56 protein-coding genes and 1 pseudogene (1 of these 57 cut by a window edge) are annotated in these 55549 nt (G+C 65.8%); 32 read left to right on the top strand and 25 right to left on the bottom strand.

Annotated features, from left to right (window positions below; genetic code table 11):
* On the top strand, nt 1–46 hold the final stretch of the coding sequence (locus tag C477_RS10865; protein ID WP_008894537.1) for a hypothetical protein. It extends 167 nt beyond the left edge of the window; only the last 46 of its 213 coding nucleotides appear in the window; its start codon lies beyond the left edge, outside the window; its stop codon occupies nt 44–46.
* Nucleotides 47–781: 735 nt separating this feature from the next.
* Entirely contained in the window at nt 782–2134 is a 1353-nt protein-coding gene (locus tag C477_RS10860; protein WP_008894536.1) for a Cdc6/Cdc18 family protein, read from the top strand.
* 59 nt (nt 2135–2193) lie between these two features.
* Here the strand turns inward: C477_RS10860 and C477_RS10855 are convergent, their stop codons facing one another.
* From C477_RS10855 to C477_RS10845, 3 genes and pseudogenes are all read right to left on the bottom strand, one after another.
* Nucleotides 2194–3660, bottom strand: a complete 1467-nt coding sequence (locus C477_RS10855; protein ID WP_008894535.1) for an RtcB family protein — start codon at nt 3658–3660, stop codon at nt 2194–2196.
* Between the two features lie 114 nt (nt 3661–3774).
* Nucleotides 3775–4886: pseudogene (locus C477_RS10850) on the bottom strand (DoxX family protein).
* A gap of 110 nt (nt 4887–4996) precedes the next feature.
* Complete coding sequence (locus C477_RS10845; protein WP_008894533.1) at nt 4997–5476, bottom strand: archease; 480 nt, start codon at nt 5474–5476, stop codon at nt 4997–4999.
* Between the two features lie 249 nt (nt 5477–5725).
* On the opposite strand from C477_RS10845, the gene C477_RS10840 reads away from it, so the two are divergent.
* The 5 genes from C477_RS10840 to C477_RS10820 all read left to right on the top strand — a co-directional run bounded on the left by C477_RS10840 (nt 5726) and on the right by C477_RS10820 (nt 10779).
* Nucleotides 5726–6202: a GNAT family N-acetyltransferase gene (locus C477_RS10840; protein ID WP_008894532.1), complete on the top strand. Its 477-nt coding sequence runs from the start codon at nt 5726–5728 to the stop codon at nt 6200–6202.
* 265 nt (nt 6203–6467) lie between these two features.
* Nucleotides 6468–7643, top strand: a complete 1176-nt coding sequence (priS, locus tag C477_RS10835; protein WP_008894531.1) for a DNA primase small subunit PriS — start codon at nt 6468–6470, stop codon at nt 7641–7643.
* A complete protein-coding gene (locus C477_RS10830) occupies nt 7640–8668 on the top strand; it encodes a hypothetical protein (RefSeq protein ID WP_008894530.1) in 1029 nt (342 codons plus the stop codon). Before priS ends, C477_RS10830 begins: the two co-directional genes overlap by 4 nt.
* 209 nt (nt 8669–8877) lie before the next feature.
* Nucleotides 8878–9357: a thioredoxin-dependent thiol peroxidase gene (gene bcp / locus C477_RS10825; RefSeq protein ID WP_008894529.1), complete on the top strand. Its 480-nt coding sequence runs from the start codon at nt 8878–8880 to the stop codon at nt 9355–9357.
* A gap of 141 nt (nt 9358–9498) precedes the next feature.
* Complete coding sequence (locus C477_RS10820; RefSeq protein WP_008894528.1) at nt 9499–10779, top strand: MFS transporter; 1281 nt, start codon at nt 9499–9501, stop codon at nt 10777–10779.
* A 195-nt stretch (nt 10780–10974) separates the two neighbouring features.
* Here the strand turns inward: C477_RS10820 and C477_RS10815 are convergent, their stop codons facing one another.
* From C477_RS10815 to C477_RS10805, 3 genes are all read right to left on the bottom strand, one after another.
* A complete protein-coding gene (locus C477_RS10815; RefSeq protein WP_008894527.1) occupies nt 10975–12648 on the bottom strand; it encodes an outer membrane protein assembly factor BamB family protein in 1674 nt (557 codons plus the stop codon).
* Nucleotides 12649–12902: 254 nt separating this feature from the next.
* Nucleotides 12903–15167: a CDC48 family AAA ATPase gene (locus tag C477_RS10810; protein WP_008894526.1), complete on the bottom strand. Its 2265-nt coding sequence runs from the start codon at nt 15165–15167 to the stop codon at nt 12903–12905.
* Nucleotides 15164–15412: a DUF7127 family protein gene (locus tag C477_RS10805; RefSeq protein WP_008894525.1), complete on the bottom strand. Its 249-nt coding sequence runs from the start codon at nt 15410–15412 to the stop codon at nt 15164–15166. The genes C477_RS10810 and C477_RS10805 overlap by 4 nt, the downstream gene beginning before the upstream one ends.
* A 221-nt stretch (nt 15413–15633) precedes the next feature.
* Here C477_RS10805 and C477_RS10800 point away from each other — a divergent pair, with 221 nt between their 5' ends.
* The gene (locus tag C477_RS10800) at nt 15634–16425 is read left to right on the top strand and encodes an alpha/beta fold hydrolase (RefSeq protein WP_008894524.1); all 792 of its coding nucleotides are present in this window, start codon (nt 15634–15636) and stop codon (nt 16423–16425) included.
* Nucleotides 16426–16539: 114 nt separating this feature from the next.
* Here C477_RS10800 and panB read toward each other — a convergent pair whose 3' ends face one another.
* Nucleotides 16540–17352, bottom strand: a complete 813-nt coding sequence (panB, locus tag C477_RS10795) for a 3-methyl-2-oxobutanoate hydroxymethyltransferase (protein ID WP_008894523.1) — start codon at nt 17350–17352, stop codon at nt 16540–16542.
* A 141-nt stretch (nt 17353–17493) separates the two neighbouring features.
* Between panB and C477_RS10790 the strand changes: the two genes are divergently transcribed.
* Nucleotides 17494–17727, top strand: coding sequence for a DUF5822 domain-containing protein (locus C477_RS10790; protein ID WP_008894522.1), 234 nt, complete (start codon nt 17494–17496; stop codon nt 17725–17727).
* Between the two features lie 4 nt (nt 17728–17731).
* Here the strand turns inward: C477_RS10790 and C477_RS10785 are convergent, their stop codons facing one another.
* From C477_RS10785 to C477_RS10775, 3 genes are all read right to left on the bottom strand, one after another.
* Complete coding sequence (locus C477_RS10785; RefSeq protein ID WP_008894521.1) at nt 17732–18271, bottom strand: HAD family hydrolase; 540 nt, start codon at nt 18269–18271, stop codon at nt 17732–17734.
* Between the two features lie 56 nt (nt 18272–18327).
* Nucleotides 18328–19323 (bottom strand): restriction endonuclease, encoded by a 996-nt coding sequence (locus C477_RS10780; protein WP_008894520.1) that lies wholly within the window; start codon nt 19321–19323, stop codon nt 18328–18330.
* An 84-nt stretch (nt 19324–19407) separates the two neighbouring features.
* On the bottom strand, nt 19408–20589 hold the full coding sequence (locus tag C477_RS10775; RefSeq protein ID WP_008894519.1) for an acyl-CoA dehydrogenase family protein: 1182 nt from the start codon (nt 20587–20589) through the stop codon (nt 19408–19410).
* A 146-nt stretch (nt 20590–20735) separates the two neighbouring features.
* Here C477_RS10775 and C477_RS10770 point away from each other — a divergent pair, with 146 nt between their 5' ends.
* Nucleotides 20736–21887 (top strand): twin-arginine translocation signal domain-containing protein, encoded by a 1152-nt coding sequence (locus C477_RS10770; protein ID WP_008894518.1) that lies wholly within the window; start codon nt 20736–20738, stop codon nt 21885–21887.
* Here C477_RS10770 and C477_RS10765 read toward each other — a convergent pair.
* From C477_RS10765 to C477_RS10755, 3 genes are all read right to left on the bottom strand, one after another.
* On the bottom strand, nt 21843–22790 hold the full coding sequence (locus C477_RS10765; RefSeq protein ID WP_008894517.1) for a dihydrodipicolinate synthase family protein: 948 nt from the start codon (nt 22788–22790) through the stop codon (nt 21843–21845). The genes C477_RS10770 and C477_RS10765 overlap by 45 nt on opposite strands.
* A gap of 140 nt (nt 22791–22930) precedes the next feature.
* Entirely contained in the window at nt 22931–23608 is a 678-nt protein-coding gene (locus C477_RS10760) for a helix-turn-helix domain-containing protein (RefSeq protein WP_008894516.1), read from the bottom strand.
* A gap of 362 nt (nt 23609–23970) precedes the next feature.
* The gene (locus C477_RS10755; RefSeq protein ID WP_008894515.1) at nt 23971–25242 is read right to left on the bottom strand and encodes an HAD family hydrolase; all 1272 of its coding nucleotides are present in this window, start codon (nt 25240–25242) and stop codon (nt 23971–23973) included.
* A gap of 125 nt (nt 25243–25367) precedes the next feature.
* Between C477_RS10755 and C477_RS10750 the strand changes: the two genes are divergently transcribed.
* The 4 genes from C477_RS10750 (at nt 25368) to C477_RS10730 (ending at nt 28615) form a co-directional block, all read left to right on the top strand.
* On the top strand, nt 25368–26465 hold the full coding sequence (locus C477_RS10750; protein ID WP_008894514.1) for a glucose 1-dehydrogenase: 1098 nt from the start codon (nt 25368–25370) through the stop codon (nt 26463–26465).
* Nucleotides 26462–27112, top strand: coding sequence for a transcriptional regulator GfcR (gfcR, locus tag C477_RS10745; protein WP_008894513.1), 651 nt, complete (start codon nt 26462–26464; stop codon nt 27110–27112). The genes C477_RS10750 and gfcR overlap by 4 nt, the downstream gene beginning before the upstream one ends.
* A gap of 284 nt (nt 27113–27396) precedes the next feature.
* The gene (locus tag C477_RS10735) at nt 27397–27732 is read left to right on the top strand and encodes a hypothetical protein (protein WP_049914488.1); all 336 of its coding nucleotides are present in this window, start codon (nt 27397–27399) and stop codon (nt 27730–27732) included.
* 304 nt (nt 27733–28036) lie between these two features.
* A complete protein-coding gene (locus C477_RS10730) occupies nt 28037–28615 on the top strand; it encodes a DUF4399 domain-containing protein (protein WP_152423309.1) in 579 nt (192 codons plus the stop codon).
* Nucleotides 28616–28686: 71 nt separating this feature from the next.
* Here C477_RS10730 and C477_RS10725 read toward each other — a convergent pair whose 3' ends face one another.
* Nucleotides 28687–29649 (bottom strand): transcription initiation factor IIB, encoded by a 963-nt coding sequence (locus C477_RS10725; protein ID WP_006108914.1) that lies wholly within the window; start codon nt 29647–29649, stop codon nt 28687–28689.
* A 162-nt stretch (nt 29650–29811) separates the two neighbouring features.
* Between C477_RS10725 and rnhA the strand changes: the two genes are divergently transcribed.
* Both rnhA and C477_RS10715 read left to right on the top strand, forming a co-directional pair.
* Nucleotides 29812–30405 (top strand): ribonuclease HI, encoded by a 594-nt coding sequence (gene rnhA / locus C477_RS10720; protein WP_008894509.1) that lies wholly within the window; start codon nt 29812–29814, stop codon nt 30403–30405.
* A 66-nt stretch (nt 30406–30471) separates the two neighbouring features.
* On the top strand, nt 30472–31110 hold the full coding sequence (locus tag C477_RS10715) for a DUF7108 family protein (protein ID WP_008894508.1): 639 nt from the start codon (nt 30472–30474) through the stop codon (nt 31108–31110).
* A 39-nt stretch (nt 31111–31149) separates the two neighbouring features.
* On the opposite strand, the gene C477_RS10710 is transcribed toward C477_RS10715, so the two are convergent.
* Nucleotides 31150–31509 carry a PadR family transcriptional regulator gene (locus tag C477_RS10710; RefSeq protein WP_008894507.1) on the bottom strand — a complete coding sequence of 120 codons (360 nt, stop codon included), beginning with the start codon at nt 31507–31509 and terminating at the stop codon, nt 31150–31152.
* A 204-nt stretch (nt 31510–31713) separates the two neighbouring features.
* Between C477_RS10710 and C477_RS10705 the strand changes: the two genes are divergently transcribed.
* From C477_RS10705 to C477_RS10690, 5 genes are all read left to right on the top strand, one after another.
* A complete protein-coding gene (locus C477_RS10705; RefSeq protein WP_008894506.1) occupies nt 31714–32244 on the top strand; it encodes an inorganic diphosphatase in 531 nt (176 codons plus the stop codon).
* Between the two features lie 163 nt (nt 32245–32407).
* A complete protein-coding gene (locus tag C477_RS24715) occupies nt 32408–32539 on the top strand; it encodes a hypothetical protein (RefSeq protein WP_008894505.1) in 132 nt (43 codons plus the stop codon).
* A 162-nt stretch (nt 32540–32701) separates the two neighbouring features.
* Nucleotides 32702–34045 (top strand): alkaline phosphatase family protein, encoded by a 1344-nt coding sequence (locus C477_RS10700; protein WP_008894504.1) that lies wholly within the window; start codon nt 32702–32704, stop codon nt 34043–34045.
* An 81-nt stretch (nt 34046–34126) separates the two neighbouring features.
* On the top strand, nt 34127–34540 hold the full coding sequence (locus C477_RS10695) for a DUF371 domain-containing protein (RefSeq protein ID WP_008894503.1): 414 nt from the start codon (nt 34127–34129) through the stop codon (nt 34538–34540).
* Nucleotides 34541–34628: 88 nt separating this feature from the next.
* Nucleotides 34629–35105 (top strand): hypothetical protein, encoded by a 477-nt coding sequence (locus tag C477_RS10690; protein ID WP_008894502.1) that lies wholly within the window; start codon nt 34629–34631, stop codon nt 35103–35105.
* 39 nt (nt 35106–35144) lie between these two features.
* Here the strand turns inward: C477_RS10690 and C477_RS10685 are convergent, their stop codons facing one another.
* Nucleotides 35145–35990 carry an endonuclease/exonuclease/phosphatase family protein gene (locus tag C477_RS10685; RefSeq protein WP_275040467.1) on the bottom strand — a complete coding sequence of 282 codons (846 nt, stop codon included), beginning with the start codon at nt 35988–35990 and terminating at the stop codon, nt 35145–35147.
* 346 nt (nt 35991–36336) lie between these two features.
* Here C477_RS10685 and C477_RS10680 point away from each other — a divergent pair, with 346 nt between their 5' ends.
* The 5 genes from C477_RS10680 (at nt 36337) to C477_RS10660 (ending at nt 41303) form a co-directional block, all read left to right on the top strand.
* Nucleotides 36337–37161 carry an endonuclease III domain-containing protein gene (locus tag C477_RS10680; protein ID WP_008894500.1) on the top strand — a complete coding sequence of 275 codons (825 nt, stop codon included), beginning with the start codon at nt 36337–36339 and terminating at the stop codon, nt 37159–37161.
* Nucleotides 37162–37294: 133 nt separating this feature from the next.
* The gene (locus tag C477_RS10675; RefSeq protein ID WP_008894499.1) at nt 37295–38434 is read left to right on the top strand and encodes an ABC transporter substrate-binding protein; all 1140 of its coding nucleotides are present in this window, start codon (nt 37295–37297) and stop codon (nt 38432–38434) included.
* Between the two features lie 10 nt (nt 38435–38444).
* Nucleotides 38445–39584 carry an ABC transporter ATP-binding protein gene (locus C477_RS10670; protein ID WP_008894498.1) on the top strand — a complete coding sequence of 380 codons (1140 nt, stop codon included), beginning with the start codon at nt 38445–38447 and terminating at the stop codon, nt 39582–39584.
* A 2-nt stretch (nt 39585–39586) separates the two neighbouring features.
* A complete protein-coding gene (locus C477_RS10665; protein WP_008894497.1) occupies nt 39587–40507 on the top strand; it encodes an ABC transporter permease in 921 nt (306 codons plus the stop codon).
* On the top strand, nt 40500–41303 hold the full coding sequence (locus tag C477_RS10660; protein ID WP_008894496.1) for an ABC transporter permease: 804 nt from the start codon (nt 40500–40502) through the stop codon (nt 41301–41303). The genes C477_RS10665 and C477_RS10660 overlap by 8 nt, the downstream gene beginning before the upstream one ends.
* A 326-nt stretch (nt 41304–41629) precedes the next feature.
* On the opposite strand, the gene C477_RS10655 is transcribed toward C477_RS10660, so the two are convergent.
* Entirely contained in the window at nt 41630–43564 is a 1935-nt protein-coding gene (locus C477_RS10655; RefSeq protein WP_008894495.1) for a beta-CASP ribonuclease aCPSF1, read from the bottom strand.
* 330 nt (nt 43565–43894) lie between these two features.
* Between C477_RS10655 and C477_RS10650 the strand changes: the two genes are divergently transcribed.
* Nucleotides 43895–44380 carry a hypothetical protein gene (locus C477_RS10650; protein ID WP_008894494.1) on the top strand — a complete coding sequence of 162 codons (486 nt, stop codon included), beginning with the start codon at nt 43895–43897 and terminating at the stop codon, nt 44378–44380.
* Between the two features lie 65 nt (nt 44381–44445).
* Here C477_RS10650 and C477_RS10645 read toward each other — a convergent pair whose 3' ends face one another.
* Nucleotides 44446–45072 carry a hypothetical protein gene (locus C477_RS10645; protein WP_008894493.1) on the bottom strand — a complete coding sequence of 209 codons (627 nt, stop codon included), beginning with the start codon at nt 45070–45072 and terminating at the stop codon, nt 44446–44448.
* A 228-nt stretch (nt 45073–45300) separates the two neighbouring features.
* Here C477_RS10645 and nucS point away from each other — a divergent pair, with 228 nt between their 5' ends.
* Nucleotides 45301–46056 (top strand): endonuclease NucS, encoded by a 756-nt coding sequence (gene nucS / locus C477_RS10640; RefSeq protein WP_008894492.1) that lies wholly within the window; start codon nt 45301–45303, stop codon nt 46054–46056.
* 125 nt (nt 46057–46181) lie between these two features.
* A complete protein-coding gene (locus C477_RS10635; RefSeq protein ID WP_008894491.1) occupies nt 46182–46676 on the top strand; it encodes a hypothetical protein in 495 nt (164 codons plus the stop codon).
* A gap of 97 nt (nt 46677–46773) precedes the next feature.
* Here C477_RS10635 and C477_RS10630 read toward each other — a convergent pair whose 3' ends face one another.
* The 3 genes from C477_RS10630 to C477_RS10620 all read right to left on the bottom strand — a co-directional run bounded on the left by C477_RS10630 (nt 46774) and on the right by C477_RS10620 (nt 48676).
* Nucleotides 46774–48090, bottom strand: coding sequence for an MFS transporter (locus C477_RS10630; protein ID WP_008894490.1), 1317 nt, complete (start codon nt 48088–48090; stop codon nt 46774–46776).
* Between the two features lie 132 nt (nt 48091–48222).
* Nucleotides 48223–48489 carry an elongation factor 1-beta gene (locus C477_RS10625; protein ID WP_008894489.1) on the bottom strand — a complete coding sequence of 89 codons (267 nt, stop codon included), beginning with the start codon at nt 48487–48489 and terminating at the stop codon, nt 48223–48225.
* Between the two features lie 7 nt (nt 48490–48496).
* Nucleotides 48497–48676, bottom strand: a complete 180-nt coding sequence (locus C477_RS10620; protein WP_008894488.1) for an HVO_2753 family zinc finger protein — start codon at nt 48674–48676, stop codon at nt 48497–48499.
* 284 nt (nt 48677–48960) lie between these two features.
* Here C477_RS10620 and nreA point away from each other — a divergent pair, with 284 nt between their 5' ends.
* From nreA to arcD, 3 genes are all read left to right on the top strand, one after another.
* Nucleotides 48961–50262 carry a DNA repair protein NreA gene (nreA, locus tag C477_RS10615; RefSeq protein WP_008894487.1) on the top strand — a complete coding sequence of 434 codons (1302 nt, stop codon included), beginning with the start codon at nt 48961–48963 and terminating at the stop codon, nt 50260–50262.
* A gap of 343 nt (nt 50263–50605) precedes the next feature.
* Entirely contained in the window at nt 50606–50815 is a 210-nt protein-coding gene (locus tag C477_RS10610; protein WP_008894486.1) for a hypothetical protein, read from the top strand.
* A 334-nt stretch (nt 50816–51149) separates the two neighbouring features.
* The gene (gene arcD, locus C477_RS10605; RefSeq protein ID WP_008894485.1) at nt 51150–52586 is read left to right on the top strand and encodes an arginine/ornithine antiporter ArcD; all 1437 of its coding nucleotides are present in this window, start codon (nt 51150–51152) and stop codon (nt 52584–52586) included.
* Nucleotides 52587–52628: 42 nt separating this feature from the next.
* On the opposite strand, the gene C477_RS10600 is transcribed toward arcD, so the two are convergent.
* From C477_RS10600 to C477_RS10585, 4 genes are all read right to left on the bottom strand, one after another.
* Nucleotides 52629–53741, bottom strand: coding sequence for an AI-2E family transporter (locus C477_RS10600; protein ID WP_008894484.1), 1113 nt, complete (start codon nt 53739–53741; stop codon nt 52629–52631).
* A gap of 156 nt (nt 53742–53897) precedes the next feature.
* Nucleotides 53898–54362: a DUF302 domain-containing protein gene (locus C477_RS10595; RefSeq protein ID WP_008894483.1), complete on the bottom strand. Its 465-nt coding sequence runs from the start codon at nt 54360–54362 to the stop codon at nt 53898–53900.
* 60 nt (nt 54363–54422) lie between these two features.
* Complete coding sequence (locus C477_RS10590) at nt 54423–55121, bottom strand: CPBP family glutamic-type intramembrane protease (protein WP_008894482.1); 699 nt, start codon at nt 55119–55121, stop codon at nt 54423–54425.
* A gap of 6 nt (nt 55122–55127) precedes the next feature.
* Nucleotides 55128–55412, bottom strand: coding sequence for a DUF5789 family protein (locus C477_RS10585; protein ID WP_008894481.1), 285 nt, complete (start codon nt 55410–55412; stop codon nt 55128–55130).
* Nucleotides 55413–55549: the final 137 nt, after the last annotated feature.

Here is a 55549-nt window from a genome sequence, read left to right as displayed (position 1 = left end):
GGACGAGGACGACGGCGACGACGACAATCCGTATCGGCTGAAATGAAGTAGCGTCGACGCGAACGGGACAGCTTCGTCCCGACCCGTTCCGTCCGGGCTACGTGTCGCTGGTCTCGGTTCGCTTCCCGAGCCTCGAGTACTTCCTCGAGTCGATCGGTTCTCGGGTTGTTCGGAAAGCGTACCGCATCCGCGGGGAACAAGACTGGATCCGTTCGGGTCGTCCCTCGCACCGTATTCGAAATGAAATACTTCTAGCAAGGGTCTAGAGAAGAGTGTCTAGAATAGCTACCCTCACACACCGTAATCGAAATGAAATTCGGCCGTCGAATCCGAATGCCGGTCGTAATCCCGTCTTAGGTGGCGAAAGCACCGGATCCGAATGGGACTTCTGAGACTTCATTTCGATCACGGTCCCCGGTCTTCGGCCGGCGGACGCTCCCTTTCGCGGTTTCATTTCGATTACGGTGTGAGAACGGTCCGGTTCGGTTCTCCCGCTCGCTCTCCGGATCAGTTTCATTTCGAAAACGGTGCCTTCATTTCGACAACGGTACCGTCCGCGCTTCATTTCGGTCACGGTGTCTTCATTTCGGCGACGGTCGGCGTCCGACCTTCATTTCGAAAACGGTGCCTTCATTTCGCTGGTGGTCGTATCGCTTCGATACCGGCGACATCTCGGCTTCATTTCGATTTCGGACCCTTCACTTCGACTATACCGCCTTCATTTCGACCACGACCCCTTCATTTCGAAAGCGGTATTACAGCGTAGTGAACAGTGTCGATAATGAACCACGAGCCATCGAACGCTCGAGAAGACGGGAACGGCGATGGCCCGGCTCAGTCTCCCGATTCGTCTATCGTGGATAGTATCCTCGACGGCGAACGGAAAACCGTCTTCGAGAACAAGCAACTCGTCGACTCGAACACGATCGTCGATCACAACCGGATCTACGGCCGTGACGAACAGCTCGCGGCCGAAGCGCGCGCGTTTCGCGACACGCTCGACGGCGAACGGCCCCCGGATCTCCTGCTTTACGGACCGAGCGGCACCGGGAAGAGCCTCACCGTGAAAGCGGTCGCTGACAAGGTGAAAGAGCGCGCCACGCAAAACGAGATCTCCTTCGACTTCGTCGCTGTGAACTTCAAGACGATGGAGTCCCACTCCCTGGATCGCGCCGTCTGGAAACTCGGCCATCAGACCGCGAAGAAGGCCGGCGTCGCGTGGGACATCCCGAGAAAGGGCGTCTCCACCGACGCGAAGTACGTTCGGCTCTACGAAATCGTCGACCGCCACTTCGACGCGCTCGTGTTCATCCTCGACGAGATCGACGCGCTCACCGGTCGCGTCGGCGAGGACGAACCGGCGTATTCACGATTGCTCTACAGTCTGAGCCGCGTGATGGCCGAACAACACGTCGACACCCTCGTCTCGACGGTCGTGATCACCAACCATCCCAAATTCCGCGAGAATCTCGATAGCAGGACCGATAGCTCGTACAATCCGACGGGTATCCACTTCTCGGATTACGACGCCACCGAACTCATCGAGATTCTCAACCGTCGACGCGACGCCTTCAAAGAGGGAGCGCTTGAGGACGGCGTCATCGAACTGGTCGCCGCGTACGGGGCGAAAAACGAGGGCGACGCGCGGCGAGCGATCGACCTGCTTCGCGACGCGGGCGAAATCGCGAATCGGAGCGGGGAGACGGTCGTCACGGAGCAACACGTCCACGCGGCTAACGATTCGGTCGTGAAGAACCGCGTGCTCGAGATGGTCGGCGGAATGACGCTCCAGAAGAAGCTCTCGCTGTACGCCGCCGCGGTCGTTGCCGACGTGAACGACGGGGCCGCCCCGAGTCCGGCGGTCTACGCGCTGTACCGGGAGATCTGCCAGCGCACCGACCGCGACGTCTACACGCAAGAGACCGTCAACAGCCACATCAACAAGGCGGGCACGTACGGCGTGCTCGAGAGCGAGCGGACGAGCGGCGGGTTCAAGAGCGGCGTCCACCTCATGTTCACGTTCACGGAACCCGTCGAGGCCGTCATCGAGACGCTCGAGGAAGACGACACGTTCGACGAACTCGACGTCTCGACCGCCCGCTCGATCGCCCGGCAATCGCTCCGCGACTCGTGATTCGATAGCGAAATCGACCGAAAAAGCGATTCGGCGTCAGAACCGGTTCGGCGCCGTGTTCACCCCTTGATGTTACAGACGGGGAACGTCCGCGCTACCTTGTCGCCGATGCCGAGTTCGTCGGAGACGCGGACGACCTCGTCGACGTCCTTGTAGACGCCCGGGGCCTCCTCGGCGACCGTTGCGCCCGACTGGGCCTTGACGTAGATCTGGTCCTGTTCCTCGAGTTCCTGCTGGACGTCGCCGCCCCAGTACTCGCTTTTCGCCTGCGTGCGGCTCATCAGCCGGCCTGCGCCGTGGGCCGTCGAACCGAAGGTGAGGTCCATGGAGTTCTCGCCGCCGCGAAGGACGTAGCTCCCGGCGCCCATGCTGCCGGGGATGATGACCGGCTGGCCGACGTCGCGGTAGGCTTTCGGGACTTCGGGATGGCCTGCGGGGAACGCCCGCGTGGCGCCCTTCCGGTGGACGTAGAGCTCGCGCTCGTCGCCGTCGTCGTTGACGACGTGGGTTTCCTTCTTCGCGATGTTGTGCGCCACGTCGTACAGCAGGTGCATGTCCATGGACTCCCAGGACCGATCGAACACTCGCTCGAAGACCTGCCGCGTGCGGTGCATGATCAGCTGGCGGTTGACCCACGCGAAGTTGATTGCGGCGTTCATCGCCGCGTAGTAGTCCTCGGCGAGTTGCGAGCCCGCGGGCGCGGCCGCGAGTTCCTTGTCCGGCAACTGGTTCAGCAGCCCCTGGTGTTGCTTCTCGATCTTGCGCAGGTAGTCGTTACACGTCTGGTGGCCCAGCCCGCGGGAGCCACAGTGGATCAGGACGACGATCTGGTCCTCCTCGAGGCCGTAGGCCGCGCCCACGTCGCCGTCGAAGACGTCCGTGACGCGCTGGACCTCGAGGAAGTGATTGCCCGACCCGAGCGAGCCGATCTGGTTCTTCCCGCGGTCCTTGGCCTTCTGGCTGACCTTGTCGGCATCGGCACCCTCGCGCATCCCCTCGTCCTCGCAGTGCAGCAGGTCCTCCTCGACGGCGTGCCCGTGCTCGAGGGCCCAGTCGACGCCCCGTTCGAGGATTTCCTCGACAGTGTCGACGCCGGCCTCGACGACGCCGCCGCCGCCCAGCCCAGACGGAATGTTCGCGAACAGCGAGTCGACGAGTTCCTCCTCGCGGCCCTGTAGCTCGTCGTAGGTCAGGTTCGTCCGCATCATCCGGACGCCGCAGTTGATGTCGTACCCGACCGCCCCCGGCGAAATGCAGCCGTTTTCGGCGTCGAGTGCACCCACCCCGCCGACCGGGAAGCCATAGCCCTGGTGACCGTCGGGCATACAGATCGCGTAGTTGGTGATGCCGGGCAAGTGAGTCGTGTTCGTGATCTGCTCGAGCGTCTTGTCCTCCTTGATCTCCTCGAGCAGCGCCTCGCTGGCGAGTACCCGCGCTGGCGCGCGCATATCGCCCTCCTGTGGAATCTCCCAGACGTACTCACGCACTTTCTCGAGCGTGATGTCGTCGGCGTCGAACGTGGTCATACTCGAGTATCGGTCCCCATCGATGAAAGGTGTTCGTCTCTCCGGTCGGCATCGCTAGCTGTTCCCACCGTCGTCGCCGGATCGTCCGGCCGAAACCGTCGTGCGACCGCACGGTCACACCGCATCCGGTACGTCAGCATCCGGTGCGTCGGCCTCTTCGTCGGTCCCGTGCCCCTCGAGCCACCCGTCGACGGCGAAGGGGCCGCTCCCGGTGATGAGCAACGCCGACGCCAGTCCGAAGAGGCTGACGTGCGCGAGCACCGGATCGTCGGGCAGCACGAAGAGCGTGAGCGAGAACACGCCGATCGCCGTCGCGGCGCTCGCCCGCGTAAAGAACCCAAATAACAGTGCGAGTCCGAGACCGACTTCGACAGGCCAGCGCCGAGGACCCACAGTTCGGGACCAGCGGGGACGACCGCGGTCAGGTCGTAGCGGTCGACGACCGCGACCGCGATGCCGGGTCGCAGGAGCTTCTGGCCCAGGCCCAGCGAGACGAACGTGCAGCCGAGACCCGCGCGGACGATCGTCGGCAGGAATCTGCGGTACGGATCGATCCGCGTCTGAAACTCGCGCGCGTAGTCGTAGATCGGGTCGAACCGACCGTAGACCGTCCCCGGCGTGCCGGCGACCCGCTGGAGAACGTGATCCCCGCTCGGTCGCCCGCCGCCGAGCAGCGCGATCGCCAGCGTTCCGGGCACGAACTCGAGTTGCAACAGCAGGATCGAGTCGATCGCGAGGCCGACGAGGTAGACGGCGAGCGTGAGCACGGCGACCAGCCGCGTCGCCAGCCCGAACAGCAACAGGAAGCCGAGCGCGACCTGCAGGAGTCGCGCCTCGAGGCCGAGCGCGGGACTGATGAGGTAGCCGCCGAAGCCGGCCCCGATCAGCGGGATGCCGATCGAGATCCGCAGCAGCCAGGGCACGTACGCGGTGTACTCCCGCATGGCGGCTCGGAACACCGCGACGTCTCGCTGTACGGGGCGAACGACCAGGTAACCTCCGACCGCCGCGAGGACGACGAGCGCGCCCGCCAGCAGCGGTCCGACGACGAGGGGGTCCGTCAGCGACTCCCGGAGGAACTCGGCGACGGCAACTTCGCGCTTCTCGTCGACGACGTACTCTTCGTGTGCGCGCGCCGTCTCGCTCGCACTGACCAAGGGCGCCGCGACGAGCGCCGCCTGACCGACGACCCGACCGGTCGGGAGTCGACGCAGGGGAGCGTCCATCGCTGAAGCTACGATTGCCACGAGCAAAATGCGTCCCCCGGCAGACTCATCGCCGGGTCGGTTCCCGCTCGACTCCCGTCCGTGGTCGTCCGGTGCCGATCACCGAACGATCAGACGTCGAAGACGACGTAGGCTTCCCAGCCCTCGTCCCCGCTCCCAGTATCGTCCCCGCGGCGCTCGAGGCGCATCTCGGAGTAGGTGACGGCCTTGATCTCGCGAGCGTCGACCGCGGCCAGCGGGACGCCGCGGGCGCTGGCCTCGAGGTGCCAGTCGCCGCTCTCGTCGCCCTCGCCGTCGCGTTCCGGACTCGCGATCGTCTCGACGCGGTGATCGACGGGGAGTTCCGCGCGGACGTCCCGGAGGTAGATCAGTTCGTCCAGATAGTCGAACAGCAGGGCCTCGCGGTTCTCCGCGGTCACGGAGAGCGAGAATCGGTCGCCCAACTCCGCGGGGATCTCGTCGCAGGAGGCGGCCGCCAGCCCGTCGGCGACCGCCGCGAAGACTGACTCGAGTGCGTCGCCGCTGGCCGCGACTGCGACGTCAGCCGTGTGATCCCGGAGTTCGAACCGTCCGCCCTGCGCTCTGGTCATCGCTTCTCGAGGATTGGGCGGGCGGTGTGGTATGCTCGTCGGTTTCGGTCGCGAGCCGAGTGGACGGTCGCGGACGCAGCGACGACAGTCACATTCTATCGGAACGCGCGACTGACTTCAGCCCGGACGCGATGTCCGAAGGCGTGCGAGATCGGAAGCGGGAATTGTCGGCGGATAGTACCGACGTCTGACGTTACGTATCGGTGACTGCCGGTGGAATTATATTGGCGACGATGGTAGACCCAGACAGTGAGCGTCAACATCGACAGTCGAGTCGTCGCGCCGGGGAGCGACGGCTTCGTCGACGAAGCCTGGCAACTGAAGGAGGAGATCAACCGTCAGGAAGGCGTGCTCAAACAGCGATACGACTTCTTCACCGACGCGTATCGTCGATCCAAGGTTCACTGTTACGTCCAGGAGGACGAACTGGTCGGCTTCGCGGCCGTTCGTCGAGACGGGTACATCCTCTTTCTGGCGGTTTCGCCAGACCTGCGGGGGCAGGGGATCGGCAAGCAACTGATCGCGCGCGTCGCGGAGGACCACGAAACCATCACGTGTCACGCTCGAACGAGCAACGAGAACGCCCTCCAGTTCTACGAACACCTCGGGTTCGAGATCAAACGACGCATCGACGACTACTACGAGGACGGCGGGGACGCCTACTACCTGAAACTCGGTTCCGACGTCGGCATCGCCGACAAGATCTCGGAACTGATGCGGCGCTGACCGCGATCGATCGATACTCCGCTCTGGTATCGTCCCGTCGTCTCCTCGGACGACGGTCGCAACGAACACACGCCGACGAACCGCCAGCGACAGCTTCGAACGTCTCCTCGAGGAACGTCCAGTAACGCTCGATTTCCCACCGCTGAGAACGCACCGCGATCTCAATCGTCAGTTGAGTCGCATCCCGTCCGGTCGCGGGACTCCCTCCCATCGGGTCGAACATTCGGCAAGATTATACGCCCCCACCCACGACTACTCGAGTCGTATGGAGGAGCGAACGAGGGCGTATCTGCGGGGGCGATTTCGCGACCACTACCGACGCACGGAGATCACGCCGCCGCCCGCGGCCAACGAGCGCGAGTGGGGCTTCATCCCGTGGACTGAGGGCCCCGATACCACGATGGTTCGCCACCGTTCGCTACTCGAGTTAGGCGACCTCTCGGAGTTTCTCGTCCGCAAGCGCCCGCGACACGTCTACTTCTCGGCGGGCCGCTTTCGCGACCCCGGCGCGAGTTCGATGAGCGCCAAGGACTGGCAGTCCGCGGACCTCGTCTTCGACTTAGACGCCGACCACCTGCCGAGCGTCACCCTCGGCGAGGACACCTACGCGGAGATGCTCGCGAAGTGTAAGGACGCCCTGTTTCGGCTGCTCGACTTTCTCGAGGACGATTTCGGCTTCGAAGACCTCGAGGTCGTCTTCTCCGGCGGTCGCGGCTACCACGTCCACGTGCGCGACGAGAACGTTCTCCACCTGGATCGGGAACACCGCCGAGAAATCGTCGACTACGTCCGCGGGATCGGCCTCGAGTACGAGCACCTGGTCGAGACCGAGACCGTCGCGGGGCTGGGCCGGAAGACGCCGACCGAGCGCCGCACGCTGGAGATCGAGGGCGGCTGGGGTAAACGCACGCACGCCCACCTGATGGCGTACGTCGACGGGCTCCTCGAGATGGAAGAGGACGCGGCCCTCGAGCGCTTACAGGAGTTCGACGGAATCGGCGAAGGGAAGGCCGAAGCGACGCTCAACGCCGCGCGCAACAACCGCGAGCAGTTGGCGGCCGGCAACGTCACCGTCCACACGGCGGTCTCGCAGCTGGCCGAACGGTTCGCCGAGCGCGCGGTCGCCGACGACAACGCGCCGATCGACGAACCCGTCACGACCGACACGAACCGACTGATCCGCCTCCCGGGCAGTCTCCACGGCGGCAGCGGCCTGCAGACGGTGCGCCTCGAGCGCGACGAACTCGACGCGTTCGATCCGCTGGTCGACGCCGTCCCCGACACCTTCCGGGGCCACGAGATCACCGTCGACGTGACCGATCCCGGCGAGGTCGAACTCGGAGGAGATAGCTTTACGGTCACTGACGGTGACCAGTCATTACCCGAGTACGTCGCCGTGTTTCTGATGGCACGCGGCCGCGCGGAGAAGGAGAAAGAATGAATCTCGACGAGTTACGTTCGGTCCAGAGCAAGGAGCGCCAGAAGGATAGCCTCCAGAATCTGCGCCCCTCGTTCTACCAGGAGGTCGGCGAGTACATCGCCGACTTAGAGGACGAACGCGACCGCGTCGCCGAGGAGAGCGACGACCCCTTCTCCTCGCCCGAGGTCGGTCGGCTGACCGACGAAATCGAGACCGCCAAGGACGTCGTCGAGGCCATCTACGAGCGCCGGATGGGAAAACTCGTCAAACAGGCCAGCCTCGCCGCGGCCGGGATGCCGGCCGACGACGACGGCTTGACCGCCGAGGAGGCCGACCTCTTCGACGATCTCGTCGATCGCATCAGTTCGAACAAGTCCCGCGTGCTCGACGTCCTTGAGGGCGTCGACACCGAGGCCGCCGCGGGCGATACCGAAGCGCCGACGGGGAGTGAGGAGGCCGGAACCGGACCGGCCGACCCGCGGGACGCCGCCGATCCGACGCGAAGCGACTCGAGTCCCGCGCCCGGAACGGATCCGACAGCAGCCGATCCGATAGCCGATCCCGGGACCGCCGGCGACCGCGACGCGCCGCCCGCCGACGCGGACGATGACGACGCGCCGCCGGTTCCGCCGCAGGAACCGCCTGCGGACGCCGACGACGGCCCGGTCGCGGATCCCGGGTCCGCTCCCGAACCTGGATCTGGATCCGGCGACTCGAGCGGCGTGACCCCCGCGGACGTCATGGGCGGGGACGGACCGGATCTCGACGACGAAGCGGCCGGAGAGTTGCCGCCGGTGCCGACCGATGCTCCTTCGGACGCGCCGCCGGCCGAGCCCGCGGGTGTCACACCGGACGATTCCGGCGCTGGTGCAACGGATACTGACGCCGACATCGACCGCGTCACCGTCAGGATCACCCGCGACGTCGGCCCGATCCTCGGCGTCGACGACCGCGAGTACTCCCTCTCGACCGACGATATCGTCACCCTCCCCGAACAGAACGCTGATCCGCTGCTCGAGCAGGACGCCGCCGAACCGCTCGAATAACCTGACAGCGTTCGATCGGACTCGAGGCCCGGAGCGTATTTTCCCAGATCTCGTATTCTTCGGGCGTTCAAACTGACACTCGCGAACGCAGTGGCGCGCGCCACCGCAGCATTTCTCGGCCTGGGCGCGGTGTACTCGATCTCTCTCGTGTACGGACCCGATCCGACCGAAACCACAACGCATACATCTACCGTCGCTAACCCACCCCCATGCTCGACGTCGGCGACGAAGCACCCGAGTTCGAACTGCCCAACCAGCACGGCGAGACCGTCCGGCGCTCCGATTTCGAGGGCGAACGGCTCGTCGTCTACTTCTATCCGCGGGCGAACACCGAGGGCTGCACCACCGAAGCCTGCGCGTTCAACGACGCGAAACCCGACTTCGACGACCGCGGCGTCAACGTCGTCGGGATCAGCGACGACCCCGTCGCGGACCTCGAGTCCTTCGCCGACGACTACGACCTCGCCTTCGACCTCTGTTCGGACGAGATGGGCGAGGTCGCGACGCTGTACGACTCCTACGGCGAGAAGCAACTGTTCGGCAACACGTTCGACGGCGTCTTCCGCAACACCTACGTCGTCGGCCCCGACGGCCGCGTCGAGGCGGTCTACGAGGACGTGACGCCAGAGGACCACGCCGAAGAGATCCTCGCGGACCTCGAGGAATCGTCGACCGAACTCGCGCCCTGAGACCGCGGTTTCCGTCTCGGTTCGATCGACCGATCGATTTCCGAAGCCCGAATTTCTGTCGGTACTAAGACACGTTCGCGTCCCGTTTCCGAGTCCTGAAGTAGCCGGACGCGAACCGGTCGGTATCGACTGATCGACGAGATGACGCTGAACGACAACGATCGATCGATCGCGGCCTTCGCGATGCTCGCCCACGCGACCGTCCACTGGTTCGAACTGGCCATTCCGATCTTTCTGGTCGTCTGGCTCGAGACGTTCGAGATCTCCATCGCGGCCGCCGGCGTGGTCGTCGCCGTCGGCTACGCGCTGTTCGGCATCGGCGCGTTGCCGGCCGGACTGCTCGCCGATCGCTACGGACCGAAACGGCTCGTGCTGGCCTGTCTCGTCGGCATGAGCCTCTCGTTTGCCACGCTCGCGCTCGCGACGTCGATCTACGCCATCGCGGTCAGTCTGATCCTGTGGGGAATCACCGCGAGCGTCTACCACCCCGCCGGCCTCGCGCTCATCAGCACCGGCGTCGAGGAGCGCGGGACGGTCTTCGCCTGGCACGGCATCGCCGGCAACGTCGGCATCGCGCTCGGTCCGTTCGCGACCGCGACGCTGTTGCTCGTCCTGGACTGGCGGGTCGTCGCCGTCGCGCTGGCAGTGCCCGGCGCGCTCGCCACGCTGTACGGGCTCCGGGCCCGGTTCGATCCGACCGCGGCCGTCGCGGACGACGGGTCGGCCGCCGACGGATCGAACGACGCGCTCTCCGCGGGCGAGTTCGTTTCGAACACCCGATCGCTGTTCACCGGCTCCTTCCTGCTGGTCTTCGCCGTCGTCACGGTCGTCGGCCTCTACTACCGCGGCGTCCTCACCTACCTGCCGGAACTCCTGAACGGGCTCCCGGCGATGGAGGGGATCGAACCGCCGGCCGCGCTCGAGGAACTCTCGCTGGGCGACTACGTCTACGTCGCGCTGCTCGTTGCGGGGATGGCGGGCCAGTACGTCGCCGGAAAACTGACCAGCCGCGTCTCCGTCGCCCGCGGGCTGGTGGTGGTCTTCGTCGGCCTCGCGATCATCGCCGTCGCGTTCGTCCCGGTGTCCGCGATGGGTGTCGCGTCGATCCTGCTGTACTGTACCGTCCTGGGCTTCGCCTTGTTCGCGATCGAACCGTTCTACCAGGAGGCCGTCGCGGTCTACACGCCCCCGGACGCCCGCGGGCTCTCCTACGGCTACACCTACCTCGGGATGTTCGGACTCGGCTCGCTCAGCATCGCCCTCGGGGGCTTCCTGCTGGACCACGCGACAACGGCGGCGCTGTTCGCGACGCTCGCGGTAATCGCGCTCCTCGGCGCCGTGATCGCGCTCAAACTGCTGGTCGGACCGGCGCCCGGCAGCGAGTCGGCGTCGACGGAATCGACGACCGCTGCCGACGACTGACTAGGTGCGAGAGGGAGGCCGTCGTGGGCGGCCCGACTCGAGTCAGCGGCCGAATTGGGTCGTCTTCGTTCGAAGTCCAATAACCGCCCAGTACAGGGAATCCGGGTCGTCGGACACGGTGAAAACGTACACGGCGAGGCGAGGATCCCGATACGTTGTTCGGTGATCTCGTTCTGGTTTGCCCGACGGGGTCCCTTACTCAGACGGTTCGTTCACGTCGGTCGATTCGTCGGTGCCGGCCTTCCGGCGCAGCCACTCGAGGCCGAGTGTCCCGCCGAGAAGTCCGGCACCGGTCGTGAAGCCGGGCACGTTGTCGGCGTCAGTGTCGTTCTCGGCGTCCGTCTCGTTTCCAGCGTCCGTCTCGTTTCCAGCGTCCGTCTCGTTTCCAGCGTCCCCATTTCCGGCGGTTCCGTTCACGATATCGCCGTCATCGTCATCGACAGACTCTCCGTTGTCGCCACTGGATCCATCGTCGTCTTTCCCGGATCCGCTGTCATCGCTCCCGGTTCCGCTGTCATCGCTCCCGGATCCGCCGTTGTCGTCAGCCGGATCGTCGTCCGGACAGGGGCACTCGTCTTCTCCCGTGTTGCTGTTGTCCTCGCCGTCCTGCTGATCGTCTCCCTCGTCGTTTCCGCCGTCCGTGTCGTTCTCGTCGCTCTCGTCGGGCTGGTCGTCCGTGTCGGTTTCTTCGCGAAGCGCCACGAGATCGCCGTCGTGTTCGACATAGATCGTCTCGCCGCTAATCGCACGGATCGATCCGACCGGCGCCTCGTCCCTCGAGAGCGCCCACTTCACGGACCCGTCGTACTTGTTCAGGGCGACGAGTTCCTCGTCGTAGTCCCGCCACTCGGGATCTGGGGGGCCCCCGTCCCGAGTGAAATACACGAGCACGGTTTCGCCGCTGATGACGGCTTGCCCGTACGTGTACATAACGTCTAGACTCCAACTGTATTCGTCGCCGTTGATCGAACTGCCGGAGTACCCGTAGTCGCCACCGCCGACGTGGATCTCCTCGCCGAACGCTATTTGTCCGTACCCGATGTCGACGGACTCGCCCGTTTGAGCATCGTGCAACCCTACCTCCCGGGAGCCACTGGCGTCGTACCCGACCGCTGTCGACGTCGCATAGATGGCACTGGTCCAAGAGGCGGGGAAACCTCTGGTCCGCCAGAGTTCGACGCCGGTCTCGGGCTCGAGAGCGATCGGTCCTTCACTCGTGACGCTGTAGATCGCGCCGTTCGCCGCGGCGGTCGCCGCAACGAACTCGTGCTCATCGTCGTCACTGCCAACCGATTCTTTCTTCCACCGAACCGAGCCGTCGTCGGCCTCGAGCGCGTACAGCGTGCCGTCGACGACGGCGTACACGCCGCCGTAGGCGACCGTCTGCCAGATGATCCCCGCCTCGGGATCGAAGTCGCTCTTCCAGCGGACGCTTCCGTCCGACCGGTCGAGCGCCACGATTTCGTCACCAGTGACGAAGACGGTCTCGCCGGCGACCGATGGGTCGCTCGCGTCCACGTCCGCGTTCGCCCAGACGACGGTGCCGTCCGCGGCGTCGAGCGCGACGACGCCGTCGTCGGTCGACGCGTAGACCGTCTCGTCGGCGACGGCGACGGGATCCCCGCCCGCACCCTCGACGGACCACGCGGCCTCGAGTGCTCCCTCGTCGAACTCGTGGCCGTCCGCGACGTATCTGGCGTGACCGGGATCGCCTCGGTGTGACGGCCAGTCTTCGTCCGGTCCCGGATCGCGATCCGGATCCGGAAGCTCGTCCACGTCGACCTCGGCTGCTCCGGCCCCTCCCGAAGCGAGTCCGGTTCCGATCGACAGCGCTGCACCAGTCGCCAGCACGGATCGTCGTTTCCACATAGTTACACGAGCCAGCACGAATACCAGTCATAACTGTATGTAGCAAATAAAATGTTTTAGTACGTACAATTCCCTCAAACGAGAATGGTTACACCCCCATCTCGTAATTAATCTTATCTTTTAGCTCTGCAAGCGTCTCGAACCCTCCCGCAGTCAGCGCTCTCTTGCGGGTTTTCAGACGCCCCGCTATCGAACGAGCGGGTCATCCGCTTAAAAATGAAAAACCGCGGCCGACGACCGCTGCGAGGTCGCCCTTACTGGAAGGTGCGGCCGAGCTGTTCCTCTTCCTGGGCTGGTTCGGCGGTGTCGAACTGCTCTTCGATCTCCTCGTACTGCTCGCGCGTTTCGGGGGTCACGCTCGGGTTGACCTCCTCGAGGGCGTGCTCGAAGTGCTCCTTGCTGATGCGGACGTTGCCGATGGTGTCGGCCATCTCCTCGGGGTCGACCGAGTTGATGAACTCGCGGCTGGCGGCCATCGAGGCCTCGCGGGTGACCGCTTCGATGTCGGCGCCGACGTAGCCCTCGGTCTCGCCGGCGAGCCAGTCGAGGTCGACCGCGTCGGCCAGGGGCTTGTCGCGGGTGTGGACCTCGAAGATCTTCTTGCGAGCCCCCTCGTCGGGAACGGGCACGTGGACGTGGCGGTCCAGCCGTCCGGGACGGAGCAGGGCCTTGTCGATCAGGTCCGGTCGGTTGGTCGTGGCGATCACGACGACGTCCTCGAGTTCCTCGAGGCCGTCCAGTTCGGTCAGCAGCTGGGAGACGACGCGTTCGCCGACGCCGGAGTCGCTCTGCTGGCGGCCGCGCTGGCCCGCGATCGAGTCGATCTCGTCGAAGAAGATCACGGTCGGGGCGTTCGCGCGGGCCTTCTCGAAGACCTCGCGGACGCCCTTCTCGGACTCCCCGACGTACTTGTTCAGCAGTTCGGGGCCCTTGATCGAGATGAAGTTCGACTGGGCCTCGTTGGCGACCGCTTTGGCGAGCAGCGTCTTCCCGGTGCCGGGCGGCCCGTACATGAGGACGCCCTTGGCGGCCTGCATGTCGAGTTCGTCGAACACCTCGGGGTAGTCCAGCGGCCACTGGACGTTCTCACGGAGGCGCTCCTTGGTGTCCTCGAGACCGCCGACGTCGTCCCAGGTGACGTCAGGGACCTCGACGAAGACCTCGCGCATCGCCGAGGGCTGGATGCCCTTGAGCGCCTCCTTGAAGTCGCCCTCGGTGACCTCGAGGGTCTCTAAGACCTCGGCGTCGATTTCGTCTTCCTCCAGGTCGAGGTCGGGACGGATGCGCCGGAGGGCGTTCATCGCGCCCTCGCGGGTGAGGCTCTCTAAGTCGGCCCCGACGAAGCCGTGGGTATTCTCGGCGTACTGGTCGAGGTCGATCGACTCCTGGAGGGGCATCCCGCGGGTGTGGACCTGCAGGATCTCCTTGCGGCCGTCCTTGTCCGGGACGCCGATCTCGATCTCGCGGTCGAATCGGCCGCCGCGCCGGAGCGCGGGGTCGATGTCGTCGATGCGGTTGGTCGCCGCGATGACGGTGACGCGACCGCGCTCCTCGAGCCCGTCCATCAGGCTGAGCAGTTGCGCGACCACACGCCGTTCGACGTCGCCACCGGCGTCTTCGCGCTTGGCGGCGATCGAGTCGAGTTCGTCGATGAAGATGATCGCGGGAGCGTTCTCCTCGGCCTCTTCGAAGACCTCGCGGAGCTGCTCCTCGCTCTCACCGTAGTACTTCGACATGATCTCCGGGCCGGAGATCGTCTCGAAGTGGGCGTCGATCTCGTTGGCGACGGCCTTGGCCATCAGGGTCTTCCCGGTGCCCGGCGGGCCGTGCAGGAGGACGCCCTTCGGCGGCTCGATGCCGAGCTGCTGGAACAGCTCGGGGTGGCGCATCGGCAGCTCGATCATCTCGCGAACCTGGTCGAGCTCGTTGTCTAAGCCGCCGATGTCCTCGTAGGTGACGTTCGGGACCCCCTCGGTGGAGGCGCCGCTACCCGAGCTCACCTGCTCTGCGGGCGTCTCGGAGATCTCGATGTTCGTCGAGTCAGTGATGACGACCGTGCCCGACGGCGAGGTGCTCGCGATCTTCAGCGGCACCGACTGGCCGGAGCTGGCCATCGGACCGAACGAAAGCGAGAACGGCACCGTCTGGCCCTCGGTGACGGCCTGCCCGGACAGCTTGTCGCGGACGAGCGGCCCGATGTCTCCGCGAATGCGGAGGTTCTGGGGCAGCGCGACCGTGACCGACTTGGCGGGGTTGACGTCGGCGGGCTCGACGCTGACGTTGTCGTCGATCCCGACGTCGGCCTCCTGGCGGAGGCGGCCGTCGATTCGGATGATCCCCCGTCCCTCGTCCTCCGGGTAGCCGGGCCAGACGCGCGCGACGGCCTGGCTGTCGCCCGCGCCATCGATTACGATGTAGTCGCCGTTCTCGAGGTCGAGCTCGCGCATCGAGACGCGATCGATCGCGGCGAGTCCGCGGCCGGCGTCCTTCTGTTTCAGTGGTTTAACGGTGAGTTTCATAGATCGCCCTCCACTTCGACAGTCAGGACCCCGTTTTTGATAAACGTGTGCGCGTCGTCTGCACCGTTCGGTAGCTCGAGGTCGTACTGCTCGTCGCCGAGGACGACGATGACCGTGTCATCGACGAGATCGACCGTCGCGTCGGCGTTCTCGCTACCGAAGTCGACGGCCAGCACCGTCGCGTCGTCGTACTCGTACCGGCGGGCTACCTGCCCCTCTTCGCGAGTGAATTGTTCGAGTGTCATCTTTCAACTAACCCAAAGTAAGCTCTAGGAGTATATAAATGTTTCGTCGACAAACCCAGGGACGGCGTCGGGGTTGGTTCGAAAACGGTTGTTCGTAGTTCACAGCGGAGCGGTCGGATCCGGACGGCCGTTGTTCGGTCGCGCGGTTCGAACGGGCCCGGGCCGACCGGACGCCCGACCCGGATCGAGTCTTTATCCCTGTTCCTGTCGTTCGACTACGTATGGAGACGGTATCACACCACGGCCGAGAGACGGTCTACGAGGTCGCCGACCGCGGCGGGGACGGACCGCCGATCTGCTTCGTCCACGGGAGCGGCAGTTCGCGCGACGTCTGGTCCGCCCAGCACTGCCTCGCCGATCGCAACCCGGTCGTCGCGCTCGATCTGAGCGGCCACGGCGACTCCGACGACATCGACGCCCGCGCGGGCTACGCGACGCTCTCGGCGTACGTCGATGACGTGCTGGCCGTCCTCGAGGCGACCGACAGCCGCGTGCTGGTGGGCAACTCGCTGGGCGGCGCGGTCGCCCTGCAGCTCCTGATCGAACGCGACACCGATCTCGACGCGGCGGTGCTCGTCGGCACCGGCGCCCGGCTCGGCGTCTTAGAGGACTTACTCGACTGGCTGGCCAACGACTTCGAGCGCGCGGTCGAGTTCCTCCACGGCCCGGATCGGCTCTTTCACGACCCCGAGCCGGAACTCGAGGAGGAGTCGAAGAAACAGCTCCGCGAGACCGGCCAAGCGGTCACCCATCGGGACTTCCTGACCTGCCACGGGTTCGACGTGCGCGACGACCTCGGCGCGATCGACGTCCCCGCGCTGGCGCTCTGTGGCGAACACGACCAGCTGACGCCGCCGTGGTACCACGAGTACCTCGCCGAGGAGATCGACGACGCCTGGATCGCGGAACTCGAGGACGCGGCCCATCTGGCGATGGTCGAGCAACCGACCGCGTTCAACGCCGCACTCGGCGAGTTTCTGGATATCGTCTTCGAGCGAGGCGACGCGGCGTAGGCGGCCGGCTCTCGCTCGAGATCGACCGGAATCGGAGCGACGAATCGATGAGTCGGAGAATCGACGGCGCGACGACTCGCGTTCGCGGTCGATACCGAGTCACAACCGATCCGTTCAGTAGAGGTCCTCGAGGTCGCTCTCCTCGTGGCTGTGTTCTGCGGCCGGGAACGCGCCGGATTCGACGGCGTCGACGTAGTCGTCGACGGCTGATTCCATCTCCGCGCGGACGTTACCAAATTGTTCGGAGAAGGAGGGCGTCCACTCGCTGATGCCGACCGCGTCGTCGAACACGAGCACCTGCCCGTCGCAGTTCGGGCCGGCGCCGATACCGATGGTCGGAATATCGAGCGCCTCGGTGATCTCGGCCGCGACGTTCGACGGCACGTGCTCTAAGACCAGCGAGAACGCGCCGGCTTCCTCGTGTTCGATCGCGAGTTCGAGCATCCGCTCGGCGGCCGCCTGATCGGTCCCCTGCCGGGGGTAGCCGCCGTACTGGTTGACGTGCTGGGGCGTCAGGCCGAGGTGGGCCATCACCGGAATCCCGAGCTGGACCATCTTCTCGGTGAGGTCGACGGTGTGGGGACCGCTCTCGAGTTTGACCGCCTGCGCGCCCTCCTCTTTGAGCATCCGGCCGGCGTTCTCGATGCTCTCGCTCTCGTCGACGCCGAAGGAGAGGAAGGGCATGTCGGCGACGACCAGCGCGTCGTCGGTGGCCCGCGAGACCGCGCCGACGTGGTGGGCGATCCCGTCGACGGTGACTGGAACCGTCGTCTCGTGGCCCAGCACCACGTTACCGACGCTGTCGCCGACGAGAATGATGTCGACGCCCGCGTCGTCGACGATCTCGGCCGTCGGCGCGTCGTAGGCCGTCAGCATCGTGATCGGTTCCTCGCCCGCCCGCTCCCTGACGTCCCGTACGGTTGGCATACGCACAGGTTCGTCGCCGACGATTAAATGGCTCCGTTTCCGACGCACGCACGGCGGGTCGTGGATAGCCGACGGCGGTCAGCGACCGTAACGGCGACGAAATACGCGGTTATTAAGAGGGCCGGGCCGCCACTGTCTGCCGTGCCCGAACGCGTCGAAACGACGAACCCGGAGGGAGTCGACTACGGCTGGGTGATGCAGGTCACCTTCGTCGCCACGATCCTCATCGGCGCGCCGATCGTCGCCTTCCTCTCGATAAACGCCGACCTGCCCTCCTGGGGCGCCCGCGCGGAGTTCGCGGTCCGCGTCGGCGCGCCGATCTGGTTCTGTACCGCCCTCATCGTTTTCGCGTACGCGAAGCGCAACCAGGCCTGACCACTCAGACGCCCGAGGGGCCGTCGCCGACGAACTCGAAGGCGACGCCCGCCCGTTCGGCGGTCAGCCGATCCCGGTCGGAATCGCCCACGAACAGCGCCCGTCCGGGCTCGGCGCCGAGTTCGCCGACCGCCTCGAGCAGCGGTTCCGGATCCGGCTTTCGGGTCGCGACCGTGTCCCGGCCGACCACCGCGTCGACCGCCTCGGCGAGGCCGTGTTCCTCGAGGGCGATCCGGCAGGCCGCCTCGCAGTTCAGCGAACAGACCCCGACGGGGACCGCCTGCTCGAGGAGTTCGTCGGCGTGGGCCAGCCGCGGGGCCGTTTCGGCGCCCGTGCGCTCGTGGGCCGCGATCGTCGACTCGACCTCGGATCCGAGGCCGACGTCGCTCGCGGCGTCGAGCAGTTCCCACAGCTCCCGGCTTGGCGGCTCGATATCCGCGGCTTCGTAGACCTCGAGGACGTCGGCGGCGACGGCGTCCCAGTCGACGTCGAGATCGGCGAGCGTTCCATCGAGATCGTAGACGACGGCGTCGTAGTCGGTCACGCGTGCTGATACGACCGGGAAGGGAATATACTGTTCGCCGTCGATCCACGGCGAAGCTACCGATACGATTCCGGCTCGAGGCCGTTCACGTCGAGGAGATCGCAGAGGCTGCGCCCGTCGATGAGTTCGACGCCGGTCGCGTCGTCGGCGAACCGCTCGGCGGGAGTCGTGAATCCGGAACTCGTGACGAGAACCGCGCGGTCGAACTCGCTCCGTGCGGTCTGTCCGGCGACCTGCTGCGTCTCGGGACCCGTCGCCGACGTCTCGAGATATCGCTTGACCTGGATGGCGATCCGTTCCGTGTCGGTCGCGGCGACGACGTCGATCCCGCCGTCCGGCCCCGCTCCGGTCTCCTCCGTTCGATATCCCATCGCGTCCCAGAGGTCAGCGACGAGGGACTCGAATTCGAGGGGGTCGAGCGATTCGAAATGGGTTCGTTCCCACGAGCCGGTCGGCTCCGTGGCGGGGGTATCCTCCTCGAGTCGCGCCGTCGCCCACGCGGCCGCCTCGCGGACGTATTCGGACTCGTCGCGGAGTCGGTCCTCGAGCGCGTCTCGAGCGTCGTTCGACTCGAGGGTCCCGAGCGCGAGACACGCCGTTCCCCGAATCCGCGCGTTCGGATCGTCGAGGCAGGCCCGGAACGCGTGGGTCGCGCCGCCGATCGCGTACGGCACCCGGACGGCGAGGTGGTAGAGACAGCGAAGGGCCAGTCCTCGTTTGAGGTCGTTTCCGCTGGTCAGCAAGGCGAGCAGGTCGTCGACGTGATCCGCGAAGGCCTCGGGTGGCTCCTCGGCGACCGCGCTGAACGTGATCAGCGTTCCCTCCGCGAACCCGTCCGACGTGCGCAGTTCGCGGAAGAACGCCGCCGGATCGTCGACGAACAGCGCCGGCTCGTCCTCGAGGAACCTGTAGACGGCCAGCGTGAGCCGTTGGTGTAGTTCGTCGTCGTCGACCGCGTCGGCCGATTCCTCCAGTTCTTCGAGGAGTTCGCGCGTTCGCTCCCCGTCCGCGGCGCGTTCGAGCGCCGCTTCCGCGCGCTTGCGAGTGGGCATTCGTCCGCAATCGTCGCCGAAGGTGAAAGAAGGCCGCGTCTCGCCCGTAGTGCAGTCCGTCCTCCGTCCCGGTCTCGGATTGGCTCACTCGAGTAGCTCTCGAGCGATCACGGTCTTCTGGATCTCCGTGGTCCCCTCGTAGATCTCGGTGATCTTGGCGTCCCGGTAGAAGCGCTCGACCTCGCCCTCGGTGACGTAGCCGTAGCTGCCGTGAATCTGGACGGCCTCGTTCGTGACGAACATCGCCGTCTCGCTCGCGAAGTACTTGGCCATGCTGGCCTCGAGCGCGCCCGTGCCGTCGGTTTCGTGGCGCGTCCGGGCGGCGTCGCGCGTCAGCAGGCGCGCGGCCTTCGTTCGGGTGGCCATCTCGGCGAGTTTGTGTCGGATCGACTGGATCTCCGCGATCGGGTCGCCGAACTGCTCGCGCTCCTGGCTGTAGGCCAGCGCCTCGTCGAGGGCCGCCTGCGCGAGGCCGACCGATTGCGCGGCGATGGCGATCCGCCCGCCGGTGAGGATGTGGAAGGCGGCGGAGAGGCCTCGGCCCTCCTCGGTGAGCCGGTTTTCCGCCGGAATCCGGACGTCGTCGAAGGTCAGACTCGTGGTGTCGCTCGCACGGAGGCCGAGTTTGTCCTCCTTTTCGCCGACGGTGAGGCCGTCGACGTCGCCGGGGACCAGAAACTGCGTGACCGAGTCCGGGTCGTCGCGGTCGGTCTTCGCGAAGAGGATGTAGACGCCGGCGCGTTGCCCGTTCGTAATCCACTGTTTCTCGCCGTTAATGACGTACTCGTCGCCGTCTCGAGTAGCTTCAGCTTCTCGAGGATCAGCCGAGGTTTCCTCGGCGGAGTCTCGTCTGGCCTCGGTCGACATCTCGGCCGGGTTCGACCCCGCGTGGGGCTCCGAGAGCGCGAACGCACCGACCGGCCGACCGTCGGCCATCTCGGGTAGCCAGCGCTCCCGCTGGTCCTCGCCGCCGAACTCCGCGATACAGGAGGTCGCCAGCGAGTGGACCGATAGCGCCGTCGCCACCGCCAGTGCGCCGTAGGCGACCTCCTCGTTGACGATCGCGGCGGTGATCGGATCGGCGTCGTAGCCGCCGTACTTCTCGGGGACAGTCAACGCCGTCAGGTCCAGTTCGGCGAGGCCGTCCCAGATCTCCTCGGGGAACGACTGGCTCTCGTCGGCCTCCCGCGCAACCGGTCGGATCTCTTCCGCGGCGAACTCGCGGACCGTGTCCCTGATCGCGGCCCGTTCGTCGGACTCCTCCATACGGGCCGGACGACCGCTGGACACATAGTCACCCCCGTCGGTCCATCGACGGGCGCCACAGATTGGTTATTAATATGATTGGTAAACTATGGACAAATAAAAGTAAACCGGAAATACTATCTGGAGTTACTGTAACTGATAGTGTAATGTCTGAGGACATCTCCAGACGGAACTTCCTACGAACTAGCAGTGCAGGCGCGGCCGCGGTCGGTCTCGGGGGACTGGCCGGGTGTACGAGTAGCCTCCCGTTCGTCGGCGACGGCGGCGCGTCGAACGCCGACGTCGACTCGTGGCTCGTCGCCCCCTCGTTCACGGACCTCTTCCGGGACGACGAACTGTCGAACGATTACGAGAGCGCCGAACTACAGAGCAACGAGCAGCGAAACCGAACGTTCAACGGCGTCGTCCCCCAGGCCGTCTTCGACAACGAGGAGGAACTCCTCACCTACTGGCCGCTCCAGCAAGGGTCCGACCGGCGGAGCAGAGTCGGTGTGAGCGCGAGCGACCTCGATTGGCAACTCTCCCAGCGCGTGAACTACGAGTTCACGTACTCCTACAACACGGGATACAGAGACAGGGAACGGACGGAACGGCAGTCGCTCACTGTCGCCACGTTTGCGGGGTCGTTCGACCCCGCGACCATCGAGGAGAACCTGAACGACTGGGCCGACGGTCAATTCCCCGAGGACAGCGACAACGGCCTCGAGAGCGCCGGCGAACGCGAGGGGTTCGATCTCTACGAGACCGATGGACGAGCCTTCGGCGTCAGCGACGAGTACGTCGTCGAAGCGGACGGCGACGGCTATCTCGATGCGACCGCCGCGCTCGAGGCGGCGATCGACGCCCACGCGAACGCGGACGGGCGCTGGTCCGAGACGGACGACGGCGAGGCGTTGCTGTCGTCGTTCGATAACGGACATATGGACGACTCGACCGTTCACGAGTCGGCCGAGTCACGGCTGAAGACGCAGTTGGGGCTACCCAGTGACACCGACCTCGACGACCTGTCCGACGAGGAACTCGCCGATCGGAAGAAGGCCAACGACTTCGGCGACTGGGAGGAGGGGTTGGTCGGGACGGCGACCGCGCACGAGTTCGACGGCGACTCGACCGATCTCCGCAAGGTCTACCTGTACGAGAGCGAGGGCGCCGCCGACGCGGACACCCTCGACGACTACGTCGATTCGAACCGCGACATCGGCGACGAGTTCGCGACGCTCGAGGACTACTCGATCGACACGGACGGCCGGACGCTACTGCTCACCGGAACCGTTCGAACGAGAGCGCTCATCCTGTAACTCGAGCGCCTCGAGTCGCTCGCGCAGTTCGTCGGCCGACGCCTCGTCTTTCAGCCGGAGGGGACTCCGGAGCGGCCCGGCGTCGAATCCCCGGAACCGCAGAGCGGTCTTGACGCCGGACATGTACCCGCCGCCGTGTTTGAACGCGTCGCGGACGTCGAACACCCGGCTCTGCAGTTCGCGGGCGCGCTCCTCGTCGCCGTCGTCGTAGGCTTCGTAGACGTCGACGACGAGTTCCGGGAAGACGTTCGCGACGGCGCTGACGAGACCGGAACAACCGATCTCCAGCCCCGTAAACAGCAGCGAGTCCGACCCCGCGAGGAAGGTCAGGTCGGGATGGGCGTCGATCGCCTGGGCGAGCCAGGGAACGTTCTTGCTCGAGTCCTTGACGCCCGCGAGATTGTCGATCTCGGTGAGTTCGGCGAGCGTCTCGAGGGCGAGTTCGTTGCCGGTCTTGCTGGGGATGTGATAGACGTAGACCGGCAGAGAGACGGCCTCGGCGACGCGCCGGTAGTGGGTGAGCGCGGCCTCGTGGTCGACCGGATAGTAGTAGGGCGTGACGACGACGATGCCGTCGGCGCCGACGGACTCGGCGTGTTCGGCGTGTGCGATGGTCTCGTAGGTACTCGGCGCGCCGACGCCGGCGATGACGGGGACCTCGCCGCCGACTTCGTCGACGACGGCCTCGACGACGCCCCGTCGTTCCTCGCCGGTCAGCAGCGGGAACTCGCCGTTGGTTCCCAGCGGGAAGACGCCGTGGACGCCCCGGTCGACGACGAAGCGGGCGTGTTCGGCCGTCGTCCCGTAGTCGACCGATTCGTCCTCGTGGAACGCGGTGACCGTCGGCGGGACGACGCCGTGGAGATCCAGCGGGTCGTCGGCTCCGGGTTCGTGGTGTGACATAGCCGTTCATCCGCCGTGAACGGCCATAAAAGACAGCCTTACGGCACGTTCGATCGACGGGATGGTTCCGGGCGTTAGAATCAGCGATCCCGCGTTCCGACGCCGTTTGGCGCGATCCGCACGCTGATTCGGCCGGACCGCTACTCGGTCGCCAGTTCGCCCGTCGGCTCGTCGAGTTGCTCGCTGGCGAGCACGCGGTTGGCCCGACGGAGCCGCTCGGACAACGCCTGGTGAGAGATATTGAGTTCGTTAGCCAGTTCCTCGAGCGAAATCTCCCGCGGGACGTCGTAGTAGCCCTGACGGTAGGCTTCGGCGATCGCCTCCTGCTGGGGCTCGGTCAGCGCCGCGGTCGTCTCGAGGTCCTCGTCCTGGCCGGCCTCGACCATCCGGCGGACGTCGACGCGAGCGCCCTGTTCCTCGATGGCCGAGACGGCGTCGGAGAGTTCCTCGCGCTCGGGGAAGAGCAGTCGGAGCGTCCACTGGCCCTCGCTGACCTGCGCGTCGAGTAGCGTGCCGCCGTTGGAGTAGACCGCACAACAGACGGAGCCGACGTCCTCGCCGTACTGGAGGCGGTAGAACCACTCGTCGTCGTCGGTGTTTTCGAGGAGTTGCTGGTAGTCGGCGACGGTGGGATCGTCTTCGAGGGCCTCGTCGATCGCGTCGGGATCGACGTTCGAGAACCAGACGAGAGGCGTCGTCCGCACCGGTCCCTCGGCGACAACGCTTTCGACGCGGACCTCCATCTCCGGCAGTCGCTGTAACGTCTCGGCGAGCGCGAATTCGTCGGTCGAAAGCGTGAGCTCTGCGATCGTCGTCATCGGTCGATCACCCCGTCGGTAGAGCTCGAGTCCGGTCGATGAACGATGCCGTTGTCGTACGTGTGTGGGGACCCGAATCGTCTCATAATTGCCTCGCCGATCCACGTCAGGGGTGGCGAGAGCGCCTGTCGGCACTCGGCGATGCCGGCGTGCTCGTCGGCGCCACACCCGCTCGGATCGTGCTACCACTCGATAGCGCTCCCGTCCGGTTGATGAGCAGGCTTTTGTCTTCCAGCCGTTTAAGACAGCTGCTCACCGTCGATGACGGTCAGCACGTCGGAGCTGTTAGGGCGGCGGAACGATCGGTCGCACCCGTCCGACGCGAGCCACGAGAGACGACTACGTCGACTTCCGCTCCCGACTCAATCGAGTCGCGCCAGTCTGTTCATCGCATATATCGTCCGCAGCACGTCCACGCTCTTCCCGCGGTCGAAGACGAGTTCGTCGGTCTCGAGGACGTGCTCTAAGGTGTCTTGGGAGGCATGTTCGGGCGCCGCGGCGATCCCCGCGTCGTGTTCGTCGGCCCATTTCATCACGCGCAGGTCGCTCTTCGAGTCGCCCATCACGAGCGAGAACGGGTCGTCGACGCCCAACACGTCCAGCGCGCGCTCGACGCCGACGACCTTGTTCAACTCGAGGCTGCCGATCTCGGCCGCGTCGGCCTCGTAGTAGGCGACGTCGATCCGGTCGAGGACGTCAGTCAGCGGCTCGGGGACGGCGTCGCCATCGAGGTCGGGATAGCCGCCCTCGCTCTCGAGGACGCTCCTGATTTCGGGGTCCTGATCGGCGTAGAAGGCCCGCGTCCAGTCGGTGACCGTCTCGCCCGCGAGCTCGATCGCTCCGTCGTCGCGCGACGCTTCGAGGGCCGTGCCGACGGCGTCGGCCAGCAGGTCGATCAGGTAGACCAGCGCCGCATCGATGGTCTCCCGGGCCTTCGCGGAGCCGGTCTCGTAGTTGGGCTTCATCGTGACGTTGAACTCGTTGCCCTGCAGGTGACAGCCCCGCCGGAGGCCCTCGGGAGCCTCGGGAAGCACCCGCGCACGAACGTCGTCGAAGACGTCCCGGATCTCGGCGTCTAACTCCTCATAGAGCAGTTGCTTCGTGTCGGCGCCGTGGCCCGGCGTGAACACGCCCGTCCCGGCCTCGTAGACGATCGAGAGGTTCCCCGAGTGGACGATCTCGCTGCCCAGCCCCTGGATGGCGAACCCCTTGACGTTCTCCAAGGTCTGGCCGGTACAGATGACGATCGGGACGCCCGCCTCGTGGAACTCCGTCAGGACGTGGAGCGTGTCGCGGGGGATCTCGTTGTCCGTTCCCCCCGCGGAGCGCAACGTCTCGTCGACGTCCAACACGAGGACGTTGACCGCGCGGCCGTACTTGGCCTCGAGGTCCAGCGCGGTGAAGGCCTGATCGCGGTCGGCGCGGGCGGCGACCTCCGCGAACGTCTCGCCAGCCGCGAAGTCGCCGCGGATCTCGTCTTTCCGCCGCTCGAGTTCCTCGTTGGCGCCCTGCCAGTGCTCGAGTGCGACGCGGGAGTCGATCGCCGGGAAGACGTCGACGAACGCCTGGTACTCCCGCAGCCGGTCCGTGTCGTACTCGTCGTAGAGCCGATAGACGAGATCGTATCGTTCCATGAGAGCTACTGACAGGAGCAGCCGGATAATCGTTTTCAGTGCCGGCGACGACGCGCGAACGGGAGCCCTGTGTTTTTACTCGAATAGGAATAAATACTTAGTCCTGCGGTGCGTAGGCAGTTCACATGAAAGCTATCGCAGTTGAGCCCGGGGCGGGGACGCCGTCGTTGATCGACCTACCCGTTCCCGAACCAGCACCCGGCGAAGCCCTCGTTCGGACGCTCCGCGTCGGCGTCGACGGCACCGACGACGAGGTCATCGCCGGCAGTCACGGCGGCGTCCCCGACGGCGACGACCGCCTCGTCCTCGGTCACGAGGCCGTCGGCGTCGTCGAAGATCCCAACGGCACCGACCTCGAGGAGGGGCAGTACGTCGTCCCGACGGTGCGTCGACCGCCGGCGGGAGTAGAGACGAACGACTACTTCGAGCGCGGCGAGCCCGACATGGCGCCCGAGGGAGCGTACGTCGAGCGCGGAATCGTCGGCGCCCACGGCTTCATGGCCGAATACTTCACGAGTCCCGCCGATTGCCTCGTACCGATCTCCGCCGACCTCGCGCCGGTCGGTTTCCTCGTCGAGCCGATCAGCATCACCGAGAAGGCCATCGAACACGCCGCCGCGGCGCGGTCGGCGTTCGACTGGCAGCCCGAATCCGTGCTCGTCCTCGGTAACGGCTCGTTGGGCCTGCTGACGGCGGCGATGTTCCGGACGACGATGGGATACGACCGGGTCTACTGTCTGGGCCGGCGCGACCGACCCCATCCGTCGATCGCCATCCTCGACGAACTCGACGTGACGTACATCGACTCCCGCGAGACGCCGGTCCCGGAGATTCCCGAGGTCCACGAGCCGATGGACGTCGTCTACGAGGCCACCGGCTACGCGAAACACGCGTTCGAGTCGATCGAGGCGCTCGCACCCAACGGCGTCGCCGCCCTGCTGGGCGTCCCCGGTGACTGGAGCTTCGAAGTCGAGGGCGGTCGCCTCCACCGCGAGCTGGTCTTGCACAACAAGGCCGTCGTCGGCAGCGTCAACTCGAACCGCGATCACTTCGCGTCGGCCATCGATACGATGGCTGGCCTGCCGTCGTGGGTCATCGAAGACGTCGTGAGCGGCGTCTACGGCCTCGAGGAGTACAAACGAGCGTTTTCGGACCCGACCGACGACGCGACTGCCGACGACGACACGACTATAAAAACGGCCGTCGAATTCAGTCACATATGAAAAACGTCGACGACCTCATCGAGAGCGCGGCCGAGCTCGCAGCCCGGGGCCTCTCGAAGGGAGAGATTGCGGACGAACTGAACGTCTCCCGGGAGACGGCGAGCTGGCTCGTCGAGCGCAGCGACGCAACGACACAGCCCAGCGACCGACCGCAGAACGGCACCGCGAGCCCCAGCGGCCCTCAGGACATCCACGTCGATTGGTCGGCTATTGGCCGGGACAGCAAACGCATGAGCGCGATCGCGGAGGCGATGGCCGACATGCTCGCCAAACACGGCGAGGACGTCGATCTGACGATCGGCATCGAGAAGGCCGGCGGCCCCATCGCGACGCTGGTCGCCCGGGAACTCGAGACCGACCTGGGAACGTACACCCCCGCGAAACACCAGTGGGAGGAGGGCGACATCGATGAGTTGGGCGGCACGTTCAGCCGGAACTTCGCGGGCATCCGCGACCGCGAGTGCTACATCGTCGACGACACGATCACCAGCGGCACGACGATGCGCGAGACCATCGAGGCCATCCGCGCGGAAGGCGGCGAACCGCTTGCCTGCGTGGTCCTCGCGGACAAGCAGGGCGTCGAGGAACTCGAGGGCGTCCCCGTCTACTCGCTGCTACAGGTCATCAGCGTCGGCAAGGAGGAGTGAGCGAACCGACCGGTCGCGTTCGCCGCGCCGTCGCGACTCGGAATCGAGAGCGGCCGCCGGGTCAGTAAGGGTTCGTTTTCCGATTCGACGTCGCCGAGTCGGTGCGCCGGATTTCGCCCGAACCGGTCGCCTCGGTCGCGCGTCCACGTCGTCTCGGTCGGTCGATACCGGCTCGACGACCGCGCCTCGATCCGGGCCGCGTAAACACGCGTTGGTATCAGCGCCTCGCGGCTAGGCTCCACATTCTCTTGACTCTCACTCGCCGGCAATCTAGCGAGGCCACAATGACGACTCAACCTACTCGCAGACGAGTGATCGCACTGAGCGGCGCAGTCGGTCTCGCGGCGCTGGCCGGCTGTGGCGATGGTGGTGGTGGTGGCGGTAACGGTGAAGATCAGGAGGAGCCGGCGGCGCCGGAAGACAACGAATCGGAGACGCCGGAAGAAAACGAGAGCGAGGAGGAGAACGGTTTCGCGACCAACGAGACCGAGGACAACGAAACGAACGAGACTGACGGCAACGAGAGCGACGGCAACGAAACCGACGGCAACGAAACCGGCGGCAACGAAACCGGCGGCAACGACTCCGAAGAAAACGAAACGAACGGCGACGGCGAATAACGCCGTCGAGGTACGTCTCCGTCCCGAATCGGATCGCACTGCCCACGGACTTCGCCATGGGATACCGGTTGCGCTCGGATCGGGACGGTGCGTGTTCCCCTCGAGCGCCGGGACGGGCTGGCGCCGTAGCGAACGCAGGGCGTGGGTTTTTCGCCGTGAAGACGCCAGCTAGGGTACAGATTGCCGTCTCCGTAAGCCGATGGACGTTCCGTCGACCCGGTCGCCGATCGGTCCTCGAGCGGCCGCCGGGAACGCCGCCGATCGACCGAATTCGATCACCGCACCGCCACATTATCGATTTCCCATGACACGAACACCGACGCGACGCCAGTACCTCACCGCAAGCGCTGTGGCCGGAATCGCCACCGTCGCCGGCTGTGGCGGCGACTCAAACGAAGACGAAGGACCCGAGGAGAACGAGACCGACGACGAACCCGTCGAGAACGTCAACTACTCGGATCCGGAGGGCGAGCTCGCGTTCGTCGATCCGCAAGACGGCGCCGAGGTCTCGACTCCCGTCGGAATCGAAATAGAGGTCGAGAACTTCGAACTGCAGCCGGTTGGCGAGGACACGACGCCCGAGAACGGGGCCGGACACCTCCACGTGATCGTCGACGAAGGCTGCGTCGAACCGGAGTACGTGATTCCGCAGGAAGACGGCTTTTACCACCTCTCGAACGGCGAACTCGAGACCGAACTCGAACTCGAGCCGGGGGAACACAACCTCTGTGCCCAGGCCGGCGACGCCCAGCACAACGCCTACGACATGACCGACGAGATCTCGATTACGGTCACCGAGGGCGACGGCGGGGAGAGCGGAAACGAGAGCGCGGACGGTAACGGAAACGAATCCGACGGCGAGAACAACTCCACCGACGAGTAATCGCCTTCGGAGCGTTGTGCAGTCGCTGGTGAGGATAGCGCCGATAAAAAGACGGGACGGTCGTGGACGAGTTAGCCGTGGATTCCCATCGCTTCGATCTGTTCCTGGTACCGGTTCCGGATAGTCACTTCCGTGACCTGCGCGACGTCGGCGACCTCTCGCTGGGTCTTCTTCTCGTTACAGAGCAGCGAGGCGGCGTAGATCGCGGCGGCCGCGTAGCCGGTGGGAGACTTGCCCGAGAGGAGCCCTTCCTCGGCGGTCTTCTCGATGATCTCGTTGGCCTTGGTCTGGACTTCCTCGGAGAGTTCGAGTTCGGAACAGAAGCGGGGGACGTACTTTTTCGGGTCGACGGGGCGCATCTCGAGACCGAGTTCCTGCGAGATGTACCGATACGTGCGACCGATCTCTTTGCGTTCGACGCGAGAGACTTCCGAGATTTCCTCGAGGGAGCGCGGGATGCCTTCCTTTCGACAGGCGGCGTACAGCGCGGAGGTGGCCACGCCTTCGATCGAGCGGCCACGGATGAGGTCTTCCTTCAGCGCGCGGCGATAGATGACTGAGGCGACCTCGCGGACGGACCGAGGGACCCCGAGTGCGGAGGCCATCCGGTCGATCTCGCTGAGCGCGAACTGCAGATTCCGCTCCCCGGCGTCTTTGGTACGGATGCGTTCCTGCCACTTGCGCAGTCGGTGCATCTGACTGCGCTTCTTCGAGGAGATGGAGCGACCATAGGCGTCTTTGTCCTTCCAGTCGATGGTCGTCGTCAGCCCCTTGTCGTGCATCGTCTGGGTCGTCGGCGCGCCGACGCGGGACTTCTCCTGTCGCTCCTGATGATTGAACGCCCGCCACTCCGGGCCGGGGTCAATTTTTTCCTCCTCCACGACGAGCCCACAGTCTTCACAGATGAGCTCACCCCGGTCGGAGTCCTTTACGAGATTGTCCGATTCACACTCGGGGCAAGCGCGTACCCCTTCCTGATCCTCGGTCTCGTCCGTCTCACGCGTTCGCTCCCGCTGGCGGGTGGACCGTGTCATCGCACTTTTATAGTAGTATCACCATCGCATATAAATCCTTGGTCGGTGTTTTCCGCCACTGAGGAATATCTGTCGATATCGGGAACTACAGCGCTTCAGAAGCGGGGTTTACGATTTGATACCGGAAAGACTTTATCCGATTCCGGCGGATATCGGCAACGAATGCCGGTCATCGAGTGCGACGTCGAGACGGCTCGAGCACGACTCGAGGAAGCAGGGGTGTCGGTCGAGTCCGGAAACACGGATCACGAGCGTTGGCGGGCGAGCCGCGGCTCTGCGACGGCCGTCGCCTACAACGAGAAGGTCGTCATCCAGGGATCGAACCCGCGGGACCTCGAGGCGCTGTTGCGCGAGAGCGGCGGTCGCGCGCACGTCTACTTCGACGGCGGCTCGCGCGGGAACCCCGGCCCGGCCGCGATCGGCTGGGTGATCGTCACCGGCGACGGGATCGTCGCCGAGGACGGCGAGACGATCGGAACGGCGACCAACAACCAGGCCGAGTACGAGGCGCTGATCGCGGGCCTCGAGGCCGCTCGCGACTACGGCTACGACGAGGTCCACGTCCGCGGCGACTCCGAACTGATCGTCAAGCAGGTCCGCGGCGAGTACGACACCAACAATCCCGAACTCCGCGAGAAGCGCGTCACCGTCCACGAACTGCTCGGCGCGTTCGACGAGTGGACCCTCGAGTACGTCCCGCGAGAGGTCAACGACCGTGCGGACGGGCTCGTGAACGAGGCCCTCGACGCCGCCTGATCCGGATCGCCCGTCGGCCGGCGCGGATCGGCAAGGGAAAAAGTCCTCGAGGCCGTACGGATCGGTATGACTGACTCGAACGAATCGCTCGCCGAAACCGGTGCCGACTCCGAGGACGGGGCCGGCGACCTCGAGACCACGGAACTTCCCGCCGACATCGTCGACGAGGCCGAACGGCTCACGCGGATCGCGCGCGAGACGCCCGACGAGAACGAGGCCGAAGCGCGCAGGGAGCGGCGCGCGACACTTCTCTCCGAGTACGATTTCACCGCCCGGGTTCGCGACGACGACGGCGGCGACACCCTCGTCCTCCATCCCGCGGAGTGGCACGACAGTGAACAGGGCGTCATCCGGACCGACCGGATCGCCGACCTCTCGCGCGCGGTCGAGATCCCGCTCGAGGGAACGGGCGATCCGGACGACTGGAACGACGTCGCGGCGCGCAACCGGGAACTTGTCGAGCGCGTCCGCGAGAACCACGGCGACGTCCACGGCGACAACGCCGCGACGCTCGCCGATTTCGCGAGCAACCACTACGCGAAGCCGATCGCGGAGCTCACGGACGCGGAGCTCCGGGAGTTCCGTACCGAGTACTTCGTGAGAAATGCGTGGCCGTCCGCCGAACAGCGGGACGCGATCGCGGAATCGATCGAGCTGATCTCCGAGACGGCCGATCGTTCGGTCCCCGACCGTCGGGGCCGATAACCGCAACGAGTGGTTCTGGTGGAATCGCAGCCGCGGTCGTTAGTAGCTGTTCTCGACGATGTCGCGGATCTCGTCGGCGCGCTCGTCGTCAGTGACGATCTTCGAGAGCGACCACTGGACGCCGTCGAGGACGGCGTCGTAGCCGTCGTCGGTCAGCGAGTACTGGTTGGTTCGCTTGTCGAGTTCGCTCTTCTCGACCAGCCCGAGGTCGACGAGTTCGTCGAGGTTCGGGTAGAGACGCCCGTGGTTTACCTCCGTTCCGTAGTAGTCCTCGAGTTCGCGCTTGATCGCCAGGCCGTACATCGGCTCTTTGGCCAGGATCGTGAGGATGTTGGTCTGGAACGCGGTGAGTTCGCGTGCAATACTCTGTTCGCCGGTGATTGATTGTGCCTCTGACATACTTGTGCAAATGTCACCAGACTATTTAAGACTTGTCAACTAATCCCTCGTATGCGCGATCGGCGGCTAGCCGATCGACTTTGCAACCGCCGGACACTGGTGGGTCTTGTCCGGATCTCATGTCGTGTATCTGGCAACCGTCGTCTACAATGTGACACTCGATTACGAAAGTACTTTTTGATCCACCGATGGAGTCTCCGGTACATGGTCAACCTCTGGGAAGACCTCGAGACCGGACCGAATCCGCCAGAAGAGATCTACGCCGTCGTGGAGTGTCTCAAGGGCGAGCGAAACAAGTACGAGTACGAGAAGGACATCCCGGGCGTCGTCTTAGACCGCGTGCTCCACAGTAACGTCCACTATCCGAGCGACTACGGCTTCATTCCGCAGTCGTACTACGACGACGAGGACCCCTTCGACGTGCTCGTCCTCGTCGAGGATCAGACGTTCCCCGGCTGCGTCATCGAAGCCCGCCCCGTCGCGCTGATGAAGATGGACGACGATGGCGAGCAGGACGACAAGGTCATCGCGGTCCCCAGCGAGGATCCGCGCTACGACCACATCGAAGATCTCGACGACATCCCCCAGCAGCAACTCGACGAGATCGACGAGTTCTTCGCGACCTACAAGAACTTGGAGGAAGGCAAGGAAGTCGAGACGCAGGGCTGGGAGGACAAGCAGGCCGCCTACGACGCGATCGAACACGCACAGGAGCTCTACGAGGAGAACTTCTAGTCGCTCCCGCGGCTCGCCACTCGCCACGCCGTTTTTTCGCGCCGACGACGATGGTTCCGCCAGCGGTCGCTCCCGGATTCGCGCGAGTTATGTTCGTCTGCACGCCTCATGCATTATGAGCATGGGTAATTTTATCCCCCTCGCAGCGGTACGTCTATTCGTCATGGCAGCCACCAACCCGTCCGCGCGAACGTCCGACGACGACGCCGACGTCCCCGAGTCCGGCGTCGGTATGGCCCACCTGACGGTCGTTCCCGAGAACTTCGACCCGGCCGAGGACGACGAGGACGAGTAAGCCCGCTGCGCCCGTCGCAGGCCTCGAGTCAGTCGTTCGAGCGGTCGTTGCATCGCCGTCCCGCCGTCGGTGCCGTACGGTCCCACGTGAACTAGTGTCAGTTCTTCTCAACACAGTGTCTCGAAACGAAGGTTCTTGTATGCGGTCGAACTACCCACGCCCATGGGTCTGTTCGATCGACTGCGGGGCGACGACGCCCCCCGTGTCGCGTTTATTGGGGTCGATGGCGTGCCGTATAGTCTCCTCTCGGAGAACGAAGAACTGTTCCCGAACTTCGCCGCGATCGCCGACGAAGGGACGGCCGGCGAGATCTCGAGCATCGTTCCGCCCGAGTCCAGCGCCTGCTGGCCGTCGCTGACGACCGGAGTCAACCCCGGTGAGACCGGCGTCTACGGCTTTCAGGACCGCGAGGTCGGCACCTACGACACCTACGTCCCGATGGGACGTGAGGTCCAGGCCGACCGCGTCTGGGACCGCGTCCAGGAGGACGGCCGCCAGGCGACGGTGATGAACGTTCCCGTCACCTTCCCGCCCCAGCGCAACGTCCAGCGGATGGTCTCCGGATTCCTCTCGCCCGGACTGGAGAAGGCGGCCTACCCCGACGACGTCCGCGACTACCTCGAGACGCTGGACTACCGGATCGACGTCAATCCGAAACTCGGCCACCAGGAGGACAAATCGGAGTTCATCGAGGACGCCCACGCGACGGTCGACGCGCGCTTCGAGGCCTTCAAACACTACATCGAGGAGGACGACTGGGACCTCTTCTTCGGCGTCTTCATGACGACCGACCGGGTCAACCACTTCCTCTTCAAGGACTATGAGCGCGACGGCGAGTACAAAGAGGAGTTCATCGAGTTCTACCAGAAGGTCGACGACTACATCGGTCGGCTCCGCGACGCGCTGCCCGAGGACGTTACCATGATCGTCGCCTCCGACCACGGCTTCACCAGCCTCGACTACGAGGTGCACTTCAACGAGTGGCTTCGAGAGGAGGGCTGGCTCTCCTTCAAGACCGACGACCCCGAGGAACTGGGCGATATCGCCGACGATACCAAGGCCTACTCGTTCATCCCGGGTCGGTTCTACATCAACCTCGAGGGTCGGGAGCCGCGCGGCTCCGTCCCCGAAGAGGACTACGACGAGGTCCGCGACCAGCTCAAGGCCGATCTGGAAGCGCTCGAGGGTCCCGACGGCAACAAGGTCGTCGAGCGCGTCGTCGAGAAGGAGGAAGCCTTCCGCGGCGACCACGACGACATCGCGCCGGACCTGGTCGCGATCCCGAACAAGGGCTTCGACCTGAAGTCCGGGTTCAAGGCCGATTCGGACATCTTCACGAGCGGCCCGCGAAACGGTATGCACAGCTTCGACAACACGTCGCTGTACATCGACACGCCCGAAGCCACGATCGGCGACGCCGACCTCTTCGACATCACGCCGACCATCCTCGACCTCCTCGAGGTCGACTACGGCCGCGGCGAGTTCGACGGCGCGAGCCTGCTGTAGGTCCGCGGCGTCGCGCTCGAGTCCGTCCGGGTCCCGAACCCAATTCGAGGCCGTTTTCCGCCCGGCAACGAACCGACGGGCATGGAAGAAGTCATCCGCGCCAGCGGTCACGAGAACGTCTCCGCGGAGCACGCGAGCACGTTCGAGGTAACGACCGACGACTACCTCACTCCCGCCGGGGACTGCATCCTCGCCGTCGAGGCCGACCGTGCGCCCGCTGACTTCGATCCCGCGTTCGTCGAGGCCTGCCGGGACCGCGAGGCCACGATCGCGTTCACGATCGAAGCAGGCGGCTATACGGAGACCGTCGAAGGGCGCGGCGATCCCGACCTCGAGTTCACCAACGAGCGCAGCGCCGTCGGTCGGACCAGCGACTACGTGGACGACCGGACGATCATGAACGGCGCGGCGTTCGCGGCCGAGGGGTTCGATCGTGACCTCGTCGAGGCGCTGGCCGACGGCGCCGAGGCGACGGTGACGATCAGCGTGGAGTGAACCGGGCGCGACGGCGGATTCGAATCGGACCGGTGTCTTTTTGCGGATTGTCAACACGATATACGTATCGAGAATGGTTGGATTAGTTATGTCTCTGGCGCTCGTCGTGCTGGCGTATCTGGTCGTCGTGCCGCTGCTGGTTCTCGGTCACGAACTCGCCCACGCGGCGATGGGACTGGCCCTGCTTCCCGGGACAGTACGGGTCACGGTCGGGTCCGATCCGCGCTGGGAACTGTCCCTCGGTCGCCTCGAGATTAGCCTTGACCCGTCCGGCTGGCGGTCGTGGTGGCCCGGCTACTGCCGCACGGAGACGGCACCCGAGGGGTATCGGGGCGCGGCGTTCGTGTTGATCGGACCGATCAGTTCCCTCGTCTTCGCAGTGGGATTGCTCGATGCCGCGTCGATGGCGACCGAAGCGGTCACGATCGTCTGTCAAGCGGGGGCATACTGGGCGTTCATCTCGGTCCTCGCAACGGCCGTGCCGGTGACCTATCCCGACTGGATGCCGGCCTACGGCGGCCACCCGAGCGACGGAAAACAGGCGATTCGGTATCTGCGGGAGTGAGCCACGAGCCGACGAACCCGGCGACGATGGGTCTCCGATTCAATCGCGTGACCGCGCCCAGTCCGGCTTCCCAGTCCGGCGCTCGCGTCCGAACCGCCACCGCGATCCGTACTCGAGTTCGGTGAGCACGGGCAAGTGGTCGGACCGATAGGCGTTCTCGAGAATCGGCAGCGTCCGATACCAGTTTACGGTCGCGGTGTCCCCCGTGAAGACGTAGTCGATTCGATCGCCGACCCGGTTCGTGAAGCCGTGGTACGTCCCCCACGGGCCGGCGACGGTTGCCGTATCGGCCTCGCGACGGGGATCGACGAGCGGCGACGTCTCGTCGTCGCTCAGGCCGGTCATGATCCGATATGGCTCGCGATTCGGCTTCACGTTGAAGTCGCCCGTCACGACGACGTCCATCCCGTCGGCCGCCCGATCACGCGCTCGCTCGAGGATGAGTCGCGCCGACTCGGCGCGCGCTGTCTCGCTCACGTGAGAGAAGTGGGTGTTGCAGAACCAGATCCGGCGGCCGCTCTCGCGGTGGCGCAGGCTCGACCACGTCGTCACGCGCGGTAGGTCGGCGTCCCAGCCGACGCTCGGTTCCGCCGGCGTCTCCGAGAGCCAGAACGCCCCCCGGTCGAGCATCTCGAACCGATCCGCTCGCCACGCGACGGGAACCATTTCGCCCTCGCGGTCACCGTCGTTCCGACCGACACCGTACCACTCGTACGCCTCGAGTCGGTTCCGGAGGTCATCGTACTGGTTCGCGAGCGCCTCCTGAACGCCGAGGAGATCGGGCTCGGTCTCGGTGACGGTCTCAGTGACCCGACCCAAACGCTCGTCCCACGAGTGCTCGTCGGACGGGTTATCGTACCGAACGTTGAACGAACAGGCCCTGATCGTCGCAGAACGCCCTGAAAATCCAAATCGGCGCCGTCCGTTGGCTGTCGCTTCGGTCGAGTCGTCAGCCGCCGAAGCGGCCCCCGAGCCGAGAACCGATCCGATCGCTGCGCCCCCGATTCCGCGAACGACCGTTCGCCGTGGGTACTCGTCGAACATCACTCGAATCGGCGGGATGTTAAAATAATATGCTTTATAATTCTGGTATATTATAAAATATACCGGTAGGGTATTTCCCGTGGTGATGGATATTCATGGGGTTTCGATACCGAAACGGATCGCAAGCAGGGGTTCGACTCCGATCGAGATCGGTATCCACACGTATCACCGGGACCTATCGACGCGTATGAGCGACGACGAACCCGCCGTCAACATCAGCGGCGGCGTCGAGGGCGGCGCCGCGGCCGAGTTCGACCCGTCGACGGCCGACACCCGCGCGGAGGAAGTCGTCGACCGGCTCGGAGAACTGTACTGGGAGAAAACGTACGGCGGCCAGGACGCCTTCACCTGCCTCGTCCGCACGATCCTGAGCCAGAACACCAGCGACAAGGCGAGCCAGCCGGCCCACGACGCGCTGGTCGACAGGTACGGCAGTCCGGATGTCGACCTCGCCGAGTCGCTCGCAGCGGCCGAGCGGTCGCGCCTCGCGGAGACGATCAGTTCCGCGGGCCTCTACAACCAAAAATCGGAGGTGCTGATCCGAACCGCCGAGTGGATCCTCGAGGAGTTCGGCTCCGCCGCGGCGTTCGACGCGTTCGTCAAGGACGAGGAGCCCGCCGAGGTCCGCGACACGCTCCTCTCGGTCCGCGGCGTCGGCCCGAAGACCGCCGACTGTGTCCTGCTGTTCGCGGGCGGCCGCGGCGGCGTTTTCCCCGTCGACACGCACGTCCACCGGATCTATCGTCGGATGGGCATCGCGCCGGCCGCCGCCGACCACGAGGACGTTCGCGCGGTGCTCGAGCGCGAGGTGCCCGCCGCCAAGTGCGGGTTCGGCCACACCGCGACGATTCAGTTCGGTCGCGAGTACTGTACGGCGCGCAAGCCAGCCTGCCTCGAGGATCCCGACGCCTGCCCGATGGCCGACGTGTGCGATCAGGTGGGCGTCTATCCCGCGACGGGCGAGGTCGTCGATCCCGCCGAGGCGACGGAAGCGGCCGACTCCGAGATCTGAATTCGAGTCTCGCGGTTCTCGTCGACCGCTCGGTTAGTTTCAGCACCGGTCGCAACGGGAACTGGTAACATTTCGAGACGTTCTCGGAGTCCACAACGGTTTTACGTCGCCACCAGAGATGACCGGGGTACCAATGCCTGCAGACCCTGATGGGGTTGCAGAGACGAGCGCGACAGATTTCGAATCACCGTCCGATTCTCGAAGCGAATCAGTTTCACGCCGGCGCCTGCTGTCTGCGACAGCGGTCGGGTCAGCGACCGCCCTCGCCGGCTGTACCGAACTGCTCTCGAGCGGGAGCGGCGATCCGCTTCGCGTCAGCGTCTGGAGCGGGAACTACGCCGAGCGGTTCGAAGAAGCGGTCGTCCCGAGATACGAGGACGAGTTCGACGCGGAGATTCAGATCGAACCCGGTTGGGGCGACATCCTCACCGACATTCAGACGGCGGCGGACGATAACCCACCCTACGACGTCACCATCACGGAAGGGAACTTCTACTACTACGGCCGGCAAGACGATCTCTTCCACGAGATCAGGACGGAGAACGTCCCCAACGCCGACGAACTCATCGATTACTACGCGGACTTCCGGACCACGGAGTACGGGATGCCGGTCGACGGCGCCCCCTGTACCATCGTCCACCGCGAGGACCTGGACGGCGAGATCGAGTCCTGGAGCGACCTCTCCGGGTCGGCCGTCGCGGAGAGCAACGGCGTCGGCGTCGACACCGGCTTCTGGTGGTACCCGATGTACGCCGCCGCCGTCGGGATGGACGAGGCGGAACTCGGCGAGGAGATGCACGACGCCGACCTCCACGACGACGTCCTCGAGACCGTCCGGAACTGGCCGATCGAGAGCTGGGCCAGCTCCGGCCAGGACGTCTGGCAGGCCTTCCAGGACGACGTCATCGACGTCGCCCAGTGGTACTACGAGCAGACGGAGTACGACATCGACGACTACGACGGGTTGGCCCACACGATGCCGGAGGAGACAACCGGCTACCTGAACCACTGGTGTGTCGTCAAGGGGACCGACAAACGCGACCGGGCCGAGGAGTTCATCAACTTCCTCATGGACGCGGAGGTCCAGACGGCGTGGTCCGAGGAGATGCCGACCCTGTTCTGTAACGAGAACACCGAGTACGCCGGCGACCTCGCGGACGATCTGCCGAGCAACAGCGAGGAGGCGTCGAACATCGCCTTCCCCGACTGGGAGTTCCTCGCAGAGCACAGCGGCGACCTCTCCGACGAATTCTCCGCGATGCGGAATTCCTGACGACCACATCATGTCTGAAATCACGCTTGACGGACTCGCGAAACGGTACGGCGAGGAACTCGCCGTCGAAGACGTCTCAGTGACGATCGACGACGGCGAACTACTGTGCCTGCTCGGGCCCAGCGGCAGCGGCAAGTCCACGACGCTGCGGATGCTCGCCGGCCTCGAGACGCCGACCGACGGCGAGATCCGAATCGACGACGAGGACGTGACCGATCGACCCGCCTACGAGCGCACCACAGCGACGGTGTTCCAGGACTGGGCGCTGTTCCCCCACAAGTCGGTCCTCGAGAACGTCGCCTTCGGGCTGAAGATGCAGGGCGTCGGCAAGGAGGAACGCCGCGAACGGGCCCGGGAGATGCTCGAGCGCGTTCGGATGACCGACCACGCCGACGACGACCCGATGAACCTGAGCGGCGGGCAGAAACAGCGGGTCGCGCTCGCGCGGTCGCTGGCGGTCAACCCCGACGTGTTGCTGCTCGACGAGCCGCTGTCGAACCTCGACAAGCGGCTCAGCGAGGACATGCAGATCGAACTCCGCGAGATCCACGCGGAACTCGAGGAGACGTTCGTCCACGTCACCCACGACCAGGACGAGGCCTTCACGCTCGCCGATCGGATCGGCATCATGGCCGACGGGAATCTCGTCCAGGTCGGCGAGCCCAACGAGGTCTACCAGAACCCGAAGAACCGGTTCATCGAGGGCTTCCTCGGCGATACGAACTTCGTCGAGGGAGTGGTCGACCGGACGTCGCCGGACGCCGTCCGCGTCGAAACGGAGCTGGGACGGGAGGTCGTCGTGCCGACGTCGAACCCCGACGCGCTCGACGCGGGCGACGCGGTGTCCCTGTCGCTTCGACCGGAGGCCCTCTCGATCGAATCGGCGGATGCGGGGCTCGAGGCCGACGAGGCCGGCCAGCCCGTTCGAACCGACGGCAGCACGACGAACTCCGTCGTCGGGACCGTCGAGAGCGTTCTCTACCGCGGCTCGACGGTTCGCTACTCCGTCGCGGTCGAGGGGACGTCGGTGTTCGCCGAACGCACCGTCTCTGACTCGGGCGAGTTCGAGACCGGCGACGAGATTCGGATCAGCTGGGATGGCGCGGACGTCCTCGCGTTCCGCGACGACGGCTCGAGGGTCGATCTGTAGCGATGTCCGGAACCCACTCGTCGCTGCCGGCGCCGATCGCTCGCGTCTGGGAGCCGCTCCGGGAACGATCCCGATCGAAGCGAGCCCTGTTGCTGATGGCGCCGCTGCTCGTCTTCGAGTTGCTGCTGTTCGTGGCGCCGTTCCTAATCTTGCTGCGGATCAGCCTCACGTCGGGCTCGCAGGACCTCCGGTACGCCGCGGGGACCTGGTCGCTCGAGGGCTACGCGGAGGTGCTCTCCTCCGGCGTCCTGCAGGACGCGATCCTCTACTCGTTCAAGCTGGGACTGATCGCCACGGGGATCACCGTCTCGATCGCGGTGTTCTACGCCTACGCGATCTGGCGTGCCGAGGGCGCGATCAAGTCGGCGCTGCTGTTCTCGGTAATCTTGCCCCTGCTGACGACCCTCGTCGTCAAGACGTACGCGTTCAGACCGCTGCTCTCGCCGACCGGGACGGTCAACGACCTGCTCCTGTCGCTGAACCTCGTCTCGGAGCCGATCCAGTTCGTTCCCGGGACGATCGGCGTGATCGTCGGGCAGGTCTACATCGTCCTTCCCTACGCCGTGTTGGCGATCTACAGCGTCCTGTCGACGATGGACTGGGGGATCGTCGAGGCCGCCCGCGACCTCGGCGCGAGCCGACCGCGCTCGGTCCTCGAGATCGTCGTGCCCCAGGCGATGCCGGGGATCATCGTCGCGACGGTGATCTCCTTCGCCTGGAGCGTCGGCGCCTACGCCGCGCCGGGGCTGCTCGCCAGTCAGCGGGTCCCCTTCGCGATCGAAGTCGAGAAGCGGTTGCTGTCGAACCTCCAGTGGGAGATCGCGACCGCCTACGCCGTGATCATGCTGCTCCTGATGGCCGCGAGCATCGGCGTGCTCACGGTCACGCTCAACCGTTTCGGAGGTGAGTTCGAGTATGCATAGAGAGACCGTCGAGAACGTCGCGTTCCGCGCGGGCTACCTGGCCATCTTGACGTTCATGCTGTTGCCCCTCGCGGTGGTCGTCGCGACCTCCTTCGAGGCGTCCGGCCAGCTCCTCTTCCCGCCGGAGAACTACTCGCTGGTCCACTATCGGACGTTCTTCGAGGAGACGACCTGGCTATCGGCGTTCGACAACAGCCTCCTCGTGGGCACCGGGACGACCGTCGTCGCGACGACCCTCGGCGTCACGGCGGCCTTCGGCCACGAACTCGACGACGGCCGGACCGGCCAGTTGCTCGCGCCGCTCGTCCTCGTCCCGCTACTGATCCCGCCGATCATCCTGGGAATCTCGATGCGCGTCTACTTCGTCAGAGCCGGGCTGAACGCCTCGTTCCTGAGCATCATCCTCGCGCACACGCTGTGGGCGACGCCGCTCGTCTACTTCGTGATGCGGTCGGTGTTCAGCCGGTTCGACTGGCAGCTACTCGACGCCGCGAAAGACCTCGGCGCCGGGCCGATCCAGTCGTTCGCCTACGCCGTCCTCCCGAACGTCAAACACGGGATCTTCGTCGGCGCCCTGCTCGCGTTCATCGTCAGCCTCCAGGAGTTCGTGATGGCGCTGTTCCTCTCTAGTCACAGCACGGAGACCATTCCGGTCGTCGCGTGGACCGCGCTGCGACAGTCGCTCGATCCGATGGTGAGCGTCGTCTCGACGTTCCTCATCCTCATCTCGATCGTCGCGATCGTCGCGGCGACCGTCGCGACGAACCTCGAATGGCTCTCGAAACAGCTCTCCTGAATCGACTCCCGCGGCTCGCGATTTCTCGCGATTCGGACGGCCCTCGAGGAGCCGTTACCCTACTGAACCGAAACAGCCGCCGAAATCTCGCGAGAACAGCCGGTACCAGTGCGGCGGCCGACTCGAGCGCTCGCCGTTTTTTCGAGGCGAGCGCTCGAGTCGACGGGAAGGGCAGGCGACCGCGCGGCGCGCGGATCCACGCGCCGCGCCTCGAGCCCCTGGCGGCCTGCGGAAATCGAAGATTTCCGGGCGACCGGAGCGCCGTCGGCGCTCCGGTAGAATTGAAAAGGGCGAGCGGCCGCTGCCAAGCGGCCGCGAGGGCTTTTCTACAGGAAGCGGAAGGTCTCGAGGTTCTTCGGCGCGAACGTTCGCATGTCGTAGTTGTGGTACAGCGCCGAGGAGAGGTCCTGCGTCGACCGCTCGTCGCCGTGGACACAGAGCACCTTCTCGGGGCGCGGGTTCATCGTCTTGACGAAGTTCTCGAGGCCGGCGCGGTCGGCGTGGCCGGAGAAGCCGTCGACGGTTTCGACGTTGACGTTCAAATCGAGGGTGCCGCGGCCGCCGCCGTTGCCCATGGCGCCGACTTCGCTGGTCGGGATCTCGTCCCAGCCGTTCTGGATGCGTCGGCCGAGGGTCCCCTGTGCCTGGTAGCCGACGAAGACCAGCGAGGAGTCCGGATCGGGGCCGATGTGGGAGAGCCAGGACATGATCGGGCCGCCGGTGACCATCCCGGACGTCGAGAGGATGATACAGGGCTCGCCGTCGGCGACGTCCTGTCGCTCCTCCTCGCCGCCGTCGATGTGGTTGAACTCGTCGGCGAGGAAGGGGTTCTCGTCGTCGTGGAAGATGCGGTCCCGGAGGTCGTCCCGGAGGTACTCGGGATAGGTAGTGTGGATGGCCGTCGCCTCCCAGATCATCCCGTCGAGGTGGACCGGCATTTCGGGGATGTCGCCGCTGCGCATCGCCTCTTCTAAGACGAGCATGATCTCCTGGGAGCGACCGACGGCGAACGCCGGGATGAGGACCTTGCCGCCCTCGTCGTAGGTGTCGTTGATGATCTCCTTGAGATTCCGCTCGGAGTCCTCCTGGTCGGTCTGGTAGTCGTTGCGACCGCCGTAGGTCGACTCCATCACCAGCGTCTCGACGCGCGGGAAGTCGTTCGTCGCGCCGTTGAACAGGCGAGTGTCCTCGTAGTGGATGTCGCCGGAGAACGCGACGTTGTAGAGGCCGTCGCCGATATGGAAGTGCGAGACGGCCGAGCCGAGGATGTGGCCGGCGTTGTGGAAGGTGAGTTTGACGTCCGGCGCGATGTCCGTGACGTCGCCGTACTCGAGCGGGATACAGTGTTTGATCGCCTCGCGGACCTGCTCGGACTCGTACGGCGGGGCGCGTCCCTCTTTGGCGGCGACGTCCAAGTAGTCAAGCGTCAGCAGGCCCATCAGGTCCCGGGTGGGCTCCGTGCAGTAGATCGGGCCGTCGTAGCCGTACTTAAACAGCAGCGGGATCAGCGCGGAGTGGTCGAGGTGGGCGTGGGTGAGGACGACGGCGTCGATCGTCTGCGGACCGGCGCCGAGCGCCTCGGGCGCGTGGAGGTAGGGCACTTCGCCCTCCGCGCCGGGTTTGTCACCGCAGTCGATGAGGATCCGCGTCTCGGGCGTCGAGAGGATGAAGGATGCCCGGCCGACCTCGCGACAGCAGCCCAGCGTCGTGATGCGGACGTACTCGTCGTCGGACATCTCCTCGCGGTGGATCTGTCGGCCGACCTTCTCTAAGATGTCCCGTCGCTCGTCGCGTTCCTGTTTGAGGAAGCTACGGACGTTCGAGACGGTCGAGGATTCGATCGGCGGCGTGCGGACGACTTCGGGCGTCCAGCCGACGTTTTTGGTGATCTCGCGGAGCGTCGAGCCGTGGCGGCCGATGACCATGCCCGGCTTTTCGGCCTCGATGACGACCTCGCCGGTGTCGGCGTGGAAGTCCAGGTCCGTGACGCCGGCCTCTTCGGGGATGACGCTCATGATCTCCTCGCGGGCCTCTTCGGGTCGCGAGAGAACGCTCGGGTCGGGGCGGACGGTGATACGCTTGCGAAGCTTGCTCGCGAGTTGCCGAATGAGGTCGCCCTGTTGGGCGAACTTCTTCGGATCGCGCGTGTAGACCACCACTTCGGGGCCTTCGTATTTCACCGAGGAGACCGAGATATCGCTCGGTAGCTCGCTCGTGATCTCTGCTTTCAGATCGTCGAGTTGCTGCTCTACAGTACTCATAATCGCCGATTGTGGCTTGCGTGAACTCGCCGCCGGGGAGCGAACCGCTCAGGTCGATGTTGTCGGATTTCGGGATGTGGCGACGGTCTACCGACCGTCCGAACTGTATCGTACCGGCGATACCGTTGCGTCACACCGTCCACGTCGGACGGTGCAGTACGTCTCGCATCCCGGATCATCCGTCTGACACCTGCCGTGACGAACGCGCTCCCAGGTCGGTTGTCCTGGGTTGCGGGAAGATTCCAGGGAGAACCCGCTTATCCGACGCTATTCTTTGCGTAGTATAAAAGCCTTCGCAAAAACCAGGGCCGTTCGGTACGTACCGGGGGTATGCACCTGACAGCCGATCGCGTCGTACGGGAGCGAAACTGGGTCGCAAACCGGGCCGAAACCGTCGTTCCGCTCATTAACGACGTCCGTGACGACCTCGGGGACGTCTTCGATACCGACGTCGATCACGTCACCGAGGCGCAGTATCTCGAGGCCGTCGACGACGTCTTCGCCGACGGCGATCTGGGGGTCAACGTCGCCGCCATGGTCGCGATCCTCCGCGAACTCGACGTCGAGGGCGACTATCCCGGCTTCGTCGTCGACGAGATCCTCGGCCGGGAACTGGCCGCGACCGTCGCCGGCCGCCAGCCGCTGCGGACCCTCGGCGAGGCGACGTTCCACTACGCCGACCTGCGGGTCCACGGCGGGGCCGACGAGAACGCGGGCGTCGACGACTGCGAGGCGGCGCTGGCGGCGGGATTCCAGGAACGACTGCCGGGCTGGAACTGGACCGAACGCTCGAGTCCGTTCGGCGTCGAGCGGTGACCGGCCACTGACCCGCCGCGGACCGGTGACCGGCCGCCGACCCGCCGTCAGAACGAGACCCCGCGTTACTCGTCGCTTTCGTTGTCGCCGTCCGACTCGTTTTCGGCGGTCTGGTTCCCGCCGTCGGACCCGTCTGCGTCGGTTCCGGCGTCCGTTTCGTTGCCAGCGTCGGACTCGTTTTCGGCGCTGTCGTTCTGTTGCTCTTCCTGCTGTCGCCGGAGCATCTCCCGCTGTTGGGCCTGTTGTTGCTGTTGCTGAACGAACGCGTCGTACTGGTCCCCGGGATAGATGCCGCTGATCTCGCCCTCCCGGAGCGCGCTCATGATCGTCTCGTCAGAGCCGGTGACCCGGAGGAGCCCGTACTCGGGTTTGGACTCTTCGACCGTGATATCGCTGTCGGCGGCCGAGTCCTCGAACTCGGTCGCCGCCTCCTCGGTCAGGTTCCGCTGTTCCTCCAGCGCTCGCCGCTGGGCCTCCTGCTGAGTCATATTGCCGCTCTGAACGGCCGTCTGGATCTCCTCGTTGAGCCGCTCGAGATCCTCTTGATCCGGCGACACCGCGACCGTGACCGCGTCGCTCGAGCCGTCGTCGGATTGCGTCAATGCTTCGAGTTGGGAACAACCGGCGAGCGATGCGGCGACGCCGGTGCCGGCGATTCCGAGAAATTTGCGACGGGGATGGCCGTCTGTCATTCAATTCAAACCCATCGACGGGCGGAGATAAGGATTTTTGACAGCACGATAACCTCTCGTCGGTGAGGGCGGGTTTCGGACGGCAGCGACCGGCCGCAACATCGATCGGCCGCGAGCGTCACGGAACGACGCGAGCCGTCCGTACGCGGTCCGGGCTCCTTTTATTCGCCCGACGGCTATGCCGTCCCAGTGACGTCAGAGTCATCGACCGCGCGGTCGCCTCGAGCAGTGACCCTCGAGCAGCCGTCGCTGTCGGCCGCCCGCGAGGCCGTCGCCGACGGTATCGAGCGCGAGGCGCTCGTCACCGTCTTCGGCCGCTGTACCGTCGACTACGAGGGTCGCGCCTCGAGCACGCTCGAGGCGGGCGACCGCCACGTCATGCTCAAACCGGACGGCGCGGCGCTGGTCCACACCGACGAGGGCCAGCAGCCGGTCAACTGGCAGCCACCGGGCTGTGAGCACGACGTCTACTGCGACGGCGGGGACGCCGGCGGAAGCGGCGTCGAGGCGGACGCCGACCCCGACGCGCTCGTCCTCGAGAGCCTCCGGTCGAATCCCGACGAGCGGCTGTTGGTTCGATTCCAGCGGGTCCTGCAGGTCTCGACCTTTTCGGGAACCGACGAGAACGAACTCGCCCTCTCCGGGACCGAGGAGGACCTCCGCCAGCGCATTCTCGAGGAGCCCGCCCTGCTCGAGGCCGGGTTCACGCCGCTGGCGACCGAGCGCGCGACGCCGGCCGGCGCCGTCGACATCTACGGCGAGGATTCAGCGGGCCGGACGGTCGTCGTCGAACTCAAGCGCCGCCGCGTCGGGCCGGACGCGGTCGGCCAGCTCCGCCGATACGTCGACGCCCTCGAGCGCGATCTCCACGCCGACGCCGACGTCCGCGGCGTTCTGGTCGCCCCGTCCGTGACCGACCGAGCCGACCGGTTGCTCGGGGACCACGGCCTCGAGTTCGTCTCGCTGGAACCGACCGGCGACTGACGGCCGCCCGCGGCTCCCGCCGTGGCGTGGCGGTCCTCGCTGAGGCGACTCGAGCGGATCGAGGGAACTCAGTTGCCGGAAGCCGAAACGGAATTCTCATCGGGCTCCAGCGATAAGGACCGCCAATGCGACTCGAACTTCGCGTCTGTCAGCACTGTCTCAACCGCGACGACGGTCACGGGGGGAAACAGAAGGCCGAACTGCTGCAGGACATGGTCGCCTGCGCCGAAGTGATCCAGGAGTACAAGGACGTCATCGACCTCGAGGACGTCCACATCCGTCGGGTCCGCGACGACGAGAAGGGGAAACCCGAGGCGCTGCCGGTCGTCGCGGCGACGATCCAGAACGACCAGGTCGTCCTCAACGACACGCAACTCGTCGCGGAGGGCCAGGACGGCACCATGCTGCTGTACGCGAACCCCGACGACATCCTGACGGTGCTCGCCGGCAACGTCGACGAGATCAGCAAGGCGGTTCCCGGCGACGTCACGGTCGACCTCTCCGAGACGGGCGCGCGGATCGTCTCCCAGGCCGGCCTCGGCGCCGACCCGGACGATCAGCCCGGTCCCGACGCCGGCCCCGGTCCCGGCCCAGGTCCGGGTCCCGGCCCCGGCCAGTAACGAGACGTCCCACCGATCGTCCCGTCGGTTCGCCCGACGCATCGCCACCGAACCGGGCCGTCTCTCGGCCGACGGCCCGTTTCTTTTCTCGCGTCGCTTATCGTGCGCTCGAGCCCTCGCGCGACGACGGCGACGACGTAGCGTCGCGGTCGCGGACGAGGAGCCAGCACGAACAGCAGAAGGCGACGGCGACGGTCCCCGCGAGGATGCCGAAGGCGACCCGGTAGCCGTACCGGGTGTAGGCGACGGTGCCGCCGACGGTCTCGCCGGTCCGGTAGGCGTCCAACACCAACCCCATGAGCGTCGGGAGAACCGTCGCGCCGACGAACCCCGCCGTGTTGACGGTGGCCGTCGCGACGCCGCTGGCCGCGGGCGGATACCGGTCCTTGACGGTCGACAGCGACAGCATCGCGGCGCCGAAGAGGACGCCGCAGGCCAGATACGAGACGGCGATGATCACCAGCGGGGGGCGCCCGAAGACGGGGATCACGCTGAACGCGATCGTCAACAGGCCGACTCCCGCGGTCATCGGCAGCACGCGCCGCTCGAGTCGATCGGAGACCCAGCCGATCGCCGGCGGACCGACCAGCAGGCCGATCGATCCGAGGAGGGTAAACGAGGACGCGGTCGTCACGTCGAGGCCGTAGACGATCGCGAGGTAGGGAACGCCCCACAGTCCGATCAGCGTCAGTATCGCACCGTTGCCGGCGAAGAAGACGGCCGACAGCAGCCACTGGTCGGGATCGCGAGCGAGCGTCCGCAGGTGGCCGGCGGTCTCCGCCAGCGTGACCGACGGCTGCTCCGGGACGCCCGCGATGGGCTCGAGGCCCGCCGCGGCCGGCGACTGGCGCGCGACGACGAAGACGGCTCCGGCGGCGACGAAGCCGACGGCGGCCAGACCGGCCAGCGTGGCTCGCCAGCCCAGGGCGTCGACGGCGACCGCCAACGGCGTCGTCGCGAGGATCGCGCCGAGCCCGGCGACGCTTCCGGTCAATCCGGTCATCGTCGCGAACTCGTCGGCGCGGTACCAGTTGGCGCAAAATCGGAGGATCGAAACGAAGATGACGCCGCTGCCCAGGCCGATCAGCGCCCGCGAGGCGAAGGCCGCGAGATAGCTCCCGCTGATCGCGAAGCCGACGGCGCCGAGGCTCAGGACGAGGCCGCCGATCGAGCCGACGTACCGGGGTCCGAACCGGTCGGCGATCACGCCGGTCGGAATCTGGACGACCGCGTAGATGAGGAAAAACGAGGCGTGGAGCGTGCCGAGCTGGGCCGCCGTCGTGCCGAACGCGTCGGTCAGCCGGTCCGACAGGACGGCCGTCGACAACCGGTGGAGATTGACGAGCAGGAAGACGGTCGCTAGCGCGGCCCACGCGAGCCACCGCCGCCTAGTGGGATCCGACAGCGCGCTCACGCCTGTCACGTTTCACGGACGATGTGGTAAAATTGTGTCCCCGCCGAACGTGGACCGTCGAACCGACAGCCCAGCGGCTCGAGGGACTTCAGCTCCGAGAAACCGAACTCGATCGAGTGCCGATTCAGCGAGTTAGATACGGCCGACGTTCTCGACGCCGACGCTCTCGACGCCCTCGACGTCCGAGAAGCCTTCCTCGACGGCTTCCGTACCGCCCGCGCCGTCGGGGACGATCACGGTCGGGTAGAGCGCGACGAGACCGAACGCGACTTCCTCGCGTTCGACGCCGTTGATCTTGGCGCCCTCGGGGAGGGTGCTCTCGAGACGCTCCTGGAGCGCGTCCAGGTCGATTTCGGGGCTGTTCGGCATGACCTTGATTTTCGCAGCTACCTTTCCCATGGCTGTATTACGGACCGGTGAACCCGCAGTCGGGACACTCGTAGAGGTTGCTCTGCTTGCGGCACTTGGCACAGCGGTAGATCTGGGTGCCACAGTCGGGACACTTGAACGCGGCGGCGTTGGTGCCGGCGATGTTGAGCCCACAGGAGACGCACGAGCGCCTCTGGCTTTCGTCGGTCGTACTCATATCCCTTCTTTCCCGCCCGGCGTTTTTAACGGTTGTCTTTCGAGGGCTCTCGAGGTCGGCGCCGACCCGAGAGCGGACGCTGTCGAAACGCGATGGGTGCGGACGAAGTCGGCGTCGCGGGACCGGGTGTTTTCGCAGTCAGAAAATCCGCTGCTAGATACTTTACCGTCCACTCGAAAGAAGATGATGAGGTTCGGTGGGTGCCAAGCCAGGCCGGACCTCTGCCTCTGACATTCTGCCCCGAACTGCAACATTCAAACGGGCTCCGCCCCTACGGCTAGTGAATGCGCCTCGACGACTACATCGAGGAGTTAGAGCCCGACGAGGAGGCCCAGCGCCGCCGACTCGCCAAGGAGAAGTCCTACGAGATCACGGACCACCTCGAGGAGTTCGAACGGAACTTCGAGCGGGCGCTGTCCGGCGACTCGCTCGTGGGCTCGACGGCCCCCTCGATCTTCGTCGGGCGGTCGAACTACCCGGACATTCCCGTGGGGGTGCTCTCGCCGGTCGGCGACGAGAACGCCGCCGAGGAGTACGTCACCGACGGGAACTGGTACCAGGAGGGGTACGACATTCCTGACGTCCTCCAGCGTCGAACGGGACTGTTGAACTCGAACAAGCGCGCGAACGTCGACTCGCCGTCGATCGCGAGTCGGCTGACGCCGAACGTCCACGACGCCTGGGACGGCTTCGTCGGCGTCCAGCGCGAGGTCGCCATCGCGGATCGCCCGGTCGACCTCGAGATCGGCCTCGACGACACCCCCGACCTCGGCCTCGACGCCGGGACGGACGTCGCGACGCCGCGCGGGCCGCGCGCTAACGCCCGCAACGCCGAGTTGCGGGAGAACCCCTACGTCCCGAAGCCGATCAAGAAGACCTTAGAGGACGACGACTGGCAGGCCCAGGGCGCGATGACCTACCTCTACCGCCGAGGGTTCGACGTCTACGACATCAACTCGATCCTCTCGGCGGGCGCGCTCGGCGAGACCGACCAGCGACGGCTCGTCCCGACGCGGTGGTCGATCACCGCCGTCGACGACACGGTCGGCCAGTTCCTGCGCGGGCGCATCCGCAACGCGCCCAGCATCGACGAGGTCCAGGTCTGGGCTAACGAGTACATGGGAAACCGCTACTGGGTGATTCTCGCGCCGGGCAACTGGGAGTTCGAACTCGTCGAGATGAAGGCGCCCGGCAGCATCTGGAACCCCGATCCAGAGGGCGACACTTGGATGGCAAGCGCCAGCGAAGGATACGACGGGCGCTCGAGCTACGTCGAGGAGACCGCCGGCGCCTACTACGCCGCCCGACTGGCCGCCTTAGAGCACCTCGAGTCGATCGGCCGGCAGGCGAAGTGTCTCGTCCTCCGCGAGGTCAGCGACGACTACTGGGCGCCCGTCGGCGTCTGGCAGGTCCGCGAGAGCGTGCGCAACGCCTTCGAGGATACGTACGGCGAGGCCGAGACCTTCCACGACGCCGTCCGGGAGGTCGCGACGCAGTTGCCGATCTCCCACGCCCGCCTCCGGCGGAAATCCGAACTCGCGGCTGGGCTGCAGTCGAATCTCAGTGCCTTCTCCGCTCGAGAGTAGTCGACTACGGAACTCGTGTTCGGGACTGGTGATCCCTGTCCCACTCGAGACGGTCACTGTAATGGCGCGTGCTGTGCCGAGGTGAGCGCATAGCGAGCCGCGGCACGAAGTCACGCGAGGGATGAGCGAACGAGCGGAGCGCGGCGCAGCGCGCCGCGGAATGGCGAACGGTGAAGCCGTGAGCCTGCGCGTGAGTGAATCGGCTGGGGAGGGAGTGGCCACTCCCCGTTGCCACGATAGCAGGACGCTTCGTTTCAGTACGCTCCCCCCTCGAGCACACTACTCAACGAGCCGTGTGACTACGAACCCGCACGCCTAAATCGCTCGAGCGCGTCCGGTCGGTATGGCTCTGGCGCTCGTCAGCACCGAATTCCTCACCGCGATGGGACTGCTGGTCGTCCTCGTCGGCGTCCCGCTGTTCGTTCTCGGGGTCATCGCCCTCGTCACGGGGTACATCCAGTACGACGCCGAGCGGTATCTCGAGGAACTCGAGGCAGCTGAGGCCGCCGAAGTCGCCGAGGTCGCCGAAGACGGTGAATTGGCCGACGACTGACGCGAACGAGATCGGGTCCGCCGATCGGTTTCGGCTCACTCGAGTTGTATCGCGTCGTCTCGAGTCCCCCTCGAACGATCCGTTCGCTTTCCGCCGAGACCTCGCGTTCCTCGTTCACCGCCGAGCGTTGTCGGCCACTGATCGGTCCCCTTCTCGCTGACTGACATCGGACGTTTTTGTGCATCTGTAGTCGCCGATATTCACTGGCTTCCACCGCTGTACCCTCGGACGACGTCGTTCAGCAGACCTGTAAGACTGCCGTCGACATTCTCCGATGAATTATTATTAATAATAAGGCGCGCCTCTTTTATTCCCAAGACGCATACGACGGGTGATGGCACTCGATTTCACTCCGACGACGGTCGAGGACCTCGAACCGGAGCGACGGCCCTCCGTCGCGCTCGCGTTCGTCCCGGTGCTGGCCGTCGTCTTCTTCCTCGGCGTGGGATCCGCCGTACTCGGGCTGGACCCCCACGTCCCCCTGCTGTGGAGTATCGTCTTCACGGGCGCCTTCGGGTATTACCTGGGCTACTCGTGGGAGGACCTCTACGAGGGCGTCGCTAACAGCCTCCTGATGGGACTGCAGGCGCTGTTGATCATCTTCACGATTTACGCGCTGATCGCGACCTGGGTCGACGCCGGGACGATTCCGGCGATGATGTACTACGGCCTCGAGTTGCTCTCGCCGTCGGTGTTCCTGCCGGTCGCCGCGGTGCTGGCCGCGATCGTCGCGTTCTCGATCGGGTCCTCGTGGACGACGGTCGGGACGCTGGGCGTCGCCTTCGTCGGCATCGGCGAGGGACTGGGCGTGCCCGCGGCGATGACCGTCGGTGCGGTCCTCTCGGGGTCCTACGCCGGCGACAAGCAGTCGCCGCTGTCGGACACGACGAACCTCGCGGCCGGCGTGACGAACACGCCGCTGTACGACCACATTCGCCGGATGCGAACCGGGACGGTCATCGCCTTCGGGGTGGCCGTCGCGATCTTCGCCGTCCTCGGCCTGCAGGCCAGCGGGAGCGTCCCGACTGACCGCGTCGCCGAGATACAGACCGCGCTGGCCGGGTCCTACTCCGTCACGCCGCTGGCGTTCATCCCGCTCGTGGTCACCTTCGGGCTCGCGCTGCGAGGCTATCCGGCCCTGCCGACGCTCGTCGGCGGGACCATCGCGGGCGTCCTCACGTCGATCCTCCTCCAGGGGACCGGCTTCGTCCCCGCGTGGGAGATCTTCATGGGCGGCACCGCCCCCGAAACGGGGTCGGGTCTGGTCGACGACTTGCTCGCGACCGGCGGGCTCACCGGCTCGGCCTGGACGATCACGGTCGTCGTCGCGGCGCTCTCGCTCGGGGGCCTGCTCGAGAAAACCGGCGTGCTCGCGGTGCTGGCCCATCGCCTCTCGCAGGGCGTCCGGAGCTCCGGCAGCCTGATCGCCGGCACCGGCGTCTCCGCGATCGCGATCAACGTACTGACAGCCCAACAGTACATGAGCATCGTCCTCCCCGGAATGACGCTGCGGAACCTCTACGAGGAGTTCGGACTGGACAGCGACGAACTCTCGCGGGCCGTCGAGGCCGCCGGGACGCCGACCGGCGCGCTCCTTCCGTGGCACGCCGGCGGCGTCTTCATGGCCTCCGCGACCGGCGTCCCGACCCTCGAGTACGCGCCGTTCTACCTGTTCGGGTTCCTGTCGCCGCTCGTGTTGTTCGCGATGGCCCTGACCGGGTTCGGCGTGCCGACGACCCGCCGAACCGAGCGCGTCCACACCGCCGACTGACGCCGGTTCGATCTTTTTCCGAAGAACACCGGTCCCGAGCGGTCAGTCCGCGCCGTCGGACTCTGGAAGCGGTTTCTCGGCCCCGCTCGCCGCGGGTCCGGGGCTCGCGTCGGGTTCGGGGTCCGTCCACTGGTCGCCGTCTTCGCCGGAGACTCTGGTGAAGACGCTGATACCGGCTTTGAACACCGCGAGCAGGACCGGTCCGAGGAACAGCCCCATGATGCCAAGCAGGTAGATCCCGCCGATGACGCCGACGATGACGGCGGCCGGGTGGAGGCCGGAGCCGCGATCGACGAAGATCGCCCGCAGGTAGTTGTCGATCAGCGCGAGGACCGTGAGGCCGTAGGCGAGGAGAACGACGGCGGCGAGCGGGTCGCCGACCGTCGCGAGATACCCCGCGGCGGGCCCCCAGACCAGCCAGACGCCGATCGCCGGCAGGAACGAGAGCAAGATCATGATCACCGTCCAGAAGGCCGCGTTCGGGACGCCGACCACGGCGAGCCCGATTCCGCCGAGGAGCCCCTGAACGACCGCGACGAGGACGTGACTGTAGATCACGGCCCAGGTGACGACGCGGACCTCCGCGAACAGTTCGTCGCGGACGGCGGGGTCGAGCGGGACGACGTCGCCGAGCCAGGCGACGAGATCGTCCCCGTCGACGAGCAGGTAGTAGAGCAGGAAGACGCAGACGGACAGCCCGATCGCCATCTCGAGGCTGGCGTTGACCAGCCGAATCAGTTCGCCCAGTGCGAGTTCGACCGCGCTCGAGAGCGAGGACTCGATCTCGGTGTGAACCGCCGTCTCGATCGCGTCGATCTGCTGGGCCTCGAGACCGAGGCCGTTTTCGGCGATCCCGCGGGCGCTCTCGACGACGCTCGCTTCGTCGAACTCGTCGAGAAAAGAGACGGCGGTGCCCCAAACGACGGCCGAGATGACCAACAGCGGGACGACGGCGGCCAGGACGGCGACCCCGGTCAACAGGATCGCCGACGGCCGCGGACCGAGCTTCGGCTCGAGGCGCTCGTGGGCGGGACGGAGGACGAACGCGAGGAGCCCGGCGGCCAGCACGTACTGCAACAACGGGGCGATGACCAGGGTCGAGAGCACCCCGAGAACCACGAGCAGGAGGGCGAAAAACGCGGTGCGGAGGTCCATACGAAAACATCATTCGCGACGTACGTAAATGTTGTTGACACCTATTACGGATAATTATGTGGCCGTATATAGCTGACAATGCCGGTAGAACGATCGTCGAAGCGGTCGACGAAGGTCGCTGACGGCGCGCACGCGGCGACGACGCGAGACGACGCGTCAGTCGGTGACGTCGGTCTCGACCGAGTCGAACCGGTCGAACGCCTCCGCGGTGAGGTCGCCGGTGGTGTCGACGATGTCGGCCCACTCGTCGTTGTCCGGCGCCATCCCGAGTAAGCGCGCGATTTTCATGATCGAGGCGTGGTAGACCCGCTGACGGCCCGGTTCCTCCTCCCAGATGATCATGTTACAGGGGAAGAGACCGCCGATTCGAAGTGTTTCGTCCAACGCTCGATCGGCGATTTCCGGGTTGCAGGCTCCGAGGACGTAGTAGGGATCGCGGTCCGCATCGACCTTCTCGTTGAGGAGTTCCGAGGGGGAGAACTCGACGGGGATGCCGAAGCCGACGTCCGTACAGACCTCGCGGACGTGTTCGATCGCCTCCTCGTGGTCCATCTCGAGGACGGCCTGCTTCTCGCCGAATTCGTCGGGATCGATCGTCTCGGGGTCGATCGGGAGACTCATACGTGAGCCATCGACCGGCCGTCACAAAAGCGCCCCGCCGCGCGGCCACCGTCGCGGCGTTCAGATCGGCACCGGGAGCCACTCGAGGAGTTCGATCACCGGCGTCGGATCGAACAGCGGGTCGTGGAGGACGAGCCAGTCGAGTAAGACCAGCCCCGCACCGTGGGCGATCACGGACGGCAAGATCGAGTTCGACTCGTAGTCGACGGTCCCGAAGAGGACGTCCGTCGGCCCCGACAGCAGGAACTCGATCGGCGGTTTGCCGGCGTGGTGGAGCATGTAGACGACGGGGCTGATGAACACCGCCTTGCGGCCGATCTCCCTGACGCCGACACAGAGGAGGCCGCGGTAGTAGGTCTCGGCGGCCAGCGCGAGGCCGAACAGCTGGATCGCGTGCGGGACGAACTCGCCGAGCGCCGCCGATGTCTCCCACATCGGGTAGTAGTCGCGGATCGTCGGCAGCGTCGAGCCGACCAGATAGAAGGGGAAAACGAACAGCGAGAGCAGGACGGCGTTTCGGACCGCGACGCGATCGACGTGCCAACCGAGGTGTCTCCCGTGAGTCAGCCCCAGCGCCAGCGGGCCGCCGACGAGCACGACGGTGTCGACGACGAACCGCCGGGAGAGTTCGGGCGGCACGAGGTGCATCCACAGGACCGTCAGCAACGCGCCGGCCAACAGCGACTTCTGGACCCACGAGAGGCGATCGAACTGATCGCGAAGCCAGCGACCGCCGCTTCGAGTCCGTTCCGTCGCCACGGGTCGTTACTCGTCCGCGGTCGGGACCGGGCCGGTGCCGATGACCGCCCGGACGTGCTTTTCGAACTCCTGATGGCGCTGGAAGTACGTCTCGTCGATCGCCTCGATGACGGTCGACAGCTCCTGGGGGCCCTCGGGCGTTCGAATGACGCTGTCGCCCTCGAGGCGGTCGATCTCGCTCTTTTCTTTCGGCCAGGTCAGCCGGGAGGTGACGCGGGCGAGCGGTGCGCCCTCGACGGGCGTTCGGTCGCCGAGTTCGACTGCCGGCTCCTCCTCGTCCTCGTCGCTCATAGGCGGCCGTTTGCGTGCCCGTCGATTCAAGCTTTCGTTTCCGGGGGTCGGCGACCTCTCTATCTTGCGAGATGTGTCTGACGTAGCGTTTTGTGGTGGGAGGTCGAACCCGTCGGTCATGACAAGCCTGACGGAGG

The sequence above is a fragment of the Haloterrigena salina JCM 13891 genome (genome assembly GCF_000337495.1).
Classification (GTDB): domain Archaea; phylum Halobacteriota; class Halobacteria; order Halobacteriales; family Natrialbaceae; genus Haloterrigena; species Haloterrigena salina.
This window is presented reverse-complemented; position numbering and strand designations above follow the sequence as displayed.

What these genes read in the sequence shown, in the direction of transcription:
- C477_RS10860 (WP_008894536.1), top strand. Translation starts at nt 782, where the DNA reads ATGAACCACGAGCCATCGAACGCTCGAGAAGACGGGAACGGCGATGGC.
- C477_RS10855 (WP_008894535.1), bottom strand. Translation starts at nt 3,660, where the DNA reads ATGACCACGTTCGACGCCGACGACATCACGCTCGAGAAAGTGCGTGAG.
- C477_RS10845 (WP_008894533.1), bottom strand. Translation starts at nt 5,476, where the DNA reads ATGACCAGAGCGCAGGGCGGACGGTTCGAACTCCGGGATCACACGGCT.
- priS (WP_008894531.1), top strand. Translation starts at nt 6,468, where the DNA reads ATGGAGGAGCGAACGAGGGCGTATCTGCGGGGGCGATTTCGCGACCAC.
- C477_RS10830 (WP_008894530.1), top strand. Translation starts at nt 7,640, where the DNA reads ATGAATCTCGACGAGTTACGTTCGGTCCAGAGCAAGGAGCGCCAGAAG.
- bcp (WP_008894529.1), top strand. Translation starts at nt 8,878, where the DNA reads ATGCTCGACGTCGGCGACGAAGCACCCGAGTTCGAACTGCCCAACCAG.
- C477_RS10820 (WP_008894528.1), top strand. Translation starts at nt 9,499, where the DNA reads ATGACGCTGAACGACAACGATCGATCGATCGCGGCCTTCGCGATGCTC.
- C477_RS10815 (WP_008894527.1), bottom strand. Translation starts at nt 12,648, where the DNA reads ATGTGGAAACGACGATCCGTGCTGGCGACTGGTGCAGCGCTGTCGATC.
- C477_RS10810 (WP_008894526.1), bottom strand. Translation starts at nt 15,167, where the DNA reads ATGAAACTCACCGTTAAACCACTGAAACAGAAGGACGCCGGCCGCGGA.
- C477_RS10805 (WP_008894525.1), bottom strand. Translation starts at nt 15,412, where the DNA reads ATGACACTCGAACAATTCACTCGCGAAGAGGGGCAGGTAGCCCGCCGG.
- C477_RS10800 (WP_008894524.1), top strand. Translation starts at nt 15,634, where the DNA reads ATGGAGACGGTATCACACCACGGCCGAGAGACGGTCTACGAGGTCGCC.
- panB (WP_008894523.1), bottom strand. Translation starts at nt 17,352, where the DNA reads ATGCCAACCGTACGGGACGTCAGGGAGCGGGCGGGCGAGGAACCGATC.
- C477_RS10780 (WP_008894520.1), bottom strand. Translation starts at nt 19,323, where the DNA reads ATGCCCACTCGCAAGCGCGCGGAAGCGGCGCTCGAACGCGCCGCGGAC.
- C477_RS10775 (WP_008894519.1), bottom strand. Translation starts at nt 20,589, where the DNA reads ATGGAGGAGTCCGACGAACGGGCCGCGATCAGGGACACGGTCCGCGAG.
- C477_RS10770 (WP_008894518.1), top strand. Translation starts at nt 20,736, where the DNA reads ATGTCTGAGGACATCTCCAGACGGAACTTCCTACGAACTAGCAGTGCA.
- C477_RS10765 (WP_008894517.1), bottom strand. Translation starts at nt 22,790, where the DNA reads ATGTCACACCACGAACCCGGAGCCGACGACCCGCTGGATCTCCACGGC.
- C477_RS10760 (WP_008894516.1), bottom strand. Translation starts at nt 23,608, where the DNA reads ATGACGACGATCGCAGAGCTCACGCTTTCGACCGACGAATTCGCGCTC.
- C477_RS10755 (WP_008894515.1), bottom strand. Translation starts at nt 25,242, where the DNA reads ATGGAACGATACGATCTCGTCTATCGGCTCTACGACGAGTACGACACG.
- C477_RS10750 (WP_008894514.1), top strand. Translation starts at nt 25,368, where the DNA reads ATGAAAGCTATCGCAGTTGAGCCCGGGGCGGGGACGCCGTCGTTGATC.
- gfcR (WP_008894513.1), top strand. Translation starts at nt 26,462, where the DNA reads ATGAAAAACGTCGACGACCTCATCGAGAGCGCGGCCGAGCTCGCAGCC.
- C477_RS10735 (WP_049914488.1), top strand. Translation starts at nt 27,397, where the DNA reads ATGACGACTCAACCTACTCGCAGACGAGTGATCGCACTGAGCGGCGCA.
- C477_RS10730 (WP_152423309.1), top strand. Translation starts at nt 28,037, where the DNA reads ATGACACGAACACCGACGCGACGCCAGTACCTCACCGCAAGCGCTGTG.
- C477_RS10725 (WP_006108914.1), bottom strand. Translation starts at nt 29,649, where the DNA reads ATGACACGGTCCACCCGCCAGCGGGAGCGAACGCGTGAGACGGACGAG.
- rnhA (WP_008894509.1), top strand. Translation starts at nt 29,812, where the DNA reads ATGCCGGTCATCGAGTGCGACGTCGAGACGGCTCGAGCACGACTCGAG.
- C477_RS10715 (WP_008894508.1), top strand. Translation starts at nt 30,472, where the DNA reads ATGACTGACTCGAACGAATCGCTCGCCGAAACCGGTGCCGACTCCGAG.
- C477_RS10710 (WP_008894507.1), bottom strand. Translation starts at nt 31,509, where the DNA reads ATGTCAGAGGCACAATCAATCACCGGCGAACAGAGTATTGCACGCGAA.
- C477_RS10705 (WP_008894506.1), top strand. Translation starts at nt 31,714, where the DNA reads ATGGTCAACCTCTGGGAAGACCTCGAGACCGGACCGAATCCGCCAGAA.
- C477_RS24715 (WP_008894505.1), top strand. Translation starts at nt 32,408, where the DNA reads ATGGCAGCCACCAACCCGTCCGCGCGAACGTCCGACGACGACGCCGAC.
- C477_RS10700 (WP_008894504.1), top strand. Translation starts at nt 32,702, where the DNA reads ATGGGTCTGTTCGATCGACTGCGGGGCGACGACGCCCCCCGTGTCGCG.
- C477_RS10695 (WP_008894503.1), top strand. Translation starts at nt 34,127, where the DNA reads ATGGAAGAAGTCATCCGCGCCAGCGGTCACGAGAACGTCTCCGCGGAG.
- C477_RS10690 (WP_008894502.1), top strand. Translation starts at nt 34,629, where the DNA reads ATGTCTCTGGCGCTCGTCGTGCTGGCGTATCTGGTCGTCGTGCCGCTG.
- C477_RS10680 (WP_008894500.1), top strand. Translation starts at nt 36,337, where the DNA reads ATGAGCGACGACGAACCCGCCGTCAACATCAGCGGCGGCGTCGAGGGC.
- C477_RS10675 (WP_008894499.1), top strand. Translation starts at nt 37,295, where the DNA reads ATGCCTGCAGACCCTGATGGGGTTGCAGAGACGAGCGCGACAGATTTC.
- C477_RS10670 (WP_008894498.1), top strand. Translation starts at nt 38,445, where the DNA reads ATGTCTGAAATCACGCTTGACGGACTCGCGAAACGGTACGGCGAGGAA.
- C477_RS10665 (WP_008894497.1), top strand. Translation starts at nt 39,587, where the DNA reads ATGTCCGGAACCCACTCGTCGCTGCCGGCGCCGATCGCTCGCGTCTGG.
- C477_RS10660 (WP_008894496.1), top strand. Translation starts at nt 40,500, where the DNA reads ATGCATAGAGAGACCGTCGAGAACGTCGCGTTCCGCGCGGGCTACCTG.
- C477_RS10655 (WP_008894495.1), bottom strand. Translation starts at nt 43,564, where the DNA reads ATGAGTACTGTAGAGCAGCAACTCGACGATCTGAAAGCAGAGATCACG.
- C477_RS10650 (WP_008894494.1), top strand. Translation starts at nt 43,895, where the DNA reads ATGCACCTGACAGCCGATCGCGTCGTACGGGAGCGAAACTGGGTCGCA.
- C477_RS10645 (WP_008894493.1), bottom strand. Translation starts at nt 45,072, where the DNA reads ATGACAGACGGCCATCCCCGTCGCAAATTTCTCGGAATCGCCGGCACC.
- C477_RS10635 (WP_008894491.1), top strand. Translation starts at nt 46,182, where the DNA reads ATGCGACTCGAACTTCGCGTCTGTCAGCACTGTCTCAACCGCGACGAC.
- C477_RS10625 (WP_008894489.1), bottom strand. Translation starts at nt 48,489, where the DNA reads ATGGGAAAGGTAGCTGCGAAAATCAAGGTCATGCCGAACAGCCCCGAA.
- C477_RS10620 (WP_008894488.1), bottom strand. Translation starts at nt 48,676, where the DNA reads ATGAGTACGACCGACGAAAGCCAGAGGCGCTCGTGCGTCTCCTGTGGG.
- nreA (WP_008894487.1), top strand. Translation starts at nt 48,961, where the DNA reads ATGCGCCTCGACGACTACATCGAGGAGTTAGAGCCCGACGAGGAGGCC.
- C477_RS10610 (WP_008894486.1), top strand. Translation starts at nt 50,606, where the DNA reads ATGGCTCTGGCGCTCGTCAGCACCGAATTCCTCACCGCGATGGGACTG.
- arcD (WP_008894485.1), top strand. Translation starts at nt 51,150, where the DNA reads ATGGCACTCGATTTCACTCCGACGACGGTCGAGGACCTCGAACCGGAG.
- C477_RS10600 (WP_008894484.1), bottom strand. Translation starts at nt 53,741, where the DNA reads ATGGACCTCCGCACCGCGTTTTTCGCCCTCCTGCTCGTGGTTCTCGGG.
- C477_RS10595 (WP_008894483.1), bottom strand. Translation starts at nt 54,362, where the DNA reads ATGAGTCTCCCGATCGACCCCGAGACGATCGATCCCGACGAATTCGGC.
- C477_RS10585 (WP_008894481.1), bottom strand. Translation starts at nt 55,412, where the DNA reads ATGAGCGACGAGGACGAGGAGGAGCCGGCAGTCGAACTCGGCGACCGA.